Below are 57,671 nucleotides of genomic sequence, written 5' to 3'. Positions count from 1 at the left end.
TGTCTTCGGCGGCGGCCAGCAAGGCGTCGACGTCGTCGGCGTTGGTCACGTCGCAGCGGACGCCGATGCCGCCGAGTTTCTCGGCGGCGCGTGCTGCCGCGTCGCCGTCGAGGTCGCCGAGCACCACGTGGGCGCCTTCGGCGGCGAACAGTTCGGCGATGGCGAGCCCGATGCCTTGGGCTCCGCCGGTGACGACCGCGGTCCGATCGGTCAGCAAGGACATTGTCGTTCCTCAGATCTTGTGGCGGGCGATGAGCTGGGCGGCGATGACATTGCGCTGGATCTCGTTGGTGCCCTCACCGACGATCATCAGCGGCGCGTCACGGAAGTAGCGTTCGACGTCGTATTCCTTGGAGTAGCCGTAGCCGCCGTGCACGCGGATGGCGTCGAGGGCGACCTGCATCGCCGATTCCGACGCGAAGAGCTTGGCCATCCCGGCTTCCATGTCGGCGCGTTCGCCCGCGTCGAGTTTCTCGGCGGCGTCGAGGGTGAGCAGGCGCGCGGCACGCATCTTGGTGGCCATGTCGGCGAGGAGGTTGCCGACCGACTGGTGCTTCCAGATCGGCTTGCCGAACGATTCCCGCTCCTGCGCGTAGCGGACGGCGTCGTTCAAAGCGGCCTGCCCGACACCGAGCGCGCGGGAGGCGACCTGGATCCGGCCGACCTCGAGACCGCGCATCATCTGCGCCCAGCCCTGGTTCGGAGTCCCGCCGAGCACGGCGTCCGCGCCGACCTTGCGGCCGTCGAAGACGATTTCGCAGGCCTCGACGCCCCGGTAGCCGAGTTTCGGCAGCTTCTTCGAGATCGTCAGCCCGTCACCGGGCTCGACGAGCAGGACGCTCATGCCGCGATGGCTGGGGGAGGCGTCGCGGTCGGTGATGCACAGCAGCCCGATGAGCCCGGAGTGGGCGGCGTTGGAGATCCAGGTCTTGGAGCCGGTGATCGAGTACCCGTCGCCGTCGGGAGCGGCGTGGGTGCGCATCGCCTGCAGGTCGCTGCCGCCGGCGGGCTCGGTGAGCGCCATGGTGGCGCGGATCGTGCCCTCGGCCATAGCGGGCAGGTACTTCTCACGTTGCTCGGGCGTGCCGAAGGTCTTGATCAGGTAGGTGATGACGGAATGGCCACCGATCGCTCCGGCCAGGCTCATCCAGCCTCGGGCGAGTTCTTCAGTGACTCGCGCGAAACAGGCGGTGCTGACGTCGACGCCGCCGTACTCGGCTGGGGCGAGGAGTCCGAAGAAGCCGAGCTTCTTCATCTCGTCGATGAACTCGGCCGGGTAGACGTCGTCCTCTTCGAACTCGCGGACGCGCGGGCGGACCCGTTCGTCGACGAACTCCGCCACCAGGGCCACCATCTGCTTTTCGTCGTCGGACAGCGTCATCGCCGCAACCCTTCCCTTTCCTGCCGGAGGACGCGCCGCGCGCGATCCAGCACCGGCTTGTCGACCAACTGCCCCTCCACCGCGACCGCACCTTCCCCGGCCGTGGTGACCACCGAATGAGCCCAGCGGATTTCCTCCCGAGACGGGCGAAGCGCCGCCGCGGCCGCCGATACCTGCAAGGGATGCACACACAACTTCCCTGTGAACCCCACTTGGCGCGCATAGCGGACGTCACCGGTGAGCCGCTCGGTGTTGCGCAGGTCGCCGGTCACCCCGTCCACCGGACCCGGAAGGCCGCCCGCCGCCGACGCGAGAACGAGCGCCCCGCGCGCCGGGGCGAGCGCGTCGACGTCCGCAGGATCGACTCCGAGTTCCGCCGCCAGGTCGAAAGTGCCCAGCGCCAGCCGGTGCACATTCGGCACCGACGCGATCTCCCGCGCGTCGAGTACTCCTCGGGCGGTTTCGATCAAGGCGATCAGGACAGGCAACACACCCAGCTCGCCCGCAGCGGTACGGGCGCTGACCGGGTCGGCTTTGGGCAACATGACCACGCACCGGAACCGGGCCAGCGCGGCGAGGTCTTCGTCGTGCCACGGAGTGCCGGCCGCGTTGACTCGCACCGCGCAGTGCGGGTGCTCGTCCAGCCAGGCGACAACCTGCTCCCGCGCGTACACCTTGCGCTCGGGTGCGACGGCGTCTTCGAGATCCAGTACGACAAGGTCGGCTTCGGCACGCTCCGCCTTGGCGAACCGCTCCGGGCGGTCGCCGGGGACGAACAGCAGCGTGGCCGCGTCCCGCACCCGATTCACCAGACGTTCGGCCCGCGTGGTCATCGCCGGGCTCCGCGCACCAGACCGCCGCCGATGATCAGCCGCTGGATCTCGCTGGTGCCCTCGTAAAGCCGCAGAAGCCGGACATCGCGGTAGATCCGCTCGACCGGGAGCTCGCGCATGTAGCCGCTGCCGCCGTGGATCTGCACGGCGAGGTCGGCGACCTTCCCGGCCATTTCGGTGCAGTACAGCTTCGCCGCGGACGGCCCGATCCGCCGGTCCTCCCCGGCCACGTACCGCTTCGCCGTTTCGCGCACCAGCGCCCGCCCGGCCAGCACCCCGGTCTGCTGGTCGGCGAGCATCGCCTGCACCAGCTGGAAGTCACCGATCACCGTTCCGCCTTGGGTGGCCGTCGCGGCGTGGGCGACCGATTCGTCCAGTGCGCGCTGAGCGGTGCCGACCGCCAGCGCGGCGATGTGCACGCGCCCGCGGGCCAGCGACGTCATCGCGGCGCGATAGCCGGTGTCTTCGTCACCCCCGACCAGGCTTGAGCCAGGTACCCGGACGCCGGTGAACGAGACGTTCGCGGTCCAGGCGCCTTCCTGGCCCATCTTCTTGTCCTTGGCGGCGACTTCGACGCCGGGGGTGTCCGCCGGGACCAGGAAGACGGCGATCCCCGTCCCGGACGCGTCGGCGGGACGGGTGCGGGCGAACACCACGAACAATCCGGCGATGGGTGCGTTGGTGATGAAGCACTTCTCGCCGTCGATCACCCAGTCGTCACCGTCACGGACCGCTTTGGTGCGCAGGCCCGCAGGATTCGATCCGGCGCCCGGTTCGGTCAGCGCGAACGAGGCCACGACCTCGCCCGAGGCGATGCGTTCCAGCCACTCGGCCTTCTGCTCGTCGGTGCCGAAGTTCACCAGTACCTGCCCGGCGATGCCGTTGTTGGTGCCGAACATCGACCGCAGCGCCAGCGCGGTGTAGCCGAACTCCATGGCGAGCTCGACGTCCTGGGTCAAGTCGAGACCGAGACCACCCCACTCCTCGGGGATCGCGTAACCGAACAGGCCCATCTCGGCCACCTGCTCGCGCAGATCGTCCGGGATCGCGTCGGTGTCCATGATCTCCCGCTCGCGCGGCACGACCTTCGCGCGGACGAAGTCGCGAACGAGGGTCAGGATCGGCTTGAAGTCCTCGGGGGTCACGGCTGACATGCTCCACACTATGCATCATCCCGGCGGCGAGCACAAAATATATTTTATCAAGTTCTGGTGTGGATCACAGTTCACGGGTTAGCGTCTTCCGGTGAGCCGAGGCAATCTGAAGGCGCTCGCCGCCCAGGAGATCAGGCGGCGGATCTTCGCGGGAGAACTACGCCCTGGCGCCAAAATCGACCAGGAAGCTGTCGCGGAGGAGCTCGGGATCAGCAAGCTGCCGGTGCGCGAAGCGCTGATCACGCTCGACCACGAGGGCGTCGTCGAGCACATTGCCCGGCGTGGCGCCTACGTCGCCGAGCTGACCCGTGACGACATCCGGGACCAGTACCGGGTGTTCGGGTTGGTTTCCGGTCTGGCGGCCGAGCGTGCCGCGAAGAGCCTGTCATCGGAGAGTCTTCAGGCGCTGGCCGACCTCGCCGACCGCGCGGAATCGTGCGTCGATCCCGCCGAGCAGGAACGGCTCAACTTCGAGTTCCACCGGCGGATCAATCACGGGTCGGAGTCGCGCAGGCTCATCTCGATCCTCGGCATCCTCGGGAAGACCGTCTCGCACGGGTTCTACGAAGCCCACGAAGACTGGCCCGCCAAGGCGCGGGAAGACCACCGTCGGATCGTCGACGCGCTGCTGGAGCGCTCCGGCGATCGTGCGCGGATGGCGGTGGAGAGGCACTTCGCCGACGGCGCCGAGCGGGCCGTCTCCTTGCTCGAAGCGCAAGGATTCTGGGACCGCGTTTAGTCCTCTGAAGGTCGATCGTCTTCCCTCGCTGAGCCGAGGAAACTCGACCTTCTCACTTACGCGCCGGTGTGCGTACCGCGGTTTCGCGTGACTGGATGGACGACACGCGTGCTGGGATGGACGACACGCGTGATTGGGCGGACGACTCGCGTTGGAGCGCCGGTCGCGCACGTGTCGTCCGTCCAATCACGCGAGTCGTCCGCCGGATCACACGAGTCGTCCGGTTGGTCATGCGACCACCGCGACGCACGACGGCGCTCACGGTGTCACGGACCAGGTGATGACCGGATGGACCTTGTTTATCCAGATTGAGCATTTTATATTTTGCTGCCATCTGGCGGCCGAGCCCCCGGGGCGTCTGCCAAGATCACCGATTCCGGGATGAGGAAGACATGAGCGTACAAGGACGTACCGCACCATCCGTGGTCAAACCGAAACGCCGGGGCAAGGTGCTCACCGCCGCCATCGCGGCGCAATCGATCGAGTACTACGACTTCCTGATCTACGGCACCGCCGCCTCGCTGGTCTTCAATCGGGAGTTCTTCCCGTCGACGACTCCGGCCGCCGGGGTGTTGGCCGCCTTCGCGACGTTCGCGGTCGGGTTCGCCGGCCGTCCGGTGGGTGCGGCGCTCTTCGGGCACATCGGGGACCGCTTCGGGCGCAAGCCCGCCCTCCTTGGATCGACGATCGCGATGGCCGTCGCGACCACTCTGGTGGGCTTGTTGCCCACCTTCGCCTCGATCGGCGTGCTTGCGCCGGTCTTGCTGGTACTCCTGCGTGTAGTGCAGGGGATCGCGGTGGGCGGAGTGTGGGGCGGGGCCACGTTGCTGGCCGTCGAACACGCCCCGGCCAACCGTCGCGGTCTGCACGGCGCACTGCCGCAGCTGGGCATCTTCGCCGGGATGGTGCTGGGCAGTCTGGTCTACGTGGTGCTCACCGGGGTCCTTACGCATGATGAGTTCACGGCATGGGGTTGGCGGGTGCCGTTCCTGCTCGGCGTCCTGATGTTCCCGGTCGTTCTCTACATCCACCGCTACATCGAGGATTCCCCGGATTTCCGTTCCGTCGAGGAGAAGCTGGCGGCTAAGCCTCGGCGGTCGCCCGTGGTGGAGGTGATGCGTCGGCCGAAGCAGCTGCTGCTGGTCATCCTCATCTTCCTGCCCGCGACCATCACCTTCTACGCGACCGCGACCGGCCTGCTCGACTACGGCGTACGAGACCTCGGGATCGCCAAGGGCACGATGCTCACCGCGGTGATGTTCTCGATGATCGCCACGGGAGTGAGCACGGTCGTCTGCGGACGGCTTTCGGACACGCTGGGCAGGCGACCGGTCTACGTGGCCGGCGTGATCCTCGCGGGCGCTTGGTCCTTCGCGCTCTTCCCGTTGACGGACACGAAGAACTTCTGGTGCATCCTGCTCGCCATCGTGGTCGGACAGATTTCGGTGGGCGCCATGTTCGGCCCCGGGGTCACGATGTTCGCCGAAATGTTCTCGTCGGACGTGCGGTTCTCCGGTGCTTCGCTGGGTGTCCAGTTCGCGAACATCCTGGGCGGGGGACTGGCCCCGTTCATCATGGTCGCGCTGATCGAATCGACCGGCACGACACTGGCGGTTTCGGGCTACATCGTCGCGGCCTGCGTGCTCAGCCTGATCCCGTTGACGATGCTCTCCTTGACCTCACAGCAAGAGCAAGCATAATATAAAATATTAATTAGCTGACGCAGGAGGCCACCATGACCCCGGATCACGAACTGAGTCACCGGGAGCTGGCGATCCTCCGCGCGGTGGCCTCCGGGCGAGCGGAGATCACCTGCAGCAGTGAGCCCGATCTGTTCATCGACGGGTTGCCGTGTTGCGACCAGTACACCGCGCATGTGCTCGCTCATCGCGGCCTGATCGTCCCAGCGCAGCCGGGGCCGATCGGACATCGCGTCCGCGCGCGGCTGACCGCGGCCGGCGGGGCAGCCGCCGGAAACGTGGGCGAAGCGGCGTGAACACCGGGGAAAACGGCGAGCGGGGCGGCGGCCGGAAAGGTCGTCGCCCCGCTCGTGACCAGCGAGGGTTACTCCTCGTCGGCCCAGAGACCGCGCTCCTCGAGCACCTTGATGACGCTGTCGGCGCCTTCGAGGATGTGCTGCTCCGCGATGGTTCGTGCCTTGCGGACGTGCCGACCGCGCAGCGCCTGGACCAGTTCCGCGTGGTCGTTGCGGGTGGCGGTGACGTGCTCCTCGATCGAGGCGTAGAAGCGGTTCGGCAGGTGCTTGACCACCGAGCTGAGCAGCAGCGTCAGCCGGTGCGAGTCGGCAGCGAGGTTGATCTGCCGGTGGAAGTCGTGCCCGAGACGGGCGAGGGTTTCCTGGTCTCCGGCTTCGACGGCCTTCTCGAAGTCCTCGTTGATCGCTTCGAGCCGGGCGATCTGATCAGGAGTGATCTTCTTCGCGGCACGAGCGGCCAGCTCGGAGGAGAACTGGGCCTGTGCCCAGAAGAGGTCTTGGATGTCCTGCCGCGAAACCGGTGCGACGACGAAACCGCGGCGGGGGACCAGCTCGACGAATCCTTCGCTTCGCAAGGAGAGCAGGCCTTCGCGGACCGGCGTGTTGCTGACGCCCACTGCTTCCGCGATCGGCTCGGTGCGCAGGAACTCGCCCGGTTTGACCTGACCGGACATGATGAGCTCGCGCACGTAGGTGGCGACCTCCTCAGGCAGCTGCTGCCGGCCTTCGCTGCTCCGGAGCCTGATCGAGTTGTCGGCCACCCGGCACCTCCCCAATTCGGTTGCGAACATCATATACAACGTTCTGTCGATTATGGCACGGCATCGAGTGCCGATCGCGCAGCTGAAACATAATATTTCGTGGAAGGAGCGCGATGGCGACCGAGGTGAGCGGGCCGTTGACCGGGGTGCGGGTAATCGCGCTCGCTGGAATGGGGCCGACGCCGTTCGCGAGCATGCTGCTGGCGGACATGGGTGCCGAGGTCGTGCGGGTCGCCCGCCCGGCGAACCGCCGAGGGCGCGCGCTGGGGCAGACCGAGGGGATGGCACCCGAGCACGATCTCGCCAATCGCGGGGTGGGCACGGTCGAGATCGATCTCAAGAGTTCCGCCGGAGTCGATTCGGTGCTCCGCCTCGTCGAGGCCGCCGACGTGTTCATCGAGGGATACCGGCCTGGGGTGGCCGAGCGACTCGGGCTGGGGCCGGACACGCTTCTGCGGTGCAATTCCGCGCTCGTGTATGCCCGGTTGACTGGGTACGGCCAGACCGGGCCGTTGGCTCAGCAGGCGGGTCATGACATCAATTACGTCGCACAGTCCGGTGCCCTGCACGCGATGGCGAGGGCGGGGGAGGCCCCGCGGCCGCCGATCAACCTGCTCGGCGATTACGCGGGTGGCGCGCTGGCTGCGGCCTACGGGATTGTATGCGCCGTCCTGGAAGCCCGGTGCTCGGGCCGTGGCCAGGTGATCGACGCGGCGATGCTGGACGGCGTCGCGCTGCTCACGGCCAAGCTTCAGGGGCTGCGCGCCGCCGGTCGCTACAGCGACGAGCCCGGCACCAACTACCTCGATTCCGGCGCGCCGTTCTACGACACCTACCAATGCGCAGACGGGCGATACGTCGCGGTCGGGGCATTGGAGCCTGACTTCTACCGGGAGTTCGTCTCGCGGCTCGGCGTCGACCTTTCCGAATGGCCCGAACAGGATGACCGCACGGAATGGCCGCGGCTGCGAAAACTGATCGCCGAGGCGTTCGCGGCGAGGGATCGTGACGAGTGGGCTCGAATCTTTGAAGGTACCGACGCCTGCGTCACGCCGGTGCTTACGTTCGACGAAGCTGCGGAGCATCCGCACAACGCCGAGCGTGAAGTCTTCCGCCGGGTCGGCGGCGTGTTGCATCCGAACCCCGCGCCCCGGCTGGGGCGGACGCCCGCTCGCGAGCCGCAGCCGCCGGTGGCGGACGTTCTGGACGCGGAAAAGCTGATCAGCGCTTGGTCAGCCGCGCCGTCTCCGACGGCAGCATCCCGAAGCGCTCACGGTACTGGTGGGCGAAACGTCCAGGATGGAAGAAGCCCCATCGCGCCGCGATCTCGGTGACCGACCAGCGCGTGTCCGACACCAGTTCGAGGTGGACCCGGTCGAGGCGGACGCCGCGCAGGTACGCGGTGGGGGACATGCCGACCACCTCCTGGAACCCCGCTTGGAGGGCGCGGGCGCTGATCCCGGCCTTGGCCGCGAGATCGGCGGTCGTGAGCTCCTCCTCGGGGAACCGGTCGATGTGGTCGATGATCTCCCGGATCTTCGAGTGCCTGTTGTGCGCGGGCTTGCTGTGCAGGTCCGCGCTCAGCTGGCTGGGCACCGTCATGAGCAGCTGGCTCATCAGGGCCGATTCCAGTTCGTGGCAGGCGGCCGGGATTGTCGCGACTCCGCCTTCGCGGCTCAGCTCCGTGTAGAGGAAGCCGACGGTCGCGAGCAGTGCTTGCGCCGAACTGGATTCCAAAGGGAACGTCAGGTCGAAGGCGATTTCGTCGTCCACCGGCCGGCCGATCAGCTTGGCGGCGTGCGCCTCGAGGAGGTCCTTCGGCAGTTTGACGTGGTACTGCCACGAGTCGGCGCTCCACTGCACCATGACCGGGGCCTCGGGGACGAAGGCGACACCGGCCTCGCCCGCGGCGAAACTGCGGCCCACGCCGTTCTGCTCCACCGTGCTGTGCCCGGTGACCGGCAGGTTGACGTGGTAGCAGAGCCGCATCGCGGGGCCGAGGATGGTGGTGTCCGCGCCGTAGGACATCCGGGCGATCGTCAGCCGCAAGGAAGGGGCGAGGTCGAGCCGGAACTTCAGGTCGCGGCTCTCGGCCACGTGCACCTCGTGGCTGGCGAAGGTCTTCGTGACCTGCTCGTGGGCGACGTCGAGGTCGCCGGTGCGGAAGTTGAGCGGGCGCATGACGTCCTCCTCGCGCCTCATTGCGGTCTCTAAATATATCATATTTGGATCGCCGAGGCTGGGACCTGCGAAAAGTGGATGCCCGAGCTTCGCTCACGGGATGGTGACGGCCGCCACGTGGGCTTACGTTCTCCACACCAGTGCAGCACCGAGCACACCAGTGGAGTTGTGCGACATGAGTGAACAGAGCAAGACGCCGGTCCTCGAACGGACCCCTGTGGACGGTCCCTGCCCTCGCTGCGGGGCCGCCGAACTCCGCCGTTACCCCGTCGTTTCCGAGGGTGGCTGGTTCCAAGTCGTCAAATGCCAGAACTGCCTGCTGTCGATCGAGCGCACGCCGTGGTCACGGCTCGGCCCGATCCAGCTCCTGTCCGACCTGCTGTAGCGGAGGAATCAACGATGATCGCAGTCGATGTCGGTGGCACGTTCACCGACGTGGTGGCCCTGCAGGACGGTGAGATCCGCACCGCGAAGGTATCCACGTCCTACACCGAGGTCTACGGGCCGGTTCTGGAAGGAGCCGCGACCCTCGGAGTGGAGAACGCCGAGGTGTTCAACCACGCCAGCACGCACGGCCTCAACGCCGTGATCACCCGGCGCCTGCCCAAGATCGGGTTCCTGACCACCGAGGGCCATCGCGACATCCTGGACATGGGGCGCGTCTGGCGGCCCGCGTCGGCCATCCTTGACCCGCGCTGGCGGCGCAGCTTCGGCGACGCGGCCCGTCCGCTGGTCGAGCGCTACCTTCGCCGGGGCATCAGCGAACGGATCACGGCCGACGGCGGCGTCTTGTTCGCATTGGACGAAGCTCAGGCGCGGGCTGAACTGGAGGTGCTCCGCCGGTGCGGCGTCACCGGGGTCGCGATCTGCCTGATCAACGCCTACGTCAACCCGGCGCACGAACTACGGCTGCGCGAACTGGTTCGCGAGGTGGTCGGCGACGTCCCCTGCTCGATCTCCAGCGAGGTCTCTCCGCTGGCCAAGGAGTACGCGCGGGCGTCCACCACGGTGGTCGACACGCTGATGAAGATCATCTACTCCGACTACACCGCGAAGCTGGAGAAAGGGCTCGCCGACCTGGGTTTCACCGGGCAGCTCAACTTCGCCGACTGCGCGGCCACCCTCGTCCCGTCCGATCGCGCGATGGAGCAGCCGTTCCGCATCGTCTTCTCCGGTCCGGCCGCCGGCACGGTCGCCTGCGCCCACTTCGGCGCGCTGATCGGGGAGCGGGACCTCCTGTGCGCCGACGTCGGTGGCACGTCGTGCGACATCAGCGTCGTGACGGCGGGCGAACCGTTCGTCAACACGACCTTCGAACTGGAACACGATCTGGTCGTCAACGCGCTCGCCAACGACATCTCCAGCATCGGGGCGGGTGGCGGCAGCATCGTCGCGATCGGCTCCGCGGGCGAGGTCAAGGTGGGCCCGGACAGCTCGGGAGCGGATCCCGGCCCCGCCTGCTACGGCCGGGGCGGAACGCAACCGACCACCACCGACACCTGCCTGATGATCGGCATCATCGACCCCGAACGCTTCGCAGGCGGCAAGGTCGATCTGGACTCGGCCCTGGCCAAGCAGGCGTTCGAGAGCCTCGATTCGGAGTTCACGCTCGCTCAGCGGGTCCGCTACGCCTACGAGATGGCCGTCAACAACATGGCCGAAGGCGTGTTCAACATCGCCATCAAGAACGGCGTCGACCCGCGCGACTACAGCCTCGTCGCCTACGGCGCGGCCGGTCCGATGCTGCTGCCCGCGGTGCTCGACACCGTGCACTGCAAACAGGTGATCGTGCCGCCGAACCCCGGCCTGTTCTCCGCGCTGGGCCTGCTGTCGGCCGACCAGGTCTTCACCGTCAACCGCAGCGCCTACCTCGTCCTCACCCCGGAGGCGGCGCCGAAGATCGACGCGCTGTTCACGGAAATGGAGGCGCGGCTGCGTGAAGGGCTCGACGTTGGGGCCCGTGTGACGTTCCACCGGAGCATGGACGCCCATCTCGTCGGCCAGAGCTGGGAGACGCCGTTCGTCCCGGTGCCCGACGGCACGATCGACGACACCGCGATCGCCACCATGATCGGTGCCTTCCACGACACCTACGAGGGCCGGTCGGGCAACCGATTCGAGATGCTCCCCGTCGAGGGCGTGACCTTCCGCGTGCGGGCGGTCCTGGACACCCCGAAGGTGACCTACCCGGAACTCCCGGTTCGCGGCGACGAACCGCTCAGGCCGGTCCGGACGACCGTGCTGCGTTACCTCGGCGACGGCGAGACCGGACAGGAAGCGGCTGTCTACGACCGCGCCGCACTGCGCGCCGATGACGTGCTCGAAGGACCGGCCATTGTGGACGAAGGCCTGTCGACCACGCACGTCGGCGCGGGGCAGCGCGCGAGCGTCGGCCGTTACGGCGAACTGATCATCCGGAGGAAGTGACCACAGTGGACACACGTTTGCGCGACATCTCCGACGACGAGTTCAACGCCGCCTACGGCAGTGACCGCTTCACCACGGCGGTGATCCTGAATCGCCTGCGCTACGCGGTGGAGCACATGTCCACCGGCTTCATGCGCGAGGCGTTCTCGCCGATCATCCGCGACTGGTACGACTTCGCCTGCACCATCAGCGGCCCGCCGGACCGCGGCTACCCGATGGCCGTGGTCAGCAACAGCCTTGTGGTCTTCCTCGGCACCCTCGGCGACGCGGTGCGCAACACGGTCGAAGAGTACGGGCCGGAGAACCTCTCACCAGGTGATGTGCTGATCTGCAACGACCCGTATCGCGGCGGCACGCACGTCAACGACGTCTGCTTCATCCGGCCGGTGTTCGTCGACGGTGAGATCGTCTCCTTCGTCAACATGCGCGCCCATCAGCTCGACATGGGTGGGACCGTCCCGGGTGGGTTCTCCGCCACGAAGTCCAATGTGTACGAAAACGGGCTCGTCATCCCGCCGGTCCTGCTGTGGGCCAAGGACGAACCCGTGCGGTCGACCTTCAGCTTGATCTTCGACAACACCCGCTGGGGCGGGATGCTGCTGCCGGACTTCAAGAGCATCCACCAGCAGCTCAAGCTCGGTGAGCAGCTCGTGCTGGAGAACATCGAGCGGTACGGCCTCGACGCCTATCTGGGCACGCTCACCTACGCCTGTGACACGTCTGCCGAACGGATGCGCGAGGCGATCGCGCTGGTTCCCGACGGTGACTACACCGGTTCCGCGGTCATCGACGCGGACGGCCTGGACGACAGCGTCGACTACACGGTGAAGGTGACCCTGCGAAAACGCGGGCAGGACATCGAGGTAGACCTCGACGGGACCTCGTCGCAGGCACGCACCTGCATCAACTGTGGAGTCCTCGACACGAAGACCGCGGTCGGCGTCGCGCTGACGATGCTGCTGGACCCGGAAGTGCCGTTCACCTCGGGGACCTGGCGCACCATCGACCTCGCCACCCCGCCCGGCACGCTGGTTTCCTCACTGCCGCCGGACGGCGGGATCATGATGTTCTGGGAAGCCTCCGGTGCCGTGGTCTCGGCCATCTTCGACGCACTCAACCCGGTGCTGGGCGAGAAAGGCGTGGCGGGCGACTACGGCTCCACCAACACCCACAACGCTTCCGGGCTGACGGGCGACGGAACTCCCTGGACGAGTGCCACCCAATGCGGTGGTGAGCACGGTCCGTGGGGTGCCACCAAGGACGGTGACGGTGACAGTTACACGGTGCTGTTCTTCCTGAACAACCTCGATCCGGCGACGGAGACGATCGAACACGATTCCCCGGTCGTGATGCTGCGCAAGGAACACGCGATCGACACCGGCGGCGCCGGCACGTTCCGCGGCGGTGCGGCGAACCTGAAGGACACGCTCTGGCTGTCCGACGCGAGCCACTACCTCTCGCCCTTCCGCACCAAGGTGCCCAGCGGTGTCGGCGCCAACGGCGGCCAGGCCGGTCCGACCGGGGCGATGTGGTTCTTCCCGCCCGGCAAGGACGAGCGGCGCCTGCTCGGCACCGGCGCCGACGTCTACGCCGGAAGTGTCCCGGTCGCCGGTGTGCTCGACCCGGAGTCCAAGGCGCTCGACCCCGAAAACGGCGTCTACCACTACTTCGCCAGCGAACCGGTGTGGAAGACGACGCCCGGCACGATCCTGCGCTGCGTCACCAACGGTGGCGGTGGCTGGGGTGATCCGTTCGACCGGGACCCCGCCCGCGTGCTCGCCGACGTGCGCAACGAGTACGTCAGCGTCGAGGGCGCGGCCAGGGACTACGGCGTCGTGGTGACCGGCGATCCACACCACGACCCCGAAGGTCTGCGCGTCGACGAGCAGGCCACCGAGAAACTCCGTACGAAGAGGACTGGTAAATGATCCCCGCTTTCCAAGACCGCACCCTGTTCTTCGCCTTCTCGACGTTCACGGGTGAGCGCGCCACCTTCGACCGGTGGTACGACGAGGAGCACATCCCGCAGGTGATGGACTCCCCGGGCATGGTGGGCGCGCAGCGGTTCGTGGTCGCAGACACCAAGCCGCTGTCGGGCACCGAGCCGATCGACTACGGGCACGCGGCGTTGTACGAATTGGACGGCAGTCCGGCGGGCTTCCGCGAAGAGGTCAAGCGGATGCTGATATCCGGCGACATGGTGCTGCCGGACTTCATGATCCAGCCGTTCAAGGCGTTGTTCCTCGAACCGGTCAGCGAACCGCACCACTCGGAACGCTTCGAGAAGCTCGAAGACCTCGACGATCGTCACCTCTGGCTCGTCTTCAGCGATCGTCCGGAGGACAGCGCCGAATACGACAAGTGGTACGACGAGGAGCACATCCCGCAGGTGCTGTCGGCACCCGGATTCGTCCGGGCGCAGCGGTTCGTCACCTCGGGCGTCAAGCCCTTGCCGGGCGTCGTGACGCCTGAAGTGAGCCACCTGGCGATCTACGAGACCAGCGGCGACCTGGGGCCGATGCGCGAAGACGTCAAACGGCAGCTGATCTCCGGTGACATGGTCCTGCCGGAGTTCATGAAGCTGCCCTTCGGCTCGATGTTCCTGCGTCCCGTGAGCCCGTTCTTTCCGGCGAAGGGGACGAAGTGACCATCGGCGGGGTGGCGGTGCCGCACCCGGACGAGCTGTTCCTGGCAGGCGACTGGGTGCCCGCCGACGGCGGACGCCGGGAGATCGTGTCGCCGAGCACCGGCGAGCCGGTCGCCACGGTCGGGCTGCCGTCGGAAAAGCACGCGCTCGCCGCGATCCAGGCCGCCCGCGAAGCGCTGTCCACTTGGGCGGAACTTCCGGTGACGGAGCGGGTCGAGATCTGTGGCCGCTTCTGTGCGGCGCTGGAGGAACGGCTCGAAGACATGGGGGCGGTCTGGGCGGTCGAATCCGGGATGCCGGTCCGTTACAGCCGTACTTTGCACCGGTTCGCCGCCGTGGCCGCGTGGCGGACACTTCTGCAAAGCGCCGGCAACGTCCTGTGCGACGACTCCCGCGAGTCCGCGCTCGGTGACGTCGTGCTGCGGCGCGAGGCGGCGGGCGTCGTTGCCGCGATCATCGCCTACAACGGCCCGCTCGTGACGATCGCGAGCAAGGTGCTCCCGGCGTTGTTGGCGGGCTGTCCGGTGATCGTCAAGGCGGCGATCGAGTCGCAACTGATCATGCGGATCATCGCCGACTGCGCGGCGGGCGCCGGATTCCCCGCGGGCGCGTTGAGCATTCTCTGCGGTGACGCGGAGGTCGGCCGCACCCTGACGGCGAGCCCGTACGTCGACATGGTCTCGCTGACCGGCGGGCGGGTGGCCGCGCAGCAGATCATCGAGGCCACCCGCCACCGATTCGCCCGCACCCATCTCGAACTGGGCGGGAAGTCCCCGGCGCTGATCCTCGACGACGCGGACCTGACCGTGGTGCTCAAGACACTGGTGCCGGGGGCGACCAGCGGCGGCGGGCAGGTCTGCGCCGCGCTGTCCCGGATCCTCGTGCCCGAACGGCGTCACGACGAGATCGTCGAGGTATTGAGGCAGGCATGGGAAGGGCTCACGATCGGTGATCCGCTCGACCCGCGGACCCAGCTGGGGCCGCTTGCCTCGCCGTCGGTCGTCGAACGGACTGAAGGGTTCCTCGCGCGTGCCGTCGACGACGGAGCGCGGATCGTCACCGGCGGGAAGAGGCCGGACGGGCTCGACGGCGGCTGGTACTTCGAGCCCACGCTCGTCACCGACGTCGCCCGCGACTCGGAATTGGCGCAGAACGAGGTCTTCGGCCCGGTCACAGCCGTGCTGACCTACACCGATCCCGAGGACGGACTCCGGCTAGCGAACGACACGAGCTACGGGTTGTCGGCGAGCGTCTACACGGCAGACCGGGCGAAGGGCGTCGAGTACGCCCGCCGGATCAGGGCGGGTTCGGTCGCCGTCAACGCGTTCGGCCCGGCCCTCACAGCTCCGTTCGGCGGGATGAAGGGATCGGGCTGGGGCCGGGAGGCAGGGCCCGAGGGGATCCTCGAATTCACCGAGCTCAAGCAGATCCTGCAAGGGCCGGGAGGGACGAGATGACGTTCAACTGGATTCTCGAGGCCGCGCCCGTCAAGGACCGGGTCGCGTTCAGCTTCGACACGCGCGTGCGGATGACCTACGGCGAGCTGGACGTCCGGACAAGACAGTACGCACGCGCCCTCAGCGAACTCGGGTTGCGCAAAGGCGACCGGCTCGGCCTGATGTTGTTCAACGACGCCGAATACGTGCCGCTGTTCCTCGCGGCCGCGAGGCTCGGCGTGATCACCGTCCGGCTGAATTTCCGGCTCGCACCCGCGGAACTGGCCTTCATACTGGCGGACTCGGGAACGTCGGTGGTGATCGTGCACGGCAGCCTGGCAGACAGGGTCGCGCCGGTGCGGCACGAAGCGGGCGTCGGCACGTACGTGGTGCTCCCCGACACGGACGACCCTGTGCCTGAATGGGCAACACCGTTCGATGTCCTGCGTGGTCATGAGCCGCTCGCCGACCTCCCGGAACTGGGGGAGCAGGATCCGATGAGCCTGCTCTACACCTCGGGCACCACCGGCTCGCCGAAGGGCGCGGTCTGGACACACCGCAACACCGTCGCGGTCGCGACGGCACAGGCGCTGCGCTGGCAGTTCTCCGAGGACACCGTCGCGCTCGTCCCAGGGCCGATCTACCACGCCGGCGGTTTCGAAGCGGTTGTCGCGCCCGCGCTGCTCATGCACGGCCGCGGGGTGTTCCTGCCCTCGGGCAACTTCACGGTCGACAGGCTCCTGGAGGTGCTGCGTGCGGAGCAGGTGACCGACTGCCTGCTGTTCCCGTTCATGCTCAACGAACTGCTGCACCGGCCGGACCTCGAAGAGCAGCTGCCGACGTCACTGCGGCGGCTCATCCTCGGTGGGGACACGCTCATGCCGTCCACCGCCGAGGAGGTCAAACGGCGATTGCCCGGCGTCAAGCTCACGCAGGTGTACGGCCTGACCGAAGGCGGCGCGATCGCGACGACCCTCGAAGACGCGGACTTCCTCGCGCAGCCGAAGAGCATCGGACGTCCGTTGCCGCTCGCCGAGGCGCGCGTCGTCACGCCGCTCGGCGAACAGACCGCGGTCGGTGAGGTCGGCGAGATCGAGGTGCGCGGCCCGGCGGTGAGTCAGGGCTACTGGAACCGCCCGGACGCGACCCGCGCGACCTTCCACGAGGGATGGTGTCGCACCGGGGACCTCGGATACGTCAACGCCGACGGCTTCCTGCATCTGGCGGGCCGAGCGAAGGACATGATCCGCAGCGGCGGGGAGAACATCTACCCGGCCGAGGTCGAGAAGGTGCTGGCGACCCATCCTCAGGTGCTGGAGGCGGCGGTCGTCGCGGTCCCGGACGCGCGCTACACCGAGGTCGGCTGCGCGGTCGTCGTCACCGAATCGGACCAGGCCGTCGACGCGGAAGTGCTCCGGGCGTTCTGCCGGGAACGGCTGGCCGGGTACAAGGTGCCCAAGTACTTCGTGTTCGTGGACGAACTGCCTCGCAACGCCTCGGGCAAGATCCTCAAATTCCGGCTACGGGAGACCCACGCGACGATCGAGTCCGAAGTGGACAGAGAGAAGACGACGACATGAACGTTCTGATCAGTGGGGCCGCCGGAGGAGTGGGGTCGGCCACGGCGCGCCGGTTCGCCGCAGACGGCGCTCGCGTCGCGGTGACCGACATCAACGCCGACCGGCTCAAGGAAGTGGCCGACGAGATCGGCGGGATCGCCCTTCCCGCCGACGGCACCCAACGCGAAGCCCTGTCCGAAGTAGTGCGACAGGCCGTCGCCGACCTCGGCGGCCTGGACACGGTGATCGCCACCCAGGGCGCCGCCGTCGCCGGCACCGCCAGTCCCAAGGCGGACGACGCGTGGTTCCGTGCCTTCGACGTGAACCTCCACGGCTCGTACTTCCTGGCGGGTGAGGTGCTGCCGCATCTGGTGGAACGGCGTGGCTCGCTGGTGCTGTTCGCGTCGACCGCGGGGTTGCTTTCCGGGCCTCCCGGCACGGTGGGGTACAGCGCGGCGAAGGCGGGCGTGATCGGGCTCGTGCGTTGGCTGGCACGGGACTATGGCCCGCGCGGTGTCCGGGTCAACGGAGTGTGCCCAGGCTGGGTCCGCACGCCGTTGGGGGAGGGCGCGATGAGCTACCTCGCCGAGCGTGAGGGCATCACGGTCGACGAGGCGTACCGTCTCGTGGCGGAGCATGTCCCGTTGCGCCGTGTCGCTGAGCCTGAGGAGATCGCGTCGGTGTGCGCGTTCCTGGCCTCGTCGGACGCTTCGATCATCACTGGGCAGGTTCTGGTGGCCGATGGCGGCGGGGCGGCGGTGGACCCGGCGACCACGGTGTTCGACGCGCCCTGACCTGCGTTCACGAAAGTCCGTGAAGGCCTTAGGTTCCCAAACTCATAACCGGAACCCAAGTGAGAAAGTGTGCTGGACCTGCAGATTCGTGGGTCCAGCACTCCACCACTGATCATGTCCCTGCCCTGGTGTTGCGTGCTGTGTCGGCTAGACTCGGCGTGCACAACATGGCGTCCAATGGCGACCATCGCCCAGCGAGCTTGCTGGGGTTTGTTCATGACGAAAGCTTTGACTCGCCGTCTGTCAGAGGGAATGGACGCTGGGGAGTATCCGCAGCTGCGCGCGGTCATTCACGCGAGGGCGTCGAACGCGGTCAAGGGGCGGAAGTCTCGGTGGCCTCGCAGATCGCGACGGGCTGCAAGTTCTGCTCCCAACACGGCATCGCCGTGGTCGCGGTCCTGGTGGATAACAACCTGTCGGCCGGGACCGCGAGCAGCGAGCCCGACGCGGTGGCCGCGACCGACCCGAGACCGCCCAGCGCGGTCACGGCCTGCCCGGCAACGGCCGCCGTCACCCCGTACTTCAAAGTGGCCAGACCAACCGCACGCGAGTGCTGCGCCACGGCGCCGGTCACCGACCGCATCCACGAGTCCACCTCGGACAGGCTGCGAAAACGCGCGCCGACAGACTTGGCCAGCACGACCTTGAACGTGCTGTTCTGGCCGTCGGGCCGCCGTTTCAGCGCGGCGAACCGGGTTTCGGCCGGTTCGGCCTCCAGCTCGGCCAGTAATCGGATCGCGGTCTGATCGCCCTCGTGGGCAGCGACACGGAGCTGTTCGCGCAGCAGCGCGGTTTTCACCTCAGCCGAGAGGCTGACCTTCGGGGTGCCGCCCCAGGCCCTGTAGGGACGGCAGATCTTGAGGTAGGCGTGAGCGACCGAGGTCATGGGCGTGCACCACCCGGGCATATCGATCGGTCAGGGCGGGCTTACCTCGTCTCGGCGGTGCGCTGTGCTGGAATAGCTGGATGAGTGGTGGGAGGAAAGGTCAGTCCCTGCGGGAGTTCGCGTGGGTCTGGGTGTGGTTGACCCTGGTTGTCAGCGTCGCTGCGGGGATCACGATCACTGTGCTGCTGTGGGGTGACACGCCGACCAGCCATCGCGACGCGTTCGACGTTGGATGGAAAAGCTCCGCCGCCGTGCTCGCGATCCTCGCCGCCTTCGTCACGGTCGAACGGCTACGCCTGAGCCAGCGGGAACATCACCGGCAACTTGACAACGACGAAGCCACTCAGTTCAACACGCTGTCCTCGCAAGCCAGCGAGCAACTCGGCAGCGAAAAGGACGCCGTCCGAATCGGCGGGCTCACCGACCTGGAACGGCTTGCCGAGCAATACCCGAATCTGCGGCAAACCGTGGTCGACCGGATTTGCGCGTACCTTCGTGCCCCCTATCAGCCTCCACCCAACGTGATCGTTTCCGCAGTCGATGCCAAGTCTGCACTAACGGACACGAGCGCCGATCAAGCCGAATCGAGTACCCCAGGACCGTCCGATGACGAGATCGCAGCTCGCCGTCTGGAGCTGGACGTGCGCCGCACCGCACAGCAGATCTTGCACCGCCATCTACGAACAGAAGCACGTTCAAAAGGCTCACCCCACGCGTTCTGGGAGAAAATCAGCATCGACCTCCGAGACGCAGTCCTCATCGAAATCGACTTCAACGATTGCCAATTCGCCTCCGCAGACTTCCGAAACGTCACGGTCTACGGCGACGCGGGGTTTCGAAATGCGAGGTTTCAAGGGCCCGTTGTGTTCGAAGGGGCGACATTCTACGGTGCAATTTGGTTCATGGGGACGAAATTCGACGGCGACACCGTGTTTAATGAGGCGAAGGTTGGTGGAGCCGCCGTGTTTCACAACGCGACGTTCCATGGAGCCATTTGGTTCACCAGAGTGAAGTTCGCCGGTGCTGCCGTGTTCAGCGACGCGACGTTCAAATCCGCCGCCTTGTTCAGTCTAGCTGAATTCGACTTCGCCGCCGTATTTAACGGGGTGGAATTCGGCAGGGATGCCATCTTCAGCGATGTGAAATGCAACGGCGAGGTGACCTTTGACGGCGCTCGCGTTAATAGCTCGAAAGGTCGACATGAGTGGCCTGATGGATGGCGTTTGGAGCAAAGTCCTCTTGACTCTGGAAAACCGCGGCGGCTTACTCGCACGCGGAATGACAGTCCCAGCGAGCGTTCCGGTGATGGACCGAAGGCTTAATGTCTAGATCCTTGCCACATCGGGAAGGTCAGTCGCCACGCATCCATAGCGCGATTTCGCGCAGCGACTTCAGCTCCGCATCGCCTGGCGCACGGATCGTCCGGGCAGGCCCGGCTGGAGGCCGCATGTCCAGCGGCCCGGCCACCTGAGCATCGTGACGTCCTGCCTAGCGCGATGGCTACGGTTGCCCATAACGCCGTGACCCGCCGTTCGACCGTGGTGAGCACGAGTTTGGCGCGGGTCATCGCGCCGTGCGGGTGGCGCATTCGCCAGACGGCCGCGTCGTCGGGCAGATGCGCCACCAGTGCGCATACCCGCCGGTAGGACAGGGGTCCGCGGTAGAGGTCGAGCAGGTCGAGCCCGTACAGCAGCAGGTCTGGCCCGAATCGCGCGGCGAACGTCAGGAACGTGCGCTCGGAACCGGCCTGCACCTTCAACGTCGGATTCGGCACCAGCCCACCGCCACCAGGAACCAACAGCGCGGAACCGTTCACCAGGGCAGTAGTCACGGAGTAGCGGGCCAGCGCCTCGCACAGCACACCGAACGCGTCGACGTCCCAGGCCGTCAAGACCTTCCGGGTGACATGCTGGGCGCGAGCCGACCCCAGATCGCTCGCCCCTTCTCCGACAGCCACTCCGGCGGCACGATCTCCACCTCCGGCGGTACCTGCTCCGCATCGTTGATCCGGTTCCTGCGATCACCGTGCAGAATTCGGAGCGAAGTCGGCTTGCCTGCGGGTCCGCGCTTTCCCATGTGAACGCACCCCTAACCAGTACGCATAAGAGGGGGACCGATACGCTCCCGCGAAGTCACGTTCGCAATCGATGTGCACCCTCTGCTCCCACCCGGCCCGCCGGAAGGGGTAGTCCGGGGAGAGCCCGGGCCAGGAGGAAAGGACGCACGGAGGATGCCGAAGGATGGCGACGGTAACCGCGACCCCAGCCCTAACTGGGGCCGCGGCATACCGTGGATTCAACTGCTCACGCAGTTGATCGCGCTGGGCCTAGTGATCTGGAAAGCCACCGGCCACTAGGCCCTTGGGGGCGGGCACCCTTGGGTGTCCGCCCCTTCTGTCAGGGAACACTGATTCGCTGATACTTAAATCAGTAAGTCAGTAAGTCAGTAAGCCCGACTAGCGGACTCTAGCGCAAGGTAGCGACACTGGCGCTAGTGCACTAGCTGGAGCCGCTGGACGCCTTGCCCCGTCCCTTTGGCCTTGGGGGCGGTGGTGGCCTTCTTGCGTGCGGTGCCGCGTCGCTTGGCTGCGCCAGCGGTCTGTCGCGTGCGTGGAGGCATTCAGTTCACCCCCTCTCGGTGTCGTCGGGTTCGGGCATGGTGACGCCGAGCAGTTCCGCGGTGGCGTAGCCGTCGAGGTACTTGTCCCCGATGACGACGAGACCGGCGGCGGCGAGGAAGGCGTCCTTGTCGTCCTGCTGTCGGTTGCTCGGACGTCGTCGACGTTCCACGCATCGGCGGGCCGACGTCATGGGGCAGTGTTGCGGCCACGCCCTCGTAGGTGAACTCGTCAGCCCGGCCGCGTCGATGATCCGCCGCCGCTGAACTCCGCGTGACTCGTGTGGCGCGTCAACGAGATCGAAAGGCTAGTGGAGTAGGTGGTAGGCGTGTGCACACCACCACCACCTCGCTCCGTTGCAACAGTGCCTGTGAGCTGTGGAAATGTCGATAAGGCTTTCGGTGCGTCAGTTGCAACTTGACTTCCCCAACCCTCAGGGTAGGGAAGGAGGCCTTCGCGGACCATCAACCGGAGGGTCAGGTCACGTCGTGGGTCAGGAACTCTTGCAGGTGCGAGGTGAAGACGTCGTTGTCGTCGCCGGTGATCATGTGCCCGGCGGCGACCCCGACCTCGCGTGCGGTGGGGACGAGGTCGAGGAATTCCGCCGCGGACTCGGCGGTCACGATGTCCGAGTGCAGGCCGCGCACCAACAGGGTCGGTATCGCGATCCCGCGTGCCGCGCGCCTGAGCCGTTCGGGGGAGTAGTGCCCCGCGTCGGCGGTGGAGCCGAGGAACTGGGGATCCCAATGCCAATACCAGCGCCCGTCCTCACGTCGGCGCAGGTTGCGCTTGAGGCCGTCGAGGCTGCGGTGGCGTGGTCGTCCCGGTCGGTAGGCGGAAATGGCGTCCGCGGCCTCTTCGAGGGTGGCGAACCCGTGCGGCGCACCGGTCATGAATCGCTTGACGCGGGACTGTCCGGACTGCTCGGTGCGATGGGTGATGTCGACCAGGACGAGCCCGGCCAGGGTTCCGGGGCGTTCACCCTCGGCGGTGAGGGCGGTGCGCCCGCCCAGCGATGCCCCGACCACCACAGGCCTCGTGCCCAGCTGGGCCACGATCGCGTAGAGGTCGGCGGTGAAGTCGTCGAGGGTGTAGAGGCCGTCCGGTGACCATTCGCTGTCGCCGTGGCCGCGGGTGTCGATCGTCCAGGTCTGCCAGCCGTCTCCGGCGAGGGAGCGCGCGGTGAGGGTCCAGGAGTGCCGGGTTTGGCCGCCGCCATGCAGTAGCAGGACGGTGCCGCGTTCGGAACCGGGGAGTTCCCACCGGTCGGCGCTGAGCCGGAGTCCGTGTGCGCCTTGGAAGGTGGTCGTCTCCTGGTGGAGCATGTCGGTCGCCTCTCGCTTCAGAACGGGCCGTAGTATATATTTTATATTTAACGACGGCGAACTGCTTCGAGGAAGTCAAGGGAGACGCACGATGAAACCGTATCGCTCGATGCTCTTCGTCCCCGGCCACAAGGCGGCCTGGGCGGACAAGGGCATCGCCTCGGGGGCGGACGCCTTGATCCTCGACCTCGAGGACTCGGTCCCGGCCGCCGAGAAGGATCAGGCGCGCAAGACCGTCGCCGGCACGATCGACCGGCTGACCGCGGACGGGGTGCGCCCCGACCTGTGGGTGCGCGCCAATCCCGAGGTGAGTGGCCTGCTGAGCGCCGACCTCGAAGCGGCCGTCCGCCCCGGCCTGGCAGGGTTGTTTCTCGCGAAGGTGTTCACCGCGCGGGAGATCGTCCGCCTCGACGGCGTCCTGACCCATCTCGAGCAACGGGACGGACTCGAACCAGGTTCGGTGAAGCTGATCCTGAGCTTCGAGACGGCCACGTCGATGGCGCACTGCGAGGAAATCGCTGCCGCCAGCCCGAGGGTGGCGTCGTTGCTGGGTGCCACGGGGCCGAACGCCGACGTCGGACGGGAACTCGGGTTCGAGTTCACCCCGGCCGGCCTGGAGACGCTCTACCTGCGCAGCCGGCTGGTGCTCGCTGCCCGATCGAACGGCCTGCACCACCCGGTGGTCGGAGTGTGGCAGGACATCAAGGATCTGGACGGCTGCCGCCGGTTCTGCCTGGACAACCGCGGGCTCGGGTACCGGGGCCTGGTCGCGATCCATCCGTCGCATGTGGCGGTGGGCAATGAGGTGTTCTCGCCCTCGCCGGAGGAGGTCGACCAGGCCCGTCGGATGATCGCCGCGTTCCGCGAGGCGGAGGCCGCGGGTAGTGCGGCCGTCGACTTCGAGGGGCAGCACATCGACATCGCGCACGTGAAGACGGCCGAAGGCGTCCTTGAACTGGCGGACGCCTTGTCGATCCACGCGTGACATCAGACATATATAATATTTTCGAAAGGATCATCCGATGGCAGGCCTGTACTTCGAGGAGTTCGAACCCGGGATGGTCATCGACCACCCGACCCGCCGCACCGTCACGGAGGCGGACAACACCCTGTTCAGCGTAATGACGCTGAATCTCGCGCCGCTGCACCTGGACGCCGAGTACAGCAAGAACTCGATCTACGGCCAGCGGCTGGTCAACAGCCTGTTCATCCTCGGGCTGGTGTCCGGGGTGACCGTGCCGGAGACGACGCAGGGGACCACGCTCGGCAACCTCGGGTTCGAGCAGATCAAGTTCCCCAAGCCGGTGTTCCACGGCGACACCATCCACGTGCGCACCGAGATCGTCAGCAAGCGCGAGTCCAAGAGCCGTGACGACTCCGGCATCGTGATGTTCCGGCACTTCGGGATCAACCAGCGCGACGAGATCGTCTGTGACGCGCTGCGCGCCGGGCTCATGATGAAGCGTCCCGTGAAGCAGGACTGACCATGCCTGACATCGCTTGGGTCCCGGACGACGCGGTCCGGGAACGCAGCCGCCTGCTGGCCGCGCTTCGCCGATGGGGCTTCGCCGGGGTGGAGGACCTGAACCGACGGGCCATCGCGGACCCGGAGTGGTTCTGGCGCGAGGTGGTCGACGACCTCGGCGTGGAGTTCGCCGAGCCGTTCACCCAGGTCCTGGACGAGTCCGAGGGCAAACCGTTCCCGCGATGGTTCCCGGGCGGCCGGATCAATGTCGCGACCTTGGCAGCCCATCGTCACGCGCACTCCGAGAAGCTCGCCGTGGTGTACGAAGGCGACTCGGGACAGCGCCGGACGTTGACCTTCGCCGAGCTGGACGAGCAGGTGCGCCGGTTCGCCGCGAACCTGGCAGCGCTCGGGGTGGCACGGGGCGATCGGGTCGTGCTGTTCATGCCCGTCGTCCCGGAGGCCGTCGTCGCCTTCCTGGCGATCGCGATGCTCGGCGCGGTGTCGGTCCCGGCGTTCAGCGGCTACGCGGCCGACGCGCTGGCCACCCGGCTGCAGGACTCCGAAGCCGTCGCGCTGATCACCGCGGACGGCACCACCCGTCGCGGCAAGGAGGTCGGGCTGAAGGCCACCGCCGACGCGGCGGTCGCCGACGCGCCGTCCGTCCGCGCGGTCGTCGTCCTCCGGCACCTGGGTATCGACGTGCCGATGAGTGCCGGACGCGACGTCTACTACGACGAACTGGACACCGATCCCGCGCCGGTCGAGACCGCGGCCACGGAGTCGAATGACCCGCTCACCATCGTCTACACGTCCGGGACGACCGGACGGCCGAAAGGCATCGTGCACTCGCACGCCGGGTTCGCGGTCAAGACCGCGACCGACTTCGCTTACGGCTTCGACGTGCACGCCGACGACGTCGTCTGCTGGGTCACCGACCTCGGCTGGCTGGTCGGCCCGATGCTGATTGCCGGACCGCTGCAGCTCGGCGCGACGATCGTCATGATCGAGGGTCTGCCCACCTATCCGACGGCGGACCGGCTGTGGGACGTCGTCGAGCGCAATGGCGTGACCGTGCAGGGCATCGCCCCGACGGCGGCCCGCGCCCTGCGGTCCGCGGAGGAGCAGCCCGCACATGCCCTTCAGACGCTGAGGGCGTTCGTGTCCACCGGTGAAGCGTGGGACGAGCCGACTTGGTGGTGGCTGTTCGACCAGGTCGGGAAGCGGCGTATTCCGATCGTCAACTACAGCGGCGGCACCGAGGTCGGTGGAGGCATCCTGATCGGCTATCCGTTCCTGCCCGCCGCGCCGGCGGCGTTCACCGGGCCGCTGCCCGGCGTCGATACCGTCGTGCTCGACGACGACGGGAAACCGGTCGTGGGCGCGATCGGCGAACTGGCGGTTCGCAACACCTTCCCGGGGATGACGCACGCGTTCTGGCAGGACCGGGAGCGCTACCTCGACGCCTACTGGGCGCGGTTCGACGGTGTGTGGGTCCACGGTGACCTGGCGAGTGTGGACGACGAGGGTTCGTGGGTGATCCACGGCCGCTCGGACGACACGCTGAAACTGGCGGGCCGCCGGGTCGGTCCGGCCGAGATCGAGGCCGCGCTGCTGAAGGACGGGCGAGTCGCGGAGGTCGCGGTCATCGGTGCCCCCGACGAACGCCGCGGTCAGCGCGCGGTGGCCTTCGTCGTACTCCGGCACGAGGACGTCGACCTCGACGACCTGCGCGCGACGGCGCTGGCGAACGCGGGCAAGTCGTTCGCGCCGGCCGTGTACGTCGTGAAGACGTTGCCCAAGACCAAGAACGGCAAGATCATGCGCCGCGCGATCCGCTCACGGTTCACCGGCACGCCAGTCGGCGACCTGTCCTCTTTGGACCCGGCGACGCCGTTGGAAGACATCCCCGTCCTCGCGGACGAAGACTAGGAGAGCAGCAATGGCGGAAACCGAGAACACCGTCGAAATCGTCCGGACGGCCACCCGGGAACTGGCCCGGAAGTTCGACAACGACTACTGGCTGGACAAGGACCGCAAGCACGAATACCCGTGGGACTTCATCAAGGCGTTCGCCGCGGGCGGCTGGCTCGGCGCGATGATCCCGGAGGAATACGGCGGCATCGGCCTCGGTCTCCGTGAGGCCGCCGTGATGATGAACGAGATCTCGTCCTCCGGTGCTGGGATGAGCGGCGGTTCGGCCATCCACTTCTACGTCTTCCCACCCGCACCGGTCGTCAAGTACGGCTCGGAGGAGATGAAGCGCGAGTTCCTGCCCAGGCTGGCCTCCGGCGAACTGCTGATGGCGTTCGGCGTCACCGAGCCCGACGCCGGTGTCGACACCTCGCGGATCAAGACCAAGGCCGTGAAGGTGAACGGCGGCTGGAAGGTCAACGGCCAGAAGGTCTTCATCACCAACGCCCAGAACGCGCAGAAGATCCTCCTGCTGGCGCGGACGTCGCCCCGCCGCGACGACAAACCGCTCTGGGGGATGTCGCTGTTCCTCGCCGACATGGATCGTGAGCACATCGCGGTGCGGGAGATCGACAAGCTGGGCCGTGCCGCCATCGACACCAACGAGCTGTTCATCGACGACCTCTTCGTGCCCGAGGACCGGCTGGTCGGCGAGATCGACAAGGGCTTCTACTACCTGCTCGACGGCTTGAACCCCGAGCGCATCGTGGTGGGTATGGAGGGCATCGGTCTCGGACGGGCCGCGCTGGAGCTCGCATCGGAGTACGCGAAGAACCGCGTGGTGTTCGACAGGCCGATCGGGAAGAACCAGGCGGTCGCCCACCCGCTGGCCGACTCGTGGATCCGGCTGGAGGCGGCCGAGGGCATGGCGATGCGCGCGGCGGAGTTGTTCGACGAGGGGAAGCCGTGCGGACCGGAGGCCGCCGCCGCGAAGTACCTCGGCGCGGAGGCCGGTTTCGAGGCGTGTGACCGGGCGTTCTCGACCCTTGGCGGTTACGCGTATGCCAGGGAGTACCACATCGAACGGCTGTGGCGGGAGGTCCGCTTGCTGCGCAACGCGCCGTTCTCGCAGGAGATGGTGCGCAACTACATCTCGCAGCAGGTGCTCGGCCTGCCGCGGTCGTACTGAGGTGACCGCTGTGGACTTCCGGCAGCTGGTCACCGACCGGTGGAGCTGCCGGGCGTACCGGCCCGATCAGGTGCCCGACGCTGTCATGCGGGAGATGTTCGAGATCGCCCAGCGGACTCCTTCGTGGTGCAACACGCAGCCCTGGCAGGTCCACGTGACGAAAGGCGAGGCGACCCGGCGGTTCGCGAAGAGCCTGACCGCGCATGCCGAGACCCACGAGGAAACGTCGGATCTCGAAATGCCGGGTGGCTACCACGGCGTCTATCGCGATCGCCGTCGCGCCGCCGGGTACGCCCTCTACGCCAGCCTCGGCATCTCGAAGGAGGACTGGGACGCCCGCGTGGCGCAGCGGATGAAGAACTTCGACTTCTTCGGTGCACCGCATGTGGCGATCGTGACCACTGATCGTGAACAGGGCACCTACGGCGCGATCGACTGCGGCGGCTACGTGACGAACCTGCTCCTGGCGGCCCGGTCCCTCGGGGTCGCGACGATTCCCTAGGCTGCGGTCGCCATGCACTCCGGTCACGTCCGCGAGTACTTGGATCTCCCGGCCGACCGCTTGGTCGTCTGCGCTGTTTCGTTCGGGTACGCGGACCCGGAGCAGCCGGTGAACCGGTTCCGGACGGAGCGCGCCGCGGTGGACGACACCGTGTTCGTGGTGGGGGACTGAGGCCGCCTCCGGGTTGACCGTCTGGCGAGCACAATTTATATTGTGTATTTCCGCTTGTCGTGGAGTGAGCAATGACGCTCGAACGTCTTCGCAGGTCGCCCGGCGGTGCAGTGCTCGACGGTGGCCTCGGTGCCCGGCTCGAACAGCTTGCCGCCGAGGTCGGCGCCGTGCTCGACCGAGAGTTCACCCCGCCGCGAGGTCCGGCGGGCAATGCGGCGAACGCGCTGCGCTCGCTGTCGGCCATGTGGGACGCCGTGCTCGCGGAGACGATGCACTCGGCCGGGCCGGACGTCCGGCCGGAGCGCCGGCGACGGTTGACCGAGTTGCTCGCCCGCATCCGTTCGGCGGAATCAGCGGTCACGGACTTCCGGCTCGCCGTTGGCGCCGGTCTGCTTGATCGGGTGCGCGGCGCGCTGGCCGAGATCCGTGACGTCACCGGTGTCGAAGAGCTGCTCGCCCGCGCCCCCGAGGCATGCTGTGGTCTCGGTTTCGACCGCGCGCTGGTGTCGCGCGTGGAGGATTCGGTCTGGAAGCTGCACACCATGTGCATCATCCGCGATCCGCGGATGGCCGAAGAGATGGTCGCGGCAGGGCAGGCGAATCCGCCCCGGCTCGACGGCACACTCGTCGAGACCGACGTAGTCTCGCAGGCGAGGCCGGGGCTTGTGTACGACGTGCAGAACAATCCCCGCGTCGCGCGGAACCTAGTCCGGATCTCCGGCTGTAGCTCCTACGGAATCGCGCCGCTGACCGTCCAGGGGCAGGTGGTCGGTCTGGTACACGGCGACTGCTACCACCAGCGCCGCGACGTCGACGCGACCGACCGCGCGATGCTCAACCTTTTCGCCGAGGGGCTCAGCCAGATCCTGGCCCGGGTGACCATCCTGGATGGACTGTCCACAGTGGCTGCCGGGATAGAACGGCTCGTCGCGCCGGGCGGTCGTCCGCCTGTGCGGGCGCCTGAGGTTGTGCGGGAGGACTTCGGGCTCACTCAGCGCGAAACCGAGATCGTCCGGTTGCTCGCGGCGGGTGCGTCGAACCAGCAGATCTCCGGGCGGCTCTTCATCTCCGAGGGGACCGTGAAATCCCATGTGACCCATATTCTGCGCAAGCTCGGCGCCGCCAACCGAGCCGAGGCGGTCTCCCGCTGGCTTCGCCGGACGAATGCCAATTGAGCGGTCTTTGCATCGGGTCTTGGGTGCCGTGAGGACTGTTCAGTTTAAGCTCAAGCGTGTCAGCTGTCCCACGGCGTCCTGCATGGCGCGGATGTCATCGGCGGGGGCCGGAGGGTGGCCGTTGTGACTGGCGCATGGCTGCGCAGCCAGGTCGTGATCCGCTCTCAAGCCGAGTCGATGCTGCCGTTCACCGCCGCCGGCCTCATTCCCGTCCGCTCGAGCAGGTGGTGGTCCGCCAGAGCCGTCCGTCGCTGGCGGACCATGCTGCGGGCGTTCTCGTATCGCAGTGGGATGATCGTGGCCTCGCAACCACGATCATCCCAGATCAAAGCGACCCCAAGCACCCTCTCCGTCGCGGGTCCTGCACTATTCGCGGATATGGGTCTGAGGGGGGTCCGAGGGCCTCCGTGAGACGGTGAAAAGCGGATGGTCCCGATGACCTTCGAACGCCACCTCGTCGCCGTATTCCTCCTTCAACCTCAGCGCGACCAGGCTCAGGTAGGTAATCAACGAAACTGCGATTTCGGGGCCACTCCGGTCGAACGTTCGAACCGTGATCTCCGATCCGCCTTCGGTCGTGCGGATCACGACGACCGCCTCCCTGAAGTCTTCCGGCGGTAGCGGAACCTCGAAGGTCGAGGTATCTGCTGTTTCCGGGAGAGTGAACCGCCAGTCGCTCCGCCACCACCCCTCGACCAGGACCGGATCGGGGAAGTGGAACAGCCGGATCGTCATGTCCGCATACTTGTCTGCTCGAGATTCATTCATCGCGTACCTCACCCCGCGGGGTATATGGACCAACGTGCTTCGCCACTGGCCAACAACATGGCGATTATGGGGAACGACTCCGGCTTGAAGACCGACTGATACGGAGTGTAGTCGGTCCGGAGGAGCCCCGCCGTCTCCAGGGACTCGACAGCGTGCGCGGGGAGGCTCAAGACCAAGACACTCCAGGGTCCTGGTTTGTGGCGTGAGCCCCAGGACGCGGCCGTTTGCAGTGCCGCCATCGGGTCAGCTGGGTCGATGCGGATCGTGTAGAAACTCCCGGGGTCTTGGGAGCCGACCAGGTTCTGCAGGGATTTGGCCTTGCTGAGCCCGTTTGTCATGATATCCGTCGCGGATTCCGTGGTGGCTCCGTGGGCGAAATCGACATAGTCGTCGTCATCATCGTCATCCGATGTCCCAGCAGGTGGCGGTGGTGGCGGGCGTGTGGGGTTCGGCGGCGCTGCGGTGGTCGGCGCCGGTGGCGTCGTTGGGTTTGTGGGCGGACATGCGCGGGGCGGATTCCCGTTACAGCCGGCAGGCTGACCGCTTCCCCCTCCTTCTATGTTCCAGATGGCATACAGCACGCCGGCGATCGTGATGGTGCCTAGGACGGCGACGCCGGCGGGCGTTGCGAGCGCGGGGACCGCGGGGACAAGTTCGACGTATTTGCCGGTGGGGTCGGTGCGGTTGACCGGGTTGTTGTGGGCGTAGGTGTAGGTGGCGAGGTTTCGGGGTTCGTGGATACCACCGGCGACGTCACTGTCCAGGTATTCGGCCAGGGCGGGGTCCGCGCTGGCCCATAGCTGGGTTCTCGGGTTGTAGTAGCGGGCGCCGTAGTTGTAGAGGCCGGTTTCTTCGTCCATTTCCTTGCCGGAGTACCGGTGGGGCGTCGGGGTGCCTGGCTGGCCCGCGTGCTCCTGGACCCAGGTTTCACCGAAGGCGAAGTACCCCAGGTGTTCGGTGACGTTGCCCTGCGCGTCGGTGACGTAGCCGGAGGAGCCGACGTGGTCGGCGTGGAAGTAGGACTGTGTGGTTTCGCGGGTGGTGTCCGGTTTGACGGTCTTGGTGGTCAGGCGGCTGTCACCGATGAAGACGTGCTTGAACCCGGTTCCGTCGCGCTCGCTGTAGTTACGGCTCGGGTAGAGATGCAGGCCGTCGCCGTTCTTGACGACCCGGCCGCCCTTGTCGTCGTAGGTGTAGCGGACGGTGGCGCCATCGCAACCGGCCGGGTTCTGGGGGATGGTGCCGGTGGCGGTGTCGTGGTTGCAAGCGAGCCGGTTCTCCTCGTCCCACACGAACTGGCGCCGTGTCCCGCCGGCCGTGGTGTCCACCGTTTCGGTGAGGTTCCCGCCTGCGTCGTAGGCGTGGGTGATCGGGCCGACTTTGCTGGGTGCGTGCGGCTTTCCGTTGGCGTAGGTGTAGCCGTAGTCGTAGCTGGTCTTGTCCTGCACCCCGGCCGTGTCGGTCGCCTCGGCGACTGACTTGATCGGGCCGGACAGCGACGAAACGCCTGCTCGGTGGGTGGCGGAGACCTGCGACGGATCGGCGGCGGGGGTGATCTCGTGGTGCTGAGTTTTGGTGGTGGTGTTATGGATGGAGTCGTAGCCCAACGCCAGTGTGTACTTGTCCTTCTGGTTGTTCTTGTTGGTGTATTCGCCGTCTGCGCCGACGAGTCGGTAGATGTCGTCGTAGCGGTAGTACTGCGTCGAGGGCCCGCCGATCTTCTGGCCGGGGTCTGGGGTGTTGGTCAGCTTCGTGATGTTGCCGACCTTGTCGCGGGTGTAGGTGCTGTTCTGGAAGTCCGACCCGTTGGGCTGCTGCGACTTCAGGTTCGCCAACCGCCGGTCGTCCTGGCCGTAGGTGTAGGTGGTGCGTACCCCGTTTCCGGCCTGCTGCAGCACCTTCTGGCCGAACTTGTCGTAGTCGAGCCGGCCGAGGTAGATGTAGTCGTTGCCGTTTTTGGCCCCGGTGGCGCGGGTGACCTGGCCTCCGGTGTCGTAGTCGTAGCGCAGGATCTCACCGTCCGGGTAGGTCATTTGCAGGACGCGGTTGAACGCGTCGTAGCGCCACTCGGTGGTGTAGCTGCGGTCCGCTTGTCCGGCGATCTTGATGATCCGGGTTTCCCGAGTGGTTTCACCCTGCGGGCCGTAGGCGTGCGTTTTGGTGCCCGCGGCGTCGCGGGTTTCCGTGATCCGGCCTGCCGTGTTGTCGGCCGCGCCCGGGGCGCCGTAGGCGTAGGTGACATTGTTGCCAGGGAAGTTCGGGTACCGCACCCGCGTCGGGCGATTGTGGTCGTAGTCGTACTCCACGGCCGTACCTGCCTGACGCAGGTTCGCGGTGACCTTGGCGGTCAGGTTGCCGGCCAAGTCATACCGAGCCTCTGTACGCCCCGTGTCCGGGCTTTCCAGCACGGTACGAGCACCCAGGCCGTTGTACTCGGCGCGAGTGGTGTTGTTCTTGTCATCCACCACGGTGCTGATCTGGCCGAGCGCGTCGTAGGTGTAGCTGGTCCAGATCACCGGCTGCCCGCCCGCCGGGTTGAATTCCTTGACCGCGGTGATCAGGTCACGCACATCCGCGTAGGTACGGCGTTGTTTGTCGTTGCCGTCGGTGGTGATCGTCTCGAACCGCTTCACCCCGCCGCGGTCCGGACCGAACCCGTACGCCTCCGTTGTCGTCACGCCGTCCGGCAGGATCGTCCGGGTGGTGCGATCGAGCACGTCGAACGAGGTCTTCGTCGGGGCCACCGCGTCACGGCCGTTGTTGAACGTGGTGTCGCCGGAGCCCTTGGCTTCGGTTGTCGGGTGGTACTGCTCGACTGCGCGGCTGACGAAGTCGAATGTCGACCGCCCCGACACGACCATCACCTCGCGCGGTGTCTCGCCCGGGGTGTCCGCGACCGACGCGTCCTTCTTGACCTGCAGGACACGGCTGAGGCCGTCGGTGAAGGTGACCGTGTCAATGGTGTCCTCGCGCACGCCACCGGCATCGCGGTCGAGATGCCGGGTGGTGGCGTAGGGAACGACGGCTTCAGGGTGGTAGTCGAAGTCGATCGTGACCTTGCCCGACCCGATCTCATACGGTCCGGTGACTGTGTCTATGCGCCCGACGCTGTCATAGCCGCGTAGTACCTGCTGACCGTTCTGGTCGGTGGTGCGCTCCGGCTGGCCGTACTTGAGGTTGTGCGTCGCACCCGACCGCAACCCGAAACTGTCCACGATGGACTCGATGTGGACACCGACGATGGTGTCGTATCCGTACTCCAGCCGGTAACGCTGGCCGTTCTGGTTGGCAGGCTTGGTGACCGATTTCAGGTTCCCATCCGGGAAGTACTCCATGTCGGTGTCGGCCGAAACGCTTTCGGTGAGGTACTGACGGATTTGCCGCACCGCGCCGGATTCACAGTCTACTGTGGATTCCCGGTGCCGCGTTACCGCGTCGCCGCGCTGCTTGAGCAGGTTGGCGGTGCCGACGATGTTGCGGCCCCGGCAGGCCGGGTCGGACGCGCTGTACCCGTAGGTGGTTTCCACGTCGTCGGCGGCGCCGTCGTCGGCCGCGTCGAGCGAGCGGATCAGGTTCCCGTACTCGTCGTAGGACATCTCGACATGGGTGGACTTACCAGGTGTGGCTGCGCCTTCGTAGAAGTGCTTGTCCACCCTGGTCAGCTGCGCGAACACACTGGCCGGTTGCGCCGGGCCGCCGTCGATGACGTCACGGAGCTGGTAGGTGTTGACGGTCTCCAGATACGGTTTGCCCGCGCCGTCGCTGGTCAGGGTGCGGGCAAGCAGCCCCCGCGTGTAGTGGCTGTCGGTGCGGTATTCCTCGGTCTTGGTCCGGTAGAGTGCGTCGCCGGCTCCCGGGTCGCGGGTTTCGGTGATGACCTTGCCGAAGCCGTGGAATTCGCGTTCGAGCCGGTCGTACTTGCCGTGTTCGTAGCGGTAGGTGGTGAGCTGGGTGTCGGCTCCGTCGCCGGGATGGCCGTCGGACACGGTGGTACGGGACATGACCCAGCGGGACTCGGGCGTGGCTTGGGTGTTGCCGGTGCGGGTGTAGTCCAGGTCGATGCGCCCGCCCATTGGGCGGGTCACCGTGCGGAGCAGGTTCGTACGTCCGGTTTTGTTGACCGCGACCAGCAGTTCGTTGTCCCGGGTGGATTTGACGTGGTCGGCCAGGCCGTCGCCGTTGATGTCACGGAGGCCGATCTCGGCACGGCTGATGCCGGTGGAGGCGTTGACGCCGGGGTTGAAGACGAACGTGCCGATCGGGGTGGGGACTGGGAACGTGAAGTAGACGCCCGCGCCGAGGGTGGCGTTCTTGTCGACAGCGATGTCGGTGAAGCTGCCGCGGAACGGGGTGGGCGCGGTGAAGCCGGTACCGGTGTTGATGGCCACCTTGATCGGGTTGGTGCCATCGGTGAAGACGCGGTCGGTGAGGCCGTCGCCGTTGACGTCGAGCATGCTCGCGTTGGTGAAAGAGGTGCCCAGTTCGGCGGACAAGCCTCCGGCGAAGCCGTAGTTGTCGACGTTGAAACCGAGGTTGACGCCGAGGTTGCGGGTGGAGGAGTCGTTGATCGGTCCCGCTGACCAGGGTTCTCTCGCGGCGAAGCTGTAGCCGAGGTTGAGTTGGGCGTCGCCGTTGGCGAAGATTTTGTCCGGTAGGCCGTCGCCGTTGATGTCGACGAGGTCGACGCGGGTATCGGACTCGCCGCCGCCGAGGCTGCCACCGATCCCGAGTGCCGGTTGGACCGGGCCGGAGGTGGCGGTGTTGTTGCTGCTGCCTGCCTCCGGAGCGGCCAGGCCCTGCGCACTGGCCAGTGTCGCGGCCTCACTGCCGGCGGAGTAGGACACGTTGCCGGACAAGTTGTCTGACTCGCGGACGTTGCCACCGAGCGTGCCACGTCGAGCACCGAGCCCGCCGTTCATGTCGGTGAACTGGATCTCCTTGGCGCCGACGACATCGGGAAAGCGGTCACCGTTGAGGTCGACGTAGTCGACGGAACCCGCGGTGATCCCACCGACGACCGTGCCCCCGAACGGGCCGGCGGACAGCGTGCCGGACACCTGACCGGTCACGCCGCGACGCATCACGGTGCGGTCACCGGCGACATCGGCATCGGTGACCACGTCGATGGTGTCCGCGCCGAGCCGGGAACTGGTCGCCATGGTGGAGGTGAACCAGGACGACTCGTCCTGCGCGGCCCAGCCGCCTTTTGCCGGGTTCGGCGCGAAGATCGCCAGCCGGGGCATGTTGACCCGGGGGTTCGCGGCGAACGCCGGGATGTCGGCTTCCTTGGGTTCCCGGGGAAGGGCGTCCTTGAAGCTCTGGTCGATCGCGAGTTCGGCCTGCTTGATGGGCTGGGTGGCGCGGTCGCGGTTGGCCTGGTAGCCGATCACTCCCCAGCCGCGGTAGGGCTGCGGGAACGCACCCTGCTGAGCGGAGCCGTGTGCCGCGCTCGGCGCCGGGCTGAACGTCGGCCATGGGGAAGAGAGGTCGTAGGTGACCTTCGCGGACTGTTCGGCGATCAAGCCGAACAGGTTGGGATCCGTTGTGGAGTGGTCGAGATACAGCTCGTCGCCTTCGGTGACCGGGACGATCACGTCCAGGTTCTGGCCGGGCGAGCCGTACTGCCCGTTGACGATGTCGACGACCCGCTTGCCCAGGAGTTGCCCGCCGCGTTTCTTGATGGTGAACGCGATCTTGCTCCCTGAGGTGAAGCCGAAGTTGAGCTTCACGCCCGGCCGGATCCGCAGCTTGCCGGTCTTGGTCACCTTGTAGGTCTGCTGCGGCGCCGTGAGGGTATCCGCGGGATACATGTCCACGTCGAACGGCGGGCTGATCACCAGACTCGGCTGACCCTTGTCATCGACCAGCGACTCCACCCCCGGCGCCTCCGTGTAGTGCGCTTTCGGTACCCAGGACACTGCGGAGACGTCGATCGGGGAGTCGGTCTTGATGTGCCATGACATCTTCTCGAACTGGCTCACCGGGAGGCTCATGTCGATCGTGGTGGTCCCGGTCGACCCGGCAGGCAGGACCTTGCGAAACACCTCCGCCGGAGCGTGTACCCCGTTGCCCTTCGTGATCACCACGGTCACGTCGTCCGAGGTCACCTTGCTCTTGACAACGTCGCCGGTCAGCCGGAGCTTGCCGGTCACCGGGACCATCACCTGCGACGAGCGGCCGCCGAGCGTGAAGTCCGCCGACGCGCGGAACACGGTATTCGCCATCCCGTTCACGTCCGTACCGGCCGCCTGGTCGGTGTAGGTGATCGTCGGATCCCAGGCAACCGTGTCGTACTTTCCGTCCAGAATGGACTGTGTGCGGAAGTAGAGCGCGTCGCCCTTCTTCACCGCTATCGCCGACACATTGGCCGGGGTGAACTCGGTGTGGTCGTCCGGGCCGATTCGTTGCGCCCAGAGTTCGGTGTCCTTGGCCTGGATGGTGACGCGCACACCGTCGGCTTTGGTGTACGCGGCGCGCGCGGGCGAGGGGTCCACGGTCAGCTGCACCGGGCCGTCGACGCGGACGGTGCCGTCGAACGGCGCGACCCAGCGGCGCACCGAGTCCAGCAGCGGCGAGTTGTCGACCTGCTGGTTGAACTGCGCGGTCTGGTCACCGACGATCTCGCCGGTCACCGCCCCGCCGCCGATCGGCACCGGGGTGCGGGTGGAATCCGGGCTGTAGGCGGGCTGCCCGTTGGCGTCCAGGTAGCCGAACAACACGCCGCCGTTGTTGACCAGGTCGGTGATGCCGTCGCCGTTGACGTCGCTGAAGAACCGGTCCGACGTGGTCGTGGTCCCCACGAAGTCCAGCTGCGCGGCGATAGCGAGGACGAATGCCTCGACACCGATCGTGCCCGACAGCGTCCGCTCGGTCGAGATCCCCGGGAGGTCGCGCAACCTGATCGGCGGGTCACCGAACTTCGGTTCACCTCCAGGGGTGCTCAGATTGGGGCGGTAGTGCACTTCGTTGTTCTTGCGGAACACCTTGTCCGGCAGGTTGTCGCCGTTCACGTCCACCAGCGCCGACAGGCCATCGGACTGGCCGGCGTTGAACCCGACCTTCAGCCCGACACCACCCTGCTTGACCGGTAGCCCCTGCACGTTGTAGCCGGCGAACAAGTGCGCGCCGAACCCGACGGAGGTGTTCGCCGAGATCGCACTCGCCTCACCTTCACGGATGTTCACGCCCAGGTCGTCATCCGGGACCGACCACCCCGCGGCGTCAGCGAACCCGCTGTAGTTGCCTGCCTGGTCGCGCACCTCGTCGAAGTAGTCGAACAAGTGGGTGTTGAACAGTTTGTTGTCCTCACCGAACTGAGACACCGACGCCAACAACGTCTTCGCGAACGCGCCGGTCCGGTAGTTCAGTTCGTAGGCCCGGATCAGCTGGTCGTCCAGCTTGACCTCCACCCGCCGCAGCAGATCGGCGGTCACCTTCTTGAACCCGCCACGAGCGTCGATCTGCACATCGCCGCGGCGCGGCTCACCCCGGTCACGGTCCCGCAGGAACGTCACCGAATACCGACCCTCGGCGTCACCGTGTCCGGTGTAGGTGATCCGGCGCGGATACAGGTTGCTGCCCGGCACCGTCGACTTCGTGGTCCCGCCGTCTTCCACCCTGGCATAGTGGTAACGCATGACATTGTCGTTGGTGTCACGGACCTCGCGCACCGCCCACGACGCGACGTTGCCGGACGAGTCGGCCAGCGTGGTGTTCTCCGCGCCACCGAACACCGTCCGCGTGCCCTGCTTGTCGGTGACCTCCCACCAGTAGTTCGCCGGTTTGTCCCCGTGTCGCACGATCCGGTCGAACCGGCTCTCCACCCGCGCGTGGAACACCTTCTCCGCCGTCCGCTTCTGCAACTCGCCCCGGTGAGCGACCGGTGTGAGCTGTTCACCGGCCAGTACGTACGTCTCGGTCTCCAGGCCGGCGTCATAGCGCGGTACACCCCACCGGGTGTCTACCGTGATCGTCGGAGTGCCGATGTCCCACCCAATACCCAGCCAACCGTTCGTGACCGCCGAGCTGTAGGCGACTGCCAGCTTCGGCTCCAGACCCGCCCGTCCCTTCGGTACCTCCAACGGATACGACAGTCGCGCATCACCCGCACTGTTCGCTGCCGGTGGCCCGATCAGGTTCACCCCTGCGCCTGGAACGCCTGCCTTGATGTCCTTGATCTGATTGGGATCGAACGAGGCCCCCTCCGGATGCTCCGGAGTCGCCACCGCCCCATCCGCCCCCGAGGCCTGCCCCGCCCCGCGCACCGAGGCAGGCGGAACAGCCCCCGGGACCGCTACCGCCAGTAACGCCAAGATCAACGTCACCACCACAGCCTTATGGCGGTACCGACTCGGACGACGAACCCACGCGATGGCAGACATGCCCAGACCCTCCTGTGGATCAACAGGTTCAGCTAAAGGTGGTCCCGTCGAAGAGCAATCGCTGTCGCGTACGGGATAGAGCGGTGATGCGCGCGGAAACGCGATCGATCAAATGGTCGTGATCAAGTAGTGCATTCGGGCGAAGCATCCCCTCTGGGCTCGGCTTATACACCTGAAAGCCGAGACATCGATCTCTCCGCGAAGGTATCTACAGTCGATTAAATTTCGATGAAACACCCGTCCACAGCCGGATCGGCGTTTCCGTGGTGTCGCCATCGATGACGGCCTGGGCTCTCGCGAGACGTGACGTAGAACTGTGCGCGGTATGGAGGGAACGCCTGTCCTGCAAAGCATTTGCTGGTGCCGGGACCGATGTCGCCGATCCGCGACAGATATTCGTGGTCGCAACCGCAGCCACCGCCGGCATGGCCCGCCTGATGCGTCCGAACGGCGTACACGCAGCGACGTCCTGTGGGCGCGAGACCGGCAGCGCCGAGGCCTCGATCACGCTCTGCCGAGAGCAGGGCCAGCACGCGACCGTCACACGTCCAACAGGTAACGAGTGACGATTCGGTTCTTGAACGACGGCGCATCTTAAGAAGCGCGCGACCGGTTGTCCAGTCGAATCCGCGAAATCTGTCGCCGGTAGGAACTGGACTCCGACCGGCGACAGATGTGGCCTGGGCCGATCGGCGGCCACACTGACTCCCGCAACGTGGCACAGATCACCGAGGGAGCGCCCTGAAGATGCCGACGATCATCGAGCAACTCGCGGAATTCGCGGCAGATACCGAAGTCCGGAACTTGCCGGACGAGGTGGTGAGCGAGTCCCAGCGCATCCTGCTCGACTCGCTCGGCTGCGCTGTCGCCTCCCTCGACGACGAAGGCGCTCAACGCGGCGTCGGCTACGGCCGGTACCTCGGCGGCACAGAGGGGCCCGCGTCGATCCTGGGCACGGGGACCACGACCTCGGTGCCGGGTGCGGCCTTCGCCAACGCGGAACTGATCAACGCCCTTGACCAGGACGCCGTCCTGCCGCCCGGCCACGTGACGCCGTACGTCCTGCCCGGAGCGCTGGCGACAGCGGAATCGTTGCAGGGCAGCGGGGAGAAGCTTCTGACCGCGATCGCGGTCGCGCACGAGATGTCCTTCCGCATCGGCAAGGCGACCGACTACCTGCGCGACATCAAGGACGGTGTCGTCACCATCCCCGACGTCATCGGCTACAGCAGCACGCTGTTCGGCGCGGCCGCCGCGATCGGTGTGGTCAAGGGATTCTCCCGCGAGACTCTGGCCGACGCGCTCGGGATCATGGGTTCCACGGTCCCCACCAACACCCAGCGGGCGTGGATGATGCACGCGCCGTCGACCACGATCAAGTACCAGCTCGCCGGCGGGATGGCGCTGTCGGCGGTCACCGCGGCGAACCTCGCCGAACTCGGGCACACCGGCGACCGGGAGATGCTCGACGACCGTGACTACGGATTCCCACGTTTCATCGGGACCTCCCGGTGGGAACCGGCGCCGATCACCGCCGGCCTGGGCACGGAATGGACCTTCACCCCGTTCCAGTCCTTCAAGCCGTATCCACATTGCCGGGTGATGCACGCGCTGTTCGACGCGCTCACCGAGATCGTCGAGACCCACGACATCCGTCCGGACGAGATCGACGCCATCGACGCGTGGGGCGAGAGCTTCGTGCTGCAGCCAGTGTGGGTCAACGAGGACATCCGCAACCCGCGTGACGCCCAGTTCGGCATGACGCACGGCTTGTCGATGGCCGCGCACCGGATCCCGCCGGGCAAGGACTGGCAGACACCGGAAGCGGTACTCGACCCGTCCGTGCTCGAGCTGACCAAGAAAGCCTCTTTCCGGGAACACCCGGACTACACCGCGGCCTTGCGCGGCAACCCGGCGGCGCGGCGATCCCGCGTCGAGGTGCAAGCCCGCGGCACCACCTTCACCGGTGAACGCGCCTATCCGAAGGGCAGTCCTTCGCCCGACCCGGCGACGTTCATGACCGACGACGAACTGATCGCCAAGTTCCGGCACAACGTCGAGGACGTCCTCACCGACGCCGACGCGGACGCCGTCATCGAAGCCGTCTTCGACCTGCGGAACGTCGAGGACGTCACCGAGTTCACGAAACGGCTCCGCCCGGTCCTTCCCTCCTGACCGAATACGGGATCTCCATGACTACTGTGGCAACGAAGCCACGCGGGTCGCTTCGCGCGCGCCTGGGTGGCTACGACCAGACCTATCCGGTCCTCGCGATCACCATCTTGCTGGCCCTGGCCGGCGGCCTGACCACGGCGAACTTCCTGAGCACCGGGAACTTCGCCAGCATCCTGAACCTGTCGGCGGCGTTCGGCATCCTGGCCATCGGCCAGACGATCGTGATCCTCGGCAAGGGACTCGATCTCTCCGTGGCCGGTATCGGACTCGGTTGTGCCCAGGCGACGCTGGCGTTCATCGACCGCGGCATGCCGGAATGGCAGGCGATCGCCCTGATGACCGCGCTGGCGCTGGCGATCGGCCTGGTCAACGGCGTCCTTGTCGCCCTGTTCGAGGTGCCCGCGCTGTTCGTGACGCTCGCGACCGGCATGCTCGCCATCGGCGGCATCGACATCCTGTTCCTCACCGAGAACGTCTACGGCGTGCCGCCCGCGTCGTTCCTGGCCGAGCTCAGCGGCGGTTCGGTCTTGGGGGTGCCCCGTCCGGTGTTGATCGCCGGTGCGGTGTTCCTGCTCGCGTGGTTGTTCGTCTCCTACACCTCACCGGGGCGGCTGATCCGCGCGATGGGGGACAACTTCGCGACGGCACGGTCGACCGGCGCCCCGGTCCGGCCGCTGCAGATCCTCACCTACGTGCTCTCCGCGTTGCTGGCCGCGCTTGCCGGCTACGTCACGGTCTCCCTGCAGGGGAGCGTGCAGACCACGGTCACGTCCTTCGCCCCGATCCTGTTCACCGCGCTGACGGTGGTCGTGATCGGCGGGGTGTCGCTGTCCGGTGGCCGCGGAACCATCCTCGGCGTCCTCGCGGGCGCCCTCTTCGTCGGCGTGCTCAACAACCTGCTGGTACTGCACGGGTTGAGCACCGCGGTGCAGGACCTGATCCGGGGCGGCGTCCTCGCCGCCGCGATCGCGTTCGACGCGTGGCTGCATCCGCGCAACGACGAAACCGAGAAATCCGGCGAACTGTGAACGGGAATGGAACCATGAAACTCACCAAGAAGATCGTCGCCCTCGCGCTGGCCGCGGTGACGGCCACCGCCGTCGCGAGCTGCTCCGTCGACAGCGGTTCGTCGGAAGCCCAGTCCGGCAACGGGAACCAAGCGTTCGGGTCCACTGTGGAGCTGATGCCCGCGCGGCAGAAGGCGCTCGACACGATGAAGGGCAAGAAGATCGCCTTCGTGCCGATCCTCTTCAAGGGCTACCAGCTTACGGAGAACTGGGGCACGACGATGCAGCGCACCTTCGACAAACTCGGCGCCGAGTTCAAGGTGTACGACTCGAACTTCAGCAGCGACCGGATGATCAGCACCATCAACGACCTGATCGCCCGCAAGGCCGCCGACGTGCTGGTGCTGCAGAACCAGGATCTAGGCCTGCTCGACAACGCCATCGACCGCGCGCAGAAGGCCGGTATCTACACGGTGGTGCTCAACATGATGTCCGCCCGGCTCGGTGACGCCTTCGTCGGTGTCGACGTCTACGGTGCGGCCCAGTCGATCGCCAAACGCGCGATGTCCGATTGCGACGGCCGCAACGCGCCGAAGACGATCTCGATCATCGACGGCCCCGGCAACGATCCGGCGTCGATCCTGTGGAACCAGGGGATCAAGGACGTCGTGGAACCGGCGGGCTACAAGGTCCTCGTCGCCCACTCGCAGTTCCAGAACGCACAGGCGCAAGCGGCCGCGGAATCGGTGCTCCAGCAGCAACAGGGCAAGCTCTGCGGCTTCATGGTCACCTTCGACCTCAACTCGATCACCGTCGGGCAGACGGTCAAGGCCGCCGAATCGCGCGGCCAGGTACAGCCCGGCTCGGTCGGCGTCTACACCCTCGACGCGGACAGCAACTGGTGCGCCGCCCTGAAGCAGGGCCTGGTGACCGCCTCGGCCGCCTACGACGTCCAGGGCATCGGCGCGGCAGGCGCGGTCGCCGCGCAGAACCTGATCATGAACGGCGCGCAGCCCGGCAGCACGCACTCGGTCGCTTACGTGTCGGACACGATCGTCGACAAGACCAACATCGACAAGACCACCATCGCCTGCTACGAGAGCCAGTAGGGACGGGCACCGATGACGACTTCGTCTCCAGTGCGCCCTCGCGGGTTCTCCCCGCTGCGGCGCGGGCTCGACGCCTTCGGCATGACCGGCGGCCGGCCCACCGAAAGGATCGCGCGGTTCCGCACGATCTCCGACCTGTTCGAAAAACGGTGGATGGAAGGCGCCGTCCCGCTGGTACTCGCGCTCGCGCTGTGCCTGTACGTCCTGATGACCACGAACGTCGGCGCCGACAACGCACCGCTGGTGCTGGACGAGATGGCCGAGTTCGGCCTGCTGGCGATCGGCCTGACGGTCGTCCTGGTCGGCGGCGGCATCGACCTGTCGGTCGGCTCCATGGTCGGGGTCTGCGCGCTCGGCGCTCTGGTCGCCGACCGGGTGTGGCTGTGGCCGACGGCCGTGGTCGTCCCGGCGGCGATCGTGACCGGCGCCCTGCTCGGGGCGGTCAACGGGTTCTTCATCGCGATCCTGCGGATGCGCCCGTTCATCACCACCCTGGTCACGCTGATCGCCTTCGGCGGCGCTGCCTCGGTCTTGCAGAACGCGAACAGCACCCGAATCGGGATCGCCAAGGACTCCCTGGTGTGGGACTTTCTGAGCACCGGCCGGATCATCGGTGTCCCGGCCGCCTGGTTCCTCTTCGCGATGGTGCTGCTCGTCGTGCATCTCGCGCTGACCCGGTCCCGCTGGGGCTGGTGGGTCACCGCGACCGGCTCGGACCGGCGTTCGGCACGGCGCAACGGCATCCCGGTCACCGCGGTGACGTTCTGGACGTACGTGTTGTCCGGCGCGCTGGCGGGCACCGCGGCGATCCTGACCTCGGCGCGGCTGGCCCGGACCGACCCGAACGTGGGACACGGATGGGAGATCATCGTGCTCACCGCCGTCGTCCTCGGCGGGGTGAGCATCCAGGGCGGCCGCGGTTCGGTGTTGCGGGCGACCGTCGGGGTCGCGGTGGTGGCGATCATCCAGCAGGCGACCGTCGCCGACGGGGCCCAGGGCTCGTTCTACACCGTCGTCCTCGCAGCCGTGCTCGCCGTGTTCACCATCCTGGACCTGAAATGGGGCAAATACCGGCAGCGCGCGGTCGAGAAACTGAAGATCGACCCCGCCCGGCTGTCCCTCGGTCCGCTGATCGACGTCACCGAACCGGGCACCGTGTGGTCCCCGAACCGGCGTCTCACCGACGCGCCACCGGTCGGGCTCGGGAAGATCCGTGGCGCGGAGGACTGCGCCGTCGATGCCGAGGGCAACGTGTACTGCGGCGACCAGCGTGGCTGGGTGTGGCGTTTCCGCGGGCTCGAGGACACCGAGGGCGAGGTCTTCTCCCGCACCGGCGGCTTCCCGTGCGGGCACGTCTGGGACGCCGAGGGCAGGCTCGTCGTCGCCGTCGGCGGCATGGGGATCTACCGCATCGGCCAGGACGGCGAACCGGAACTGGTCGCCAACCAGGTCAAACGCAGCCCGCTGTCACTGATCGACGATTCGGGTCTGCGCGCGATCGACGACCTCGACATCGCGCCCGACGGCTCGATCTACGCCTCGGACTTCTCCACCCGGACCAACACCGCGGACTTCCTGCTCGAACTGGTCGAGTTCCGGCCCAACGGGCGGATCGTGCGGGTGCGGCCGGACGGAACCACCGAAGTGGTCGTGTCGAACTACGTGTTCCCCAACGGGGTCTGCACCTCCCACGACGGCGAGTCGATCCTCATCGCCAGCACCGGCCTGTGCCGCGTCGACCGGCTCTGGATCTCCGGCCCCAAGGAAGGGCAGCTCGAACCGGTGCTGGAGAACCTGCCCGGCTACCCGGACAACATCAACCGCTCCTCGGACGGCAACTACTGGATGCCGCTGTGTGCCATGCGGACCCAGATGTCGGATCTGCTCGGCCGGTACCCGTCGGTCCGGCGGCGGATGACCCGCGAGGTGTCCGTCGACAACTGGGTGGTGCCGCAGCTGAACGTGTCGTGCGCGATCAAGTTCAGCGACAGCGGGGAGATCCTCTCGGTGCTGTGGGACGAGACGATGGAGAACTACCCGATGGTCACCGCGGTCAAGGAACGCGACGGGTATCTGTACCTGTGCGGGGTCAGCAACAACCGGATCGGGCGGATGCAACTGGATCCGGCCGAGATCGGCGACATCGATCCCTCGGCCGTGCCCGGTACGGCAGGAGCGCGCCCGGTCGCGGAGGTGACCCGATGAGTCTTTCCACGCTCAAGGAACTGATCAATCCGAAGTGGGCACGGCGACGGGGTGTGCCGCCCATGGACACCGGACTGCGGCCGAATCTCCGGCTCGACGAAGCGGCCGAGCTACTGCCGTCCGGTGAATTCGAGCCGGACGACGTCGTGGTCACCGGCACCGGTGACGTGGTGTTCAGCAGTGGAAACCTGATCCTCGCGCTGCGCGGCGGCGACGTGGCGCGCGTCGCGGAAACGGGCGGCCGCGTCGGGGCTCTCGCCGTCCGCGGTGACGAGATCCTCGCCGCGGTGGACGGCGTCGGGATCGTCTCGGCCGCCTCTTCGGACGAGGTGTGCACGGCAGCGTCGGTCACGTCCTGCGTGACCGATCTGACCGTGGCGCCGGACGGTTCGCTGCTCGCCACCGTCGGATCGACGACGGAGCGGGACTGGGCGCGGGCGCTGGTCACCGGGGACCGGTCCGGGGCGATCGTGCGGGTGGACGGCACCCGTGCCGAGGTGGTGGCCGAAGGTTTGGCCTGGCCGTCGGGGATCGAGGCATCGGACGAAGAAGTCCTCGTGTCGCTCAGTCTCGAGCACCGCGTCGAGACGCGATCACCCGACGCGCTCGGCAGGTCGGGGAAGGCACTGATCGCGAATCTGCCCGTCTACCCCGGACGCGTGTCCGGCCGGTGGTTCGCCGCGCCGTACATCCGCAACCGGGTGACCGAGATGCTCCTCGACGAGCCCGAAGTGCTCGCCGAGATGACCGGGACGATCAATCCCGCGGAGTGGTTCGTGCCCCGCCTGCGAGGAGGGTCCCCGTTCACGGAAACCATGCAGATGGGGCAGCTGCGCGTACTCGGCGTGGTGAAGAGCTGGGCGCCCGCTCGCTCCTGCGGGCTCGTGTTCCGGGTGGACGACGCGGGCCGGGTGGCCGAAAGCGCGCACGCCCGTGTCGACAGCGCTCGACACGGCGTCACCGGCGTGGCCGTGCGCGACGGCCGCGTGCTCGCGGCGGCGCGCGGCTACGGGAATCTCCTGGAGGTGCGATCGTGACACCGGTGATCAGGCTGACCGACGTCAGCAAGCGTTATGGCGGAACCTATGCCCTCGACGGCGTCGACTTCGACGTACAGCCTGGGGAGATCCACGCGCTGCTGGGGGAGAACGGCGCCGGTAAGTCCACGATGGTCAAGATCATCTCGGGCGCGGTCGCGCACGACTCCGGCACGCTGGAGATCGAGGGGAGCAAGCGGTCCTTCACGACGCCGCGCGACTCGGTCGAGGCCGGAGTGGCCATGGTCTACCAAGAGGGCTCGCTCGTCGAGTCGATGACGGTGGCGCAGAACCTGTTCATGGGCGACGAGAAGGTGTTTAACAACCTCGGGCGCCTCAACGTCGTCGCCCGCGAACTGCTGGAGTCGCACAACTTTCACATCCGGCCCGACGTCCCCGCCGGGGCACTCGGCATCGGGCAGAAGCAGATGGTCGAGATCGCGCGGGCGGTCCACCGGAACGCGAAACTCGTCATCCTCGACGAGCCGACGTCCTCGGTCACGCCCGAGGAACGGCTCCAGTTGTTCCTCTCGATGCAGCGGCTCAAACGCCGCGGGATCGGCGTCATCTTCATCACGCACATGCTCGACGAGGCGTTCGAGCAGGCGGACCGCATCACGGTGCTGCGGGACGGCGTCGTACAGGGAACCCTGGCGCGCCCTGAATTCACCCGGGAACGCGTGGTCAAGATGATGGTCGGGCGCACCGTCGAGATGGGACGCGTGCTGCCCGGCCGCGCGCCGGAACCCGTTCCGGCGCTGCAAGTGGAAGACGTCACGCTGCTGCCGGTGGTGCGCAACATGGCGTTCTCGGCCTACGCGGGCGAGATCGTCGGTATCTACGGGCTGGTCGGAGCCGGTCGCAGCGAGACCGCGATGATCATCAGCGGTGTGATGAAGCGGCGACGGCTGCGCGGCGGAACGGTGCGGCTGAACGGGAAACCGGTCCGCTTCCGTACACCGCGCCACGCCCGCAAGGCCGGCATCGTGTACATCACCGAAGACCGCAAGGCTTCGGGGTTCTTCAGCCATCTCACGATCGCGGACAACATCTACCTCGGGCACCTGTGCAGCGCACTGCGCCTGCCGTTCTTCTACCGTCCCGGTGACCGCAAGTCGGTCGCGAAACGGTTCGTCGAACGCTTCCAGGTGCGCACCCTGCAACCCGGCAAGGCGACCGTCGAAGAACTGAGTGGTGGCAACCAGCAGAAGGTCGTGCTGGCCAAGGGGCTGACCCGCAAACCGCTCGTCGCGATCATCGACGAACCCACGCGGGGCGTGGATCTCGGCACCATTCCCGAGATCCACGCGATGATCCGCGCGCTCGCCGACGACGGCGTCGCGGTCGTGGTCATCTCGTCCTACCTCCCGGAGATCCAGGCACTGTCCGACCGCGTGCTCGTGGCGCGCGCGGGCAGCATCGCCGCCGAATTCTCCCCCGAGGAAGCCGACGAAGAAAGCCTGATGTTCGCCGCCGTGCACTAACCCTCACTACCCCTAGGACGAGACATGCGTGGAGTTGTTTTCAAGGGCGACCGGGTCGTCGAGATCCAGGATTTCGACGACCCCACTCCGGACCGCGACGAAGTGGTGCTGGAACTCAAGGCATCCGGGATGTGCGGCAGCGACCTGCACTTCTACCGGGCGCCGGCCGGGCAGGCGCTCGCCGCGTTCGGCCTGACCGGCGACGACGCCGGCATCATCGGCGGACACGAACCGTGCGGCGTGGTCGCCGCCGTGGGCGCGGACGTCGACCCCCGCGCGGTCCGCGTGGGGGACCGGATGATGGTTCACCACTACGACGGGTGCGGGTTCTGCGACCAGTGCCGCACCGGCTGGCCGCAACTGTGCGAACGCGGGAACGTCATCTACGGTGCGACCGCGCACGGCGGGCACGCCGACTTCCTCAAAGTGCCCGCCCGGACGCTCGTCCCGCTGCCGGACGAACTGAGTTTCGCCGCCGGGGCGGCGATCTCCTGCGGGACCGGCACGGCCTTCGGCGCGCTGACCCGGTTGGGAGTCGGTGCAGGCGACTCGATCGCTGTGTTCGGCCAGGGGCCGGTCGGCCAGTCGGCGGTGCAGCTCGCCGCCGCGATGGGCGCCCGGGTGATCGCGGTCGACATCGAGCGGGCACGGGTCGAACGGGCGACGGACTTCGGGGCCGCGGACACCGTCGACTCGAGCGCAGCGGATCCCGTCGAAGCCATCCGGGAACTCACCGGTGGCAAGGGCGTGACAAAGGCGCTCGACTGCTCCGGAGCACCGCCCGCTCGGGCCGCCGCGGTGAAGTCTGCGGCGAAGTGGGGCACGGTCGCCTTCGTCGGCGAGGGCTCGAACGTCACCCTGGACGTCAGCCCGGATCTGATCCGCAAACAACTGACCGTGCTCGGCTCGTACACGTTCTCCCTGGTCGGGCAGGGCGACTGCGCCCGATTCATCGCGGCGCACGGCGTCGAGGTCGACCGTGTCTTCACCGACCGCTGGCGGCTCGACGACGCGGTCAAGGCCTACGAGGCCTTCGATCGGCAGACAGGCGGCAAAGCCGTCATCGAGTTCTGAGAATCCCTGGAGTCCCCATGACGACCCATTTCATCGACGGCAGACTGACCCCCGCTCACTCGGCGGGCCGGATCGCGGTGACCAACCCGGCGACGGAGGAGGCATTCGCGTCCATCGTGGACGGCGACGCCACCGACGTCGACACCGCTGTCGGAGCGGCGACCGCGGCGGGGGAGCAATGGGCGGCCCGGACGCCCGCCGAACGCGCCGGGTACCTGCGCGCGATCGCGGACGCCTTCGAAGCCCGGTCCGAGGAGATCTCGGAACTGGTCACCCGGCAGAACGGCACACCGATCAGCATCACCCGCGCGATGCAGAGTCAGGTCCCCGTCACTTATCGGTATTTCGCTTCGCTGGCGGAGAAACTGGAGACGGAGAGCCACGTCGAGACCGCGAGCGGGGACGCCGTCGTCCGCCGGGAACCCGTCGGCGTGGTCGGCGCGATCACGCCCTGGAACGGCCCGCAGCCGCTGATCGCGTGGAAACTCGGACCCGCGTTGGCCGCGGGTTGCACCGCGGTGATCAAACCAGCGCCGGAAACCTCACTGGACGCGTTCGTCTTCGCCGAGATCCTGACCGCCGCGGGGATCCCGGACGGTGTCGTCAACATCGTCACCGGCGGCCGCGAAACCGGCGCCGCCCTGGTCGCGCATCCCGGCGTGCACAAGGTCGCGTTCACCGGCTCGACGGTCGCGGGCAAGGCGATCGCCGTCGAATGCGCGACCCAGCTGAAGCGGGTCACGCTGGAGTTGGGCGGCAAATCCGCCGGGATCCTTCTCGACGACGTCGACCTGGACGCCTTCCGGCCGCTGGTGATGTCCGCCTGCGCGCCGAACACCGGGCAGACCTGCCGGGCACTGACCAGGGTGCTGGCGCCCGCGTCCCGCTACGACGAGATCGTCGACATGCTCAGCGCGACGATGAGCGCCATCCCTCAGGGGGATCCGACGGATCCCGGGAACTTCTTCGGCCCGCTGGTGAACGCGACGCAGCGCGACCGCGTCGAGTCCTACATCGCCCTCGGCCGTTCCGAAGGCGCCGAGCTCGTCCTCGGCGGTGGGCGGCCCGCCGGGCTCGACCGCGGCTACTACGTAGAGCCGACGATCTTCCGCGGCGTCACGAACGACATGCGGATCGCGCGTGAGGAAATCTTCGGTCCGGTGCTGGTGGTGATGCCCTACGAGACCGTCGACGAGGCCGTCGCCATCGCCAACGACTCGGACTACGGGCTGGGTGGCGGTGTGTTCTCGCCAGATGTCGACCGGGCGACGGAGGTGGCGCGCAGGATCGTGAGCGGCAGCGTCGGGGTGAACACGTCGACACTGCCCATCGAGACGCCGTTCGGCGGGGTGAAGCAAAGCGGGATCGGCCGCGAACTGGGTCCGCAGAGCGTGGACGCGTACCTGGAGTACAAGACGATCTTCCGGGCTCCGCGCTTTTAGTCTCGCCGCGGCCGGCGTCGCGTTCTTCGTCGTGCTGATCTTCTCATCGGCGGTGGGCGGCGCAAGTGGCACCTCGACAACCGAATACGGCTCCCCGGAAATGGGCCATGCGGCGACGATCGTCGCCGTCGGCAAACAGATGGACGTTCCCGAACCGGGCCGGGCCATCGCGATCACGACCGCCATCACCGAGTCACGACTACGGAACCTCGCGTACGGCGATCGCGACAGCGTCGGCCTCTTCGATCAGCGCCCCTCACAAGGCTGGGGCTCCGTCGCCCAGATCATGAACCCGAACTACAGCAGCGAGCATCTTTACCGGCATCTCATAGCGCTACCTACCGAACTGGCAGAACATGACCGTCGCCGAAGCCGCCCAAACAGTGCAGCGATCAGGACTTCCCGACCGCTACGCACAGTTCGAACCAGCCGCTCGTCAGATCGTCGCAGCAGTCCATGGGGCGACCTGTACAACCAGCGGAACAGCCGATTGCAACCGCGATCCAGACACTCACCCCCGCCGCGACGGTCGCGATCACCTACGCATGCAGCCAACGTAGCCTTCCGTACGTCTGAGGCGGAAACGGCTCGGACGGCGGGCATGAAGGTTTCGGCTGCTCCGGACTGGCCAAGGCCGCCTACGGCGCAGCGGGGATCTCGCTTCCCCGTACCGACCACACTCAATATCACGCCGGACCCCGGGTGCCGGACAAGGAACTGCTTCTACCGGGCGACCTCGTCTTTTACAGCATGCCCGCGAGAATTCACCATGTCGGCCTCTACATCGGAAAGGGTAAAATGATCAACGCGCCGACCTTCGGGAAGCCGTTCAGATCGATAACTACCGTCGGCCCGGTGACGCATACACGGGCGCGACGCGCCCATTAAACTAGGCTCTATTGTAGTTTTCGGAGGAACGGGACATATTCCTCACTTGCGACGCGGGCACAAAGCATCATTCAGACATCTGCACCTATATCGGGCGCGAGAACGAGGCTTCACTCAGCGGTACACGACTTGCCCCTGCCTCAAAACCCCGCATGTCAGGAATCCGTACTCGAATTCGTCGACTTCCACTATAATCGTTGACTTTTCCAGGGGCAGTGATGTGATCTGCAGATTCGACACCACCGCGGCGCCGAGTGAAGTATCTTTGGTTTGTGTCTTTAGCCCGTACGCCCATGCTCGACGCCGCTCATTCACCCGAATCGCGGATAGCCGCCGCCCATGTCAGTCTGTCATCGTCAAGCAGTCATGATCGACAGTGGGGGCGCAGTGTTGTTTCTGCAGATGGTACGAAGGTGACTCAAATCGTCGGCATCGACTCATCGTCGAGGTGGTCTCGCTTCAGGCCTGAACCTGGGCTGCGCTAAGATGTGAGAGTCAGCTTGATATCAAGGATAGTTGGGGGCCAATCATGGCAGAGCCGTCGGCGGACCGTCGCCACAGAGATGCTGCGGCAGTTAGGTCCGCTGGAACAGTTGCCCTATTGGCTGCATTTGTAATTGTAGTATTAGAGATTTTTGGTACCGGAACGCCGGAGTGGCCGCGATTGCTTGCAGTTGTGCTAGCTATCACTGGAATTGGGCTGAGAATTGAAGCTGCCTTATTGCGATCGCATAACCACTAGCCTGAACGGCAAGGTTAATGCCGTTGGTTCAGGCGAACACGGCAGAAGCTGATTCAAAATATCCCCGAAGATCACACTGTCGACATGATCATGCTGTAAGATCTTTCGGCTGACTAGCAGTACGCCTTGGCTAGTCCAATTCTAGGGGGACCATGAAGTTCGCAAAGGTAGCACTTGCGATCTCTGGCGTGACTCTATCCTTAGTGGCGGGCATCTCGCCTGCTACTGCTATGGGAAACGCGTTTACCGAACCCTTGAGCAGCCACTTGCCGCGGGTGGCAACCGACTACAAGCTCCGCCACCCGGACGATTATATCGGCCTGGAAAAGGTGATAGTTGCCAATGGTGGAAGTCGCGTGTCTTTCGCCATTGGTGAACGTGCTGGACTCTCTGCGCAAGCCGCGCAAGCGTTGCATAACCAGGCGGCAGTCGAACGTAAGGAGTCAAGCCCTTTCGGGATCATGGACTTGCCGCGGGACATCTTCGAAGTCGATGGCTACGCCTATTACGCGAAGGACTCCAACGATCCCAAGATTGAGTACTGGTTTTTCAATGGCAGCTGGAACTTTCGAGACAACTTCATCGGCACCGGTGCGCCAGGGGATGCGAGTGGAATCGGTGCTGCTGTTCCAAATTGCTGGGCGTGGGCAGGAGAGGCAATTGCTGCGCAAGACTATGAGGGGAACAGCTATCCCGTCAAGCACTTCGCGCGACAAAACGCGGGCGTAACCGCAACTCTTTGGGATATCGAGGACCGGACATCAGGGTTCAAGATGCTGATGGATCACGGGGGGACCCAGCTGGCTTTCAAGCGCACCAAGCCAGGCTGCGAGGGTGAAGCACTGCAAGCTCGGTATTACTATGAGCACAATCAGGGTGGTGACGGCTCTTGGGGCTTCAGCATCAGCCTCTTCGGCATGGCGCTTTCATACACGTCATCCCCATTGAAGTTACAAAAGGCGACCGGTGTGCTGTCAAGCATTTAAGCGTCGGCACTACCTTGGCGCATTGCGGGTGAGATAAGTAAGGGGAGGGCGAGCCTGCTGCATAAAGGCCCGCCCTTCCCTTCAGTCCACCCAACCTGATCCATGCGTGACTTCAGGAAAACGCAGCCAGGAAATAAGGTGGTCTGTGAGAGCGGATGGAGCTGAGCTTCCCCAGATGTTCGGACATCTCACCTGAGATGGCCTGCCAAATTGGGGGATGGCCGATCGCAAGTAGAGGACTAATTGCGGTTCAGGCCGTCAGCAAGGTGGCGAACTCAGTGGCTGGCTGGTCCGGATCCAGCGTATGGATCGCCCGCAGAAGCGCCTCGCTCCGCTCCAGCCCCAGCGCGCCCACGGTCACGTCGCGGAACTTCGCGTCCAGATCATCTTGCGACATCGGGTTCTCCGCCGTGCCGGCGGGATTGTCGACGAACACGTGCTCGGTGGTGCCGTCCCGATAGGTGACGGCGATGTCGCCGACCCAGCGGCCCGGATACGCCCGGTCCAACTCCGGCTTGACCTCGATCTTGACCCGGCGCGCCATCGCGTTGACGTCGCTTCCCTCACCGAGGTCGAGCCTTCCGGCCAGATAGTCGTGATGGGTCGTGAACCCGTTTCCATACCCCAAGACCGACAGCGCGAACTGGAACGGCAGGCTGTACTGCAGATGCTCGATGATCTTCGGCGCGTAGGCGTTCGCATTCTGATTGCCGATGATGACGTCGCCACCGGTCTGGATGCCCAACAGCACCGAGTCGATTTCCGAGGCGCGCGAAGCGATCTGGCGAGCGCCGTCGATGTAGGCGTGGTTGATCCCGCAGCAGCAGTACGGCTTGATCCATACGCGCGTGATCTCGAAGGGCTGGTCCAAGTCGAACGCGGCGGTGTCGGTCACCGAGCGTCCGGCGAAAGTCTGGAAGAAGCCTTTGCGGCCGCTGAGGAAGGTCGTCGGACCAGTGATGCCTGCCGCGGCCAGTTCCGCGGCGCGGATGCCGTTACGGGTTCCGATCCCGGAGTGCGCGCGTTTGATCGAGCCGCCGGAAGACGTGTACTCCGTCGTGCCCGAGGCGTGGCTCAGCGCGATCGAGAGCGTGTGGACCGTGGTCTCGACGTCGAATCCGCGCAGTTTGGCCGTGACCGCGGCGGCACCGAAGGTCGACAGCAGACCGTGCGGGTGGAAGCCACGCTCCAGCAGTTCGGGGGCCGCGAGGTTCCCGATACGGGTGTACACCTCGTACCCGGCGACGACGGCGGTGACTATGTCGCGCAGGGTGGCGCCGAGCTCTTCACCGACGGCGAACGCCGCGGAGACGACACAACTCCCGGGATGAGAGGAGCTCGCGCGGTGCGCGTCGTCGTACTCGAAGCCGTGGCCGAACGTCGCGTTGACGAAGGCGGCGTCGGCCGCGCTCATCGCGTCGGAGGTCGCGGTCACATGCGCGGTGCCCGGCGCGTGCGCCGCCCTGGTGACATCGAGGATCGCCTGGCTCCACGGAAGGGCCGCACTGCCGACCTGCAGACCGAGCTGGTCCTGCAGGAGACGGCGGGCACCGGCGAGCGCGTCCGCCGGGATCCGGTCGTAGGTGAGTCCGGTGACGAGCTGCGCCGCCGCTGTTTCGAGATTTCCCATGCTTGTCGCCTTTCAGTGGGGGAGGCCGTAGGACTTCAGCTCGACGTACGCGTCGAACCCTTCGAGGCCCGCCTCGCGGCCGATGCCGCTGTTCTTGAAGCCGCCGATCGGCGCGGTGAAGCCCACCGGATTGCCGTTGATCTCCACGGTCCCGGTCCGGATCCGCCGCGCGACCGACAGCGCGCGTTCGGGGTCGGCGGCGAACACCGAGCCGTTGAGGCCGTACTCCGAGTTGTTGGCGATCGCGACCGCTTCGGCCTCGGTGTCGAAGGTGTGCACCGTGAGCACCGGGCCGAAGATCTCCTCCTGCGCGATCTTCGCGTCCGGGTCGACGTCGGCGAAGACCGTCGGCGCGACGTACCAGCCGCGGTCGAGTCCCTCGGGGCGCGCGCCGCCGACGAGCAGCGTCGAACCCGACGCCTTGCCCTCGGCGATGTATCCCTCGACGCGGGTCCGCTGGGCCGCGCTCACCATCGGTCCCACCTCGGTGGCCGGGTCGAGCGGGTCGCCCACGGGCATCGAGGAGATCAGATCGACGAGCCGGTCGTGCAGTTCGTTCCGCCGCGAGCGAGCCACCACGATCCGCGTCTTGTTGCTGCACACCTGGCCGCTGTTGCGCAGCGAAACCGCGCGGACGGCGGCGATCGCGGCGTCGAGATCGGCGTCCTCCAGCAGGACGGCGGCCGATTTGCCGCCCAGTTCGAGTGTCACGCGCCGCAGATCCTGCCCGCACAGGGCGGCGATCCGGCGGCCCGCTGCCGTGGACCCGGTGAAGGACACCTTGTCCACGCCGCGATGACGTACGAGATGTTCACTGACTTCCCGCTGTGCCGGAACGATGTTCACCACGCCCGCGGGCAGTCCCGCTCGCTCCAGGAGGTGGCCGAGCAGGTACGCGTCGAGCGGTGTCTCCGGCGACGGCTTGACGACCATGGTGCAGCCGGCGAGCAGGGCTGGGGCGAGCTTGATCATGGTGATGAGCAGGGGTGCGTTCCAAGGAACGATCGCCGCGACGACACCGACCGGCTCACGGGTGACGAGCGCGTGCCCGCTCACGGACCGCCGGGTGTCGGACCACGGGTAAGTGGGCGCGAGGTCGATGAAGGCGTCGAGCAGCATGCGCGGGCCGATCGCCTGCATCTTGGTCGACAGCGTGATCGGGCAGCCCATTTCGGCGCTCACCAGGTGGGCCGCGTCCGACTCGTGGGCGGCGAGTTCCGCGCTGAGCTTGCGGAGAACGGCGATGCGCTCGTCGAGCGGCAGCCGGGGCCAAGGACCGTTGTCGAACGCTTCGCGCGCCGCGGTCACGGCGGCTTCGACATCCGCCTCGACGGCCTCCGGTACGCGCGCCACCGTCTGCTCGGTCGCGGGGGAGACCACCTCGATGACGCGGTCGGACGCGGGCATCACCCACTGGCCGCCGATGAACAACTTGTCGTAGTGACCTTGCCAAAGTTCGGTCGGCGCACTCATCGCGTTCGGCTCCTTTGTCGTTCGCTGCCTTGACCGACCTTACCGTAGATTATATAAAATATGTAGAATTCTCCGGAAGGCAGGAAGCATGCAGCACAAGCCGCTCGACGGCATCCGGATCCTCGAAATCGGCGGCTACATCGCGCTCCCGTTCGGGACCTCGATGCTCTGCGCACTCGGCGCCGAGGTGGTCAAGGTGGAACGCCCCGGTTCCGGCGAGGACTTCCGCCGCCACCAGAACGACCGCAGCCCGTATTTCCGGCAGTACAACACCGGGAAACGCAGCCTGGCGGTCGATCTCAAATCCGCCGACGGGGTCGCCGTGGTGAAGGCGCTCGTTCCGCGTTTCGACGTGGTGCTCGAGAATCTCCGGCCCGGCAAGGTCGCCGCGATGGGCCTGGGGCCTGATGACTGCCGGGCCCTGCGTCCGGACGTCATCTACGGCTCCGTCACGGGTTTCGGCTCCTCCGGGCCGCTGGCGAACCGTCCCGCCTACGACACGATCGGCCACGCGTTCGGCGGCCTCTACTCGTTGTTCAGCGATGGCGACCATCCGCAACTCGCCGGCGGGCTGAGCGCCGACCTGGTCACCGGGCTCAGCACGGCGACCGGTGTCCTGGCCGCGCTGGTGGGCAGGCTCAAGACCGGGCAGCCGCAGCGGATGGAGACCTCCATTATGGAGGCGGTGAGCGTCCTCATCGCCGACGGCGTCACCCAGGCCTTCGAACTCGGGCACGATCCCAGCCGTACGAGCCGTCACCCGCAGGCGCAGAACTTCTGTGTGCCGACGTCGACGGGTGAGTACCTGGCCGTGCACCTGTCGTCGTCGCAGAAGTTCTGGACCTCGCTGTGCCGGGCGATGGACCGGATGGATCTCACGGAGGATCCGCGCTTCGCCGAGTACCGGCCCCGCGAGGCGAACTACTTCGAGCTGGTCCCCATCGTCGAAGCGGAGTTCGCGACCAAACCGAAGAAACACTGGGAACAGGTCCTCACCGATCACGACGTCCCCTTCGCCCCGGTGCTGTCGATGAACGGCTACCTCGACCACGAACAGGTCCGGCATCTGGATCTCGTGGAACGCCAGGACGACGGTCTCGCCCTACTTCGTCCACCGTGGACATTCGACGGCGAACGCCCGGACCGCGCCGGCCGCGCGCCGAAGGTCGGTGCCGACACCCGTGCGGTTGCCGGTGAAGTGCTCACCGCGGAAGAGATCGAAGAATTGATCACGACCGGAGTGCTGTACGCGGACGAGTCCTGAGTGTCCAGATTCTTGGACAGTGAGGCACTCCTCAGCTCCCTATCGTCGGAGCAGATCCCCGTGACCCCAGGAAAGTGAGGACGACGATGTCCGAAGCCACCAAGGAAGAACTCGCCCAGGGCTGGCTCAAGGCCCTGACCGATGTCGATCACTTCTACGAGATCTGCACACCGGATTGCCGGGTGTGGCACAGCGCCGACGACAAGTGGATGTCGCTCAAGGCCGCCATCGACGCGGTGCACGACCGCGGCGGCTTGCCCGAGTTCACGAACTCGCGCGTGACGTTGACCGAGAAGGGTTTCTTTGCCCAGACCTCAGGTGTGCTCAAGCCGCAGGGTGAGGACGGGCCCGAGGTCAAGATTCACCTCATCCAGGTCGCGACCGTCGAGGGCGGCAAGGTCGTCCAGGCCGAGGAGTACATCGGCCCCGAGACGGACCTCGCGGTCTGAAATCCCACCCGGTAAGGCAGAAGGAGCAAGACATGTCCGGACTCGCGGGCAGATCCGTCATCGTCACCGGTGGGGCCAGCGGCATCGGCGAGGCCGCCGTGCGGCTTTTCGCGGAGAACGGCGCCAAGGTCACCATCGCCGACCGCACGGAGGATGCGGGAGAATCCCTGGCGAAGGAATTGAAGGGCCAGGGACACGAGGTCCAGTTCGTCACGACGGACGTGACCGACGAGGACCAGGTGAAGGCGATGGTCGACGCCGCCGTGTCGGCGTACGGCAGGCTTGATGGCGCGTTCAACAACGCGGGCGTCCCGAACACGGGCAAACTGCTCACCGACATCGACCGCGCGGACTTCGACCGGATCTTCGCCATCAACGTCACCGGGCCGTTCCTGTGCATGAAGC

General features: G+C 66.6%; 45 protein-coding genes and 1 pseudogene (2 of these 46 only partly in view). 32 read left to right on the top strand and 14 right to left on the bottom strand.

Features of this window, described 5'->3' with window-relative positions:
• The 4 genes in view from fabG to AVR91_RS06220 are tightly spaced (at most 9 nt apart) and all read right to left on the bottom strand, a layout consistent with a single transcriptional unit that may run on beyond the window.
• On the bottom strand, window positions 1–223 hold the 5' end (the start) of the coding sequence (gene fabG, locus AVR91_RS06235; RefSeq protein WP_063274828.1) for a 3-oxoacyl-ACP reductase FabG. Its footprint begins 506 nt before the window's first position; the window shows 223 of its 729 coding nt (coding positions 1–223); the start codon lies at window positions 221–223; the stop codon falls past the left edge of the window.
• A 9-nt stretch (window positions 224–232) separates the two neighbouring features.
• A complete protein-coding gene (locus AVR91_RS06230; RefSeq protein WP_037347214.1) occupies window positions 233–1,381 on the bottom strand; it encodes an acyl-CoA dehydrogenase family protein in 1,149 nt (382 codons plus the stop codon).
• A complete protein-coding gene (locus AVR91_RS06225; RefSeq protein ID WP_063274827.1) occupies window positions 1,378–2,214 on the bottom strand; it encodes an HpcH/HpaI aldolase/citrate lyase family protein in 837 nt (278 codons plus the stop codon). Before AVR91_RS06225 ends, AVR91_RS06230 begins: the two co-directional genes overlap by 4 nt.
• Window positions 2,211–3,368 (bottom strand): acyl-CoA dehydrogenase family protein, encoded by a 1,158-nt coding sequence (locus tag AVR91_RS06220; protein ID WP_063274826.1) that lies wholly within the window; start codon window positions 3,366–3,368, stop codon window positions 2,211–2,213. The genes AVR91_RS06225 and AVR91_RS06220 overlap by 4 nt, the downstream gene beginning before the upstream one ends.
• Window positions 3,369–3,459: 91 nt before the next feature.
• Between AVR91_RS06220 and AVR91_RS06215 the strand changes: the two genes are divergently transcribed.
• From AVR91_RS06215 to AVR91_RS06205, 3 genes are all read left to right on the top strand, one after another.
• Complete coding sequence (locus AVR91_RS06215) at window positions 3,460–4,107, top strand: GntR family transcriptional regulator (protein ID WP_063274825.1); 648 nt, start codon at window positions 3,460–3,462, stop codon at window positions 4,105–4,107.
• A gap of 392 nt (window positions 4,108–4,499) precedes the next feature.
• The gene (locus tag AVR91_RS06210) at window positions 4,500–5,807 is read left to right on the top strand and encodes an MFS transporter (RefSeq protein ID WP_063823155.1); all 1,308 of its coding nucleotides are present in this window, start codon (window positions 4,500–4,502) and stop codon (window positions 5,805–5,807) included.
• 35 nt (window positions 5,808–5,842) lie between these two features.
• Window positions 5,843–6,103, top strand: coding sequence for a hypothetical protein (locus AVR91_RS06205; protein WP_063274823.1), 261 nt, complete (start codon window positions 5,843–5,845; stop codon window positions 6,101–6,103).
• A 68-nt stretch (window positions 6,104–6,171) separates the two neighbouring features.
• On the opposite strand, the gene AVR91_RS06200 is transcribed toward AVR91_RS06205, so the two are convergent.
• Window positions 6,172–6,864: a GntR family transcriptional regulator gene (locus AVR91_RS06200; RefSeq protein ID WP_063274822.1), complete on the bottom strand. Its 693-nt coding sequence runs from the start codon at window positions 6,862–6,864 to the stop codon at window positions 6,172–6,174.
• 113 nt (window positions 6,865–6,977) lie between these two features.
• Here AVR91_RS06200 and AVR91_RS06195 point away from each other — a divergent pair, with 113 nt between their 5' ends.
• Complete coding sequence (locus AVR91_RS06195; RefSeq protein ID WP_063274821.1) at window positions 6,978–8,198, top strand: CaiB/BaiF CoA transferase family protein; 1,221 nt, start codon at window positions 6,978–6,980, stop codon at window positions 8,196–8,198.
• Here the strand turns inward: AVR91_RS06195 and AVR91_RS06190 are convergent.
• Window positions 8,086–9,045, bottom strand: a complete 960-nt coding sequence (locus tag AVR91_RS06190; protein ID WP_211282643.1) for an AraC family transcriptional regulator — start codon at window positions 9,043–9,045, stop codon at window positions 8,086–8,088. The genes AVR91_RS06195 and AVR91_RS06190 overlap by 113 nt on opposite strands.
• 175 nt (window positions 9,046–9,220) lie before the next feature.
• On the opposite strand from AVR91_RS06190, the gene AVR91_RS06185 reads away from it, so the two are divergent.
• Genes AVR91_RS06185 through AVR91_RS06155 form a run of 7 tightly spaced genes read left to right on the top strand, consistent with a single transcriptional unit; the run spans window position 9,221 to window position 17,908 of the window.
• Window positions 9,221–9,430 carry a hypothetical protein gene (locus AVR91_RS06185; RefSeq protein WP_063274819.1) on the top strand — a complete coding sequence of 70 codons (210 nt, stop codon included), beginning with the start codon at window positions 9,221–9,223 and terminating at the stop codon, window positions 9,428–9,430.
• A 14-nt stretch (window positions 9,431–9,444) separates the two neighbouring features.
• Window positions 9,445–11,472 (top strand): hydantoinase/oxoprolinase family protein, encoded by a 2,028-nt coding sequence (locus AVR91_RS06180; RefSeq protein WP_063274818.1) that lies wholly within the window; start codon window positions 9,445–9,447, stop codon window positions 11,470–11,472.
• 5 nt (window positions 11,473–11,477) lie between these two features.
• Window positions 11,478–13,400 carry a hydantoinase B/oxoprolinase family protein gene (locus tag AVR91_RS06175; RefSeq protein WP_143253896.1) on the top strand — a complete coding sequence of 641 codons (1,923 nt, stop codon included), beginning with the start codon at window positions 11,478–11,480 and terminating at the stop codon, window positions 13,398–13,400.
• Entirely contained in the window at window positions 13,397–14,119 is a 723-nt protein-coding gene (locus tag AVR91_RS06170; protein WP_063274816.1) for a hypothetical protein, read from the top strand. Before AVR91_RS06175 ends, AVR91_RS06170 begins: the two co-directional genes overlap by 4 nt.
• On the top strand, window positions 14,116–15,576 hold the full coding sequence (locus tag AVR91_RS06165) for an aldehyde dehydrogenase family protein (RefSeq protein ID WP_063274815.1): 1,461 nt from the start codon (window positions 14,116–14,118) through the stop codon (window positions 15,574–15,576). Before AVR91_RS06170 ends, AVR91_RS06165 begins: the two co-directional genes overlap by 4 nt.
• Window positions 15,573–17,135 (top strand): class I adenylate-forming enzyme family protein, encoded by a 1,563-nt coding sequence (locus AVR91_RS06160; RefSeq protein WP_063274814.1) that lies wholly within the window; start codon window positions 15,573–15,575, stop codon window positions 17,133–17,135. Before AVR91_RS06165 ends, AVR91_RS06160 begins: the two co-directional genes overlap by 4 nt.
• The gene (locus tag AVR91_RS06155) at window positions 17,132–17,908 is read left to right on the top strand and encodes an SDR family NAD(P)-dependent oxidoreductase (protein WP_061988526.1); all 777 of its coding nucleotides are present in this window, start codon (window positions 17,132–17,134) and stop codon (window positions 17,906–17,908) included. Before AVR91_RS06160 ends, AVR91_RS06155 begins: the two co-directional genes overlap by 4 nt.
• A gap of 313 nt (window positions 17,909–18,221) precedes the next feature.
• Here the strand turns inward: AVR91_RS06155 and AVR91_RS06150 are convergent, their stop codons facing one another.
• Complete coding sequence (locus AVR91_RS06150) at window positions 18,222–18,794, bottom strand: hypothetical protein (RefSeq protein WP_063274813.1); 573 nt, start codon at window positions 18,792–18,794, stop codon at window positions 18,222–18,224.
• A 137-nt stretch (window positions 18,795–18,931) separates the two neighbouring features.
• On the opposite strand from AVR91_RS06150, the gene AVR91_RS06145 reads away from it, so the two are divergent.
• On the top strand, window positions 18,932–20,116 hold the full coding sequence (locus AVR91_RS06145; RefSeq protein ID WP_158077388.1) for a pentapeptide repeat-containing protein: 1,185 nt from the start codon (window positions 18,932–18,934) through the stop codon (window positions 20,114–20,116).
• On the opposite strand, the gene AVR91_RS43515 is transcribed toward AVR91_RS06145, so the two are convergent.
• The 3 genes from AVR91_RS43515 to AVR91_RS06125 all read right to left on the bottom strand — a co-directional run bounded on the left by AVR91_RS43515 (window position 20,113) and on the right by AVR91_RS06125 (window position 22,736).
• Complete coding sequence (locus AVR91_RS43515) at window positions 20,113–20,685, bottom strand: hypothetical protein (protein WP_211282641.1); 573 nt, start codon at window positions 20,683–20,685, stop codon at window positions 20,113–20,115. The genes AVR91_RS06145 and AVR91_RS43515 overlap by 4 nt on opposite strands.
• Window positions 20,686–21,418: 733 nt before the next feature.
• Window positions 21,419–21,604, bottom strand: coding sequence for a hypothetical protein (locus tag AVR91_RS06130; RefSeq protein WP_063274811.1), 186 nt, complete (start codon window positions 21,602–21,604; stop codon window positions 21,419–21,421).
• Window positions 21,605–21,887: 283 nt separating this feature from the next.
• Window positions 21,888–22,736 carry an alpha/beta fold hydrolase gene (locus AVR91_RS06125; protein ID WP_063274810.1) on the bottom strand — a complete coding sequence of 283 codons (849 nt, stop codon included), beginning with the start codon at window positions 22,734–22,736 and terminating at the stop codon, window positions 21,888–21,890.
• Window positions 22,737–22,827: 91 nt separating this feature from the next.
• Here AVR91_RS06125 and AVR91_RS06120 point away from each other — a divergent pair, with 91 nt between their 5' ends.
• The 7 genes from AVR91_RS06120 (at window position 22,828) to AVR91_RS43675 (ending at window position 29,152) form a co-directional block, all read left to right on the top strand.
• On the top strand, window positions 22,828–23,721 hold the full coding sequence (locus AVR91_RS06120) for an HpcH/HpaI aldolase/citrate lyase family protein (protein WP_063274809.1): 894 nt from the start codon (window positions 22,828–22,830) through the stop codon (window positions 23,719–23,721).
• A gap of 37 nt (window positions 23,722–23,758) precedes the next feature.
• The gene (locus AVR91_RS06115) at window positions 23,759–24,220 is read left to right on the top strand and encodes a MaoC family dehydratase (protein WP_037347224.1); all 462 of its coding nucleotides are present in this window, start codon (window positions 23,759–23,761) and stop codon (window positions 24,218–24,220) included.
• Between the two features lie 2 nt (window positions 24,221–24,222).
• On the top strand, window positions 24,223–26,133 hold the full coding sequence (locus tag AVR91_RS06110; RefSeq protein WP_063274808.1) for an AMP-binding protein: 1,911 nt from the start codon (window positions 24,223–24,225) through the stop codon (window positions 26,131–26,133).
• 10 nt (window positions 26,134–26,143) lie between these two features.
• Window positions 26,144–27,304: an acyl-CoA dehydrogenase family protein gene (locus tag AVR91_RS06105; protein ID WP_063274807.1), complete on the top strand. Its 1,161-nt coding sequence runs from the start codon at window positions 26,144–26,146 to the stop codon at window positions 27,302–27,304.
• A 10-nt stretch (window positions 27,305–27,314) separates the two neighbouring features.
• Window positions 27,315–27,806 (top strand): nitroreductase family protein, encoded by a 492-nt coding sequence (locus tag AVR91_RS06100; RefSeq protein WP_211282639.1) that lies wholly within the window; start codon window positions 27,315–27,317, stop codon window positions 27,804–27,806.
• Between the two features lie 12 nt (window positions 27,807–27,818).
• Complete coding sequence (locus tag AVR91_RS43510) at window positions 27,819–27,977, top strand: nitroreductase family protein (RefSeq protein WP_211282638.1); 159 nt, start codon at window positions 27,819–27,821, stop codon at window positions 27,975–27,977.
• A gap of 71 nt (window positions 27,978–28,048) precedes the next feature.
• Window positions 28,049–29,152: a LuxR C-terminal-related transcriptional regulator gene (locus AVR91_RS43675; RefSeq protein WP_083737401.1), complete on the top strand. Its 1,104-nt coding sequence runs from the start codon at window positions 28,049–28,051 to the stop codon at window positions 29,150–29,152.
• A gap of 366 nt (window positions 29,153–29,518) precedes the next feature.
• Here AVR91_RS43675 and AVR91_RS06085 read toward each other — a convergent pair whose 3' ends face one another.
• Window positions 29,519–29,887: a hypothetical protein gene (locus AVR91_RS06085; protein WP_063274804.1), complete on the bottom strand. Its 369-nt coding sequence runs from the start codon at window positions 29,885–29,887 to the stop codon at window positions 29,519–29,521.
• Between the two features lie 41 nt (window positions 29,888–29,928).
• On the bottom strand, window positions 29,929–38,301 hold the full coding sequence (locus tag AVR91_RS06080; protein ID WP_228709132.1) for a SpvB/TcaC N-terminal domain-containing protein: 8,373 nt from the start codon (window positions 38,299–38,301) through the stop codon (window positions 29,929–29,931).
• A 747-nt stretch (window positions 38,302–39,048) separates the two neighbouring features.
• Between AVR91_RS06080 and AVR91_RS06075 the strand changes: the two genes are divergently transcribed.
• From AVR91_RS06075 to AVR91_RS42700, 10 genes and pseudogenes are all read left to right on the top strand, one after another.
• A complete protein-coding gene (locus AVR91_RS06075; RefSeq protein ID WP_063274803.1) occupies window positions 39,049–40,476 on the top strand; it encodes an MmgE/PrpD family protein in 1,428 nt (475 codons plus the stop codon).
• Between the two features lie 17 nt (window positions 40,477–40,493).
• Window positions 40,494–41,504 (top strand): ABC transporter permease, encoded by a 1,011-nt coding sequence (locus AVR91_RS06070; RefSeq protein WP_083737399.1) that lies wholly within the window; start codon window positions 40,494–40,496, stop codon window positions 41,502–41,504.
• Window positions 41,505–41,518: 14 nt separating this feature from the next.
• Entirely contained in the window at window positions 41,519–42,592 is a 1,074-nt protein-coding gene (locus AVR91_RS06065; RefSeq protein WP_063274801.1) for a sugar ABC transporter substrate-binding protein, read from the top strand.
• A 12-nt stretch (window positions 42,593–42,604) separates the two neighbouring features.
• Window positions 42,605–44,797, top strand: coding sequence for an ABC transporter permease (locus AVR91_RS06060; protein WP_083737397.1), 2,193 nt, complete (start codon window positions 42,605–42,607; stop codon window positions 44,795–44,797).
• Complete coding sequence (locus AVR91_RS06055) at window positions 44,794–45,834, top strand: SMP-30/gluconolactonase/LRE family protein (RefSeq protein ID WP_063274799.1); 1,041 nt, start codon at window positions 44,794–44,796, stop codon at window positions 45,832–45,834. The genes AVR91_RS06060 and AVR91_RS06055 overlap by 4 nt, the downstream gene beginning before the upstream one ends.
• A complete protein-coding gene (locus AVR91_RS06050; RefSeq protein ID WP_063823154.1) occupies window positions 45,831–47,318 on the top strand; it encodes a sugar ABC transporter ATP-binding protein in 1,488 nt (495 codons plus the stop codon). The genes AVR91_RS06055 and AVR91_RS06050 overlap by 4 nt, the downstream gene beginning before the upstream one ends.
• Window positions 47,319–47,342: 24 nt before the next feature.
• Window positions 47,343–48,392: a zinc-dependent alcohol dehydrogenase family protein gene (locus tag AVR91_RS06045; protein ID WP_063274798.1), complete on the top strand. Its 1,050-nt coding sequence runs from the start codon at window positions 47,343–47,345 to the stop codon at window positions 48,390–48,392.
• Window positions 48,393–48,409: 17 nt separating this feature from the next.
• Window positions 48,410–49,834: an aldehyde dehydrogenase gene (locus AVR91_RS06040; RefSeq protein ID WP_063274797.1), complete on the top strand. Its 1,425-nt coding sequence runs from the start codon at window positions 48,410–48,412 to the stop codon at window positions 49,832–49,834.
• Window positions 49,835–49,865: 31 nt separating this feature from the next.
• Window positions 49,866–50,727, top strand: a pseudogene (locus tag AVR91_RS44575) (C40 family peptidase).
• A gap of 889 nt (window positions 50,728–51,616) precedes the next feature.
• Window positions 51,617–52,450 (top strand): hypothetical protein, encoded by an 834-nt coding sequence (locus tag AVR91_RS42700; protein WP_143253894.1) that lies wholly within the window; start codon window positions 51,617–51,619, stop codon window positions 52,448–52,450.
• A gap of 250 nt (window positions 52,451–52,700) precedes the next feature.
• Here AVR91_RS42700 and AVR91_RS06025 read toward each other — a convergent pair whose 3' ends face one another.
• Together AVR91_RS06025 and AVR91_RS06020 are read right to left on the bottom strand one after the other, a co-directional pair.
• Window positions 52,701–54,080 carry an MmgE/PrpD family protein gene (locus AVR91_RS06025; protein WP_063274795.1) on the bottom strand — a complete coding sequence of 460 codons (1,380 nt, stop codon included), beginning with the start codon at window positions 54,078–54,080 and terminating at the stop codon, window positions 52,701–52,703.
• 12 nt (window positions 54,081–54,092) lie between these two features.
• Window positions 54,093–55,553, bottom strand: coding sequence for an aldehyde dehydrogenase (locus AVR91_RS06020; RefSeq protein ID WP_063274794.1), 1,461 nt, complete (start codon window positions 55,551–55,553; stop codon window positions 54,093–54,095).
• Window positions 55,554–55,641: 88 nt separating this feature from the next.
• On the opposite strand from AVR91_RS06020, the gene AVR91_RS06015 reads away from it, so the two are divergent.
• From AVR91_RS06015 to AVR91_RS06005, 3 genes are all read left to right on the top strand, one after another.
• Entirely contained in the window at window positions 55,642–56,817 is a 1,176-nt protein-coding gene (locus AVR91_RS06015) for a CaiB/BaiF CoA transferase family protein (RefSeq protein ID WP_063274793.1), read from the top strand.
• Window positions 56,818–56,903: 86 nt separating this feature from the next.
• Entirely contained in the window at window positions 56,904–57,266 is a 363-nt protein-coding gene (locus tag AVR91_RS06010) for a nuclear transport factor 2-like protein (protein ID WP_063274792.1), read from the top strand.
• Window positions 57,267–57,298: 32 nt separating this feature from the next.
• Window positions 57,299–57,671 carry the beginning of an SDR family NAD(P)-dependent oxidoreductase gene (locus tag AVR91_RS06005; protein ID WP_063274791.1) on the top strand. The gene runs 386 nt beyond the window's last position, so only the first 373 of its 759 coding nucleotides appear in the window; it begins with the start codon at window positions 57,299–57,301; its stop codon lies off the right edge, out of view.

It is taken from the genome of Amycolatopsis keratiniphila subsp. keratiniphila, from assembly GCF_001620365.2.
In the GTDB taxonomy this organism is placed as follows: Bacteria; Actinomycetota; Actinomycetes; order Mycobacteriales; family Pseudonocardiaceae; genus Amycolatopsis; species Amycolatopsis keratiniphila.
This window is presented reverse-complemented; position numbering and strand designations above follow the sequence as displayed.

Excerpts from the sequence above, each read along its gene's own strand:
- AVR91_RS06230 (WP_037347214.1), bottom strand. The coding sequence starts at position 1,381 with ATGACGCTGTCCGACGACGAAAAGCAGATGGTGGCCCTGGTGGCGGAG.
- AVR91_RS06225 (WP_063274827.1), bottom strand. The coding sequence starts at position 2,214 with ATGACCACGCGGGCCGAACGTCTGGTGAATCGGGTGCGGGACGCGGCC.
- AVR91_RS06220 (WP_063274826.1), bottom strand. The coding sequence starts at position 3,368 with ATGTCAGCCGTGACCCCCGAGGACTTCAAGCCGATCCTGACCCTCGTT.
- AVR91_RS06210 (WP_063823155.1), top strand. The coding sequence starts at position 4,500 with ATGAGCGTACAAGGACGTACCGCACCATCCGTGGTCAAACCGAAACGC.
- AVR91_RS06205 (WP_063274823.1), top strand. The coding sequence starts at position 5,843 with ATGACCCCGGATCACGAACTGAGTCACCGGGAGCTGGCGATCCTCCGC.
- AVR91_RS06195 (WP_063274821.1), top strand. The coding sequence starts at position 6,978 with ATGGCGACCGAGGTGAGCGGGCCGTTGACCGGGGTGCGGGTAATCGCG.
- AVR91_RS06190 (WP_211282643.1), bottom strand. The coding sequence starts at position 9,045 with ATGCGCCCGCTCAACTTCCGCACCGGCGACCTCGACGTCGCCCACGAG.
- AVR91_RS06185 (WP_063274819.1), top strand. The coding sequence starts at position 9,221 with ATGAGTGAACAGAGCAAGACGCCGGTCCTCGAACGGACCCCTGTGGAC.
- AVR91_RS06180 (WP_063274818.1), top strand. The coding sequence starts at position 9,445 with ATGATCGCAGTCGATGTCGGTGGCACGTTCACCGACGTGGTGGCCCTG.
- AVR91_RS06170 (WP_063274816.1), top strand. The coding sequence starts at position 13,397 with ATGATCCCCGCTTTCCAAGACCGCACCCTGTTCTTCGCCTTCTCGACG.
- AVR91_RS06160 (WP_063274814.1), top strand. The coding sequence starts at position 15,573 with ATGACGTTCAACTGGATTCTCGAGGCCGCGCCCGTCAAGGACCGGGTC.
- AVR91_RS06155 (WP_061988526.1), top strand. The coding sequence starts at position 17,132 with ATGAACGTTCTGATCAGTGGGGCCGCCGGAGGAGTGGGGTCGGCCACG.
- AVR91_RS06150 (WP_063274813.1), bottom strand. The coding sequence starts at position 18,794 with ATGACCTCGGTCGCTCACGCCTACCTCAAGATCTGCCGTCCCTACAGG.
- AVR91_RS06130 (WP_063274811.1), bottom strand. The coding sequence starts at position 21,604 with ATGACGTCGGCCCGCCGATGCGTGGAACGTCGACGACGTCCGAGCAAC.
- AVR91_RS06125 (WP_063274810.1), bottom strand. The coding sequence starts at position 22,736 with ATGCTCCACCAGGAGACGACCACCTTCCAAGGCGCACACGGACTCCGG.
- AVR91_RS06120 (WP_063274809.1), top strand. The coding sequence starts at position 22,828 with ATGAAACCGTATCGCTCGATGCTCTTCGTCCCCGGCCACAAGGCGGCC.
- AVR91_RS06115 (WP_037347224.1), top strand. The coding sequence starts at position 23,759 with ATGGCAGGCCTGTACTTCGAGGAGTTCGAACCCGGGATGGTCATCGAC.
- AVR91_RS06110 (WP_063274808.1), top strand. The coding sequence starts at position 24,223 with ATGCCTGACATCGCTTGGGTCCCGGACGACGCGGTCCGGGAACGCAGC.
- AVR91_RS06105 (WP_063274807.1), top strand. The coding sequence starts at position 26,144 with ATGGCGGAAACCGAGAACACCGTCGAAATCGTCCGGACGGCCACCCGG.
- AVR91_RS43510 (WP_211282638.1), top strand. The coding sequence starts at position 27,819 with ATGCACTCCGGTCACGTCCGCGAGTACTTGGATCTCCCGGCCGACCGC.
- AVR91_RS43675 (WP_083737401.1), top strand. The coding sequence starts at position 28,049 with ATGACGCTCGAACGTCTTCGCAGGTCGCCCGGCGGTGCAGTGCTCGAC.
- AVR91_RS06085 (WP_063274804.1), bottom strand. The coding sequence starts at position 29,887 with ATGACGATCCGGCTGTTCCACTTCCCCGATCCGGTCCTGGTCGAGGGG.
- AVR91_RS06080 (WP_228709132.1), bottom strand. The coding sequence starts at position 38,301 with ATGTCTGCCATCGCGTGGGTTCGTCGTCCGAGTCGGTACCGCCATAAG.
- AVR91_RS06075 (WP_063274803.1), top strand. The coding sequence starts at position 39,049 with ATGCCGACGATCATCGAGCAACTCGCGGAATTCGCGGCAGATACCGAA.
- AVR91_RS06070 (WP_083737399.1), top strand. The coding sequence starts at position 40,494 with ATGACTACTGTGGCAACGAAGCCACGCGGGTCGCTTCGCGCGCGCCTG.
- AVR91_RS06065 (WP_063274801.1), top strand. The coding sequence starts at position 41,519 with ATGAAACTCACCAAGAAGATCGTCGCCCTCGCGCTGGCCGCGGTGACG.
- AVR91_RS06060 (WP_083737397.1), top strand. The coding sequence starts at position 42,605 with ATGACGACTTCGTCTCCAGTGCGCCCTCGCGGGTTCTCCCCGCTGCGG.
- AVR91_RS06055 (WP_063274799.1), top strand. The coding sequence starts at position 44,794 with ATGAGTCTTTCCACGCTCAAGGAACTGATCAATCCGAAGTGGGCACGG.
- AVR91_RS06045 (WP_063274798.1), top strand. The coding sequence starts at position 47,343 with ATGCGTGGAGTTGTTTTCAAGGGCGACCGGGTCGTCGAGATCCAGGAT.
- AVR91_RS06040 (WP_063274797.1), top strand. The coding sequence starts at position 48,410 with ATGACGACCCATTTCATCGACGGCAGACTGACCCCCGCTCACTCGGCG.
- AVR91_RS42700 (WP_143253894.1), top strand. The coding sequence starts at position 51,617 with ATGAAGTTCGCAAAGGTAGCACTTGCGATCTCTGGCGTGACTCTATCC.
- AVR91_RS06025 (WP_063274795.1), bottom strand. The coding sequence starts at position 54,080 with ATGGGAAATCTCGAAACAGCGGCGGCGCAGCTCGTCACCGGACTCACC.
- AVR91_RS06020 (WP_063274794.1), bottom strand. The coding sequence starts at position 55,553 with ATGAGTGCGCCGACCGAACTTTGGCAAGGTCACTACGACAAGTTGTTC.
- AVR91_RS06015 (WP_063274793.1), top strand. The coding sequence starts at position 55,642 with ATGCAGCACAAGCCGCTCGACGGCATCCGGATCCTCGAAATCGGCGGC.
- AVR91_RS06010 (WP_063274792.1), top strand. The coding sequence starts at position 56,904 with ATGTCCGAAGCCACCAAGGAAGAACTCGCCCAGGGCTGGCTCAAGGCC.